This window comes from Labrys okinawensis (assembly GCF_002982075.1).
In the GTDB taxonomy this organism is placed as follows: Bacteria; Pseudomonadota; Alphaproteobacteria; order Rhizobiales; family Labraceae; genus Labrys; species Labrys okinawensis_A.
The window spans coordinates 1-56,647 of sequence record NZ_PUEJ01000016.1; the positions used below are offsets into that span (position 1 = coordinate 1).

At 65.3% G+C, this 56,647-nt stretch carries 51 protein-coding genes and 1 pseudogene (1 of these 52 cut by a window edge); 16 read left to right on the plus strand and 36 right to left on the minus strand.

Annotated elements, in window-relative coordinates:
- Both C5L14_RS28555 and mdh read right to left on the minus strand, forming a co-directional pair.
- Positions 1–190 (minus strand): ATP-grasp domain-containing protein (locus C5L14_RS28555; RefSeq protein WP_342588441.1); only part of this gene is annotated, 190 nt, incomplete at its 3' end.
- 99 nt (positions 191–289) lie between these two features.
- Positions 290–1,252, minus strand: coding sequence for a malate dehydrogenase (mdh, locus tag C5L14_RS28560; protein ID WP_105865461.1), 963 nt, complete (start codon positions 1,250–1,252; stop codon positions 290–292).
- Positions 1,253–1,688: 436 nt separating this feature from the next.
- Here mdh and rph point away from each other — a divergent pair, with 436 nt between their 5' ends.
- Both rph and rdgB read left to right on the plus strand, forming a co-directional pair.
- Positions 1,689–2,402 (plus strand): ribonuclease PH, encoded by a 714-nt coding sequence (rph, locus tag C5L14_RS28565; protein ID WP_105865462.1) that lies wholly within the window; start codon positions 1,689–1,691, stop codon positions 2,400–2,402.
- A complete protein-coding gene (gene rdgB, locus C5L14_RS28570; RefSeq protein ID WP_105865463.1) occupies positions 2,402–3,013 on the plus strand; it encodes an RdgB/HAM1 family non-canonical purine NTP pyrophosphatase in 612 nt (203 codons plus the stop codon). The genes rph and rdgB overlap by 1 nt, the downstream gene beginning before the upstream one ends.
- 17 nt (positions 3,014–3,030) lie before the next feature.
- Here the strand turns inward: rdgB and C5L14_RS28575 are convergent, their stop codons facing one another.
- A complete protein-coding gene (locus tag C5L14_RS28575; protein WP_105865464.1) occupies positions 3,031–3,894 on the minus strand; it encodes a LysR substrate-binding domain-containing protein in 864 nt (287 codons plus the stop codon).
- A gap of 149 nt (positions 3,895–4,043) precedes the next feature.
- On the opposite strand from C5L14_RS28575, the gene C5L14_RS28580 reads away from it, so the two are divergent.
- Positions 4,044–5,114 (plus strand): NAD(P)H-dependent flavin oxidoreductase, encoded by a 1,071-nt coding sequence (locus C5L14_RS28580; RefSeq protein WP_105865465.1) that lies wholly within the window; start codon positions 4,044–4,046, stop codon positions 5,112–5,114.
- 80 nt (positions 5,115–5,194) lie between these two features.
- Here the strand turns inward: C5L14_RS28580 and C5L14_RS28585 are convergent, their stop codons facing one another.
- The 3 genes from C5L14_RS28585 to C5L14_RS28595 all read right to left on the minus strand — a co-directional run bounded on the left by C5L14_RS28585 (position 5,195) and on the right by C5L14_RS28595 (position 9,711).
- Positions 5,195–5,902 (minus strand): glutamine amidotransferase, encoded by a 708-nt coding sequence (locus tag C5L14_RS28585; RefSeq protein ID WP_245443637.1) that lies wholly within the window; start codon positions 5,900–5,902, stop codon positions 5,195–5,197.
- A 57-nt stretch (positions 5,903–5,959) separates the two neighbouring features.
- On the minus strand, positions 5,960–7,120 hold the full coding sequence (locus C5L14_RS28590; protein WP_105865467.1) for an endonuclease/exonuclease/phosphatase family protein: 1,161 nt from the start codon (positions 7,118–7,120) through the stop codon (positions 5,960–5,962).
- Between the two features lie 173 nt (positions 7,121–7,293).
- Positions 7,294–9,711, minus strand: a complete 2,418-nt coding sequence (locus tag C5L14_RS28595) for a transketolase (protein ID WP_105865468.1) — start codon at positions 9,709–9,711, stop codon at positions 7,294–7,296.
- 169 nt (positions 9,712–9,880) lie between these two features.
- On the opposite strand from C5L14_RS28595, the gene C5L14_RS28600 reads away from it, so the two are divergent.
- Complete coding sequence (locus C5L14_RS28600; RefSeq protein WP_105865469.1) at positions 9,881–10,342, plus strand: Lrp/AsnC family transcriptional regulator; 462 nt, start codon at positions 9,881–9,883, stop codon at positions 10,340–10,342.
- A gap of 108 nt (positions 10,343–10,450) precedes the next feature.
- Here C5L14_RS28600 and C5L14_RS28605 read toward each other — a convergent pair whose 3' ends face one another.
- From C5L14_RS28605 to rpmH, 5 genes are all read right to left on the minus strand, one after another.
- Entirely contained in the window at positions 10,451–10,810 is a 360-nt protein-coding gene (locus C5L14_RS28605; RefSeq protein ID WP_105865470.1) for a DUF423 domain-containing protein, read from the minus strand.
- Positions 10,810–11,460, minus strand: a complete 651-nt coding sequence (gene yihA, locus C5L14_RS28610; protein ID WP_105865471.1) for a ribosome biogenesis GTP-binding protein YihA/YsxC — start codon at positions 11,458–11,460, stop codon at positions 10,810–10,812. The genes C5L14_RS28605 and yihA overlap by 1 nt, the downstream gene beginning before the upstream one ends.
- Positions 11,460–13,424 carry a membrane protein insertase YidC gene (yidC, locus tag C5L14_RS28615; RefSeq protein ID WP_105865472.1) on the minus strand — a complete coding sequence of 655 codons (1,965 nt, stop codon included), beginning with the start codon at positions 13,422–13,424 and terminating at the stop codon, positions 11,460–11,462. Before yidC ends, yihA begins: the two co-directional genes overlap by 1 nt.
- A complete protein-coding gene (gene rnpA, locus C5L14_RS28620; protein WP_105865473.1) occupies positions 13,421–13,831 on the minus strand; it encodes a ribonuclease P protein component in 411 nt (136 codons plus the stop codon). Before rnpA ends, yidC begins: the two co-directional genes overlap by 4 nt.
- A 75-nt stretch (positions 13,832–13,906) precedes the next feature.
- On the minus strand, positions 13,907–14,041 hold the full coding sequence (rpmH, locus tag C5L14_RS28625; RefSeq protein WP_105865474.1) for a 50S ribosomal protein L34: 135 nt from the start codon (positions 14,039–14,041) through the stop codon (positions 13,907–13,909).
- A 282-nt stretch (positions 14,042–14,323) separates the two neighbouring features.
- Here rpmH and C5L14_RS30790 point away from each other — a divergent pair.
- The 3 genes and pseudogenes from C5L14_RS30790 to C5L14_RS28635 form a co-directional block, all read left to right on the plus strand.
- A pseudogene (locus C5L14_RS30790) lies at positions 14,324–14,439 on the plus strand (PhnA domain-containing protein); the annotation flags it as partial.
- 211 nt (positions 14,440–14,650) lie between these two features.
- Positions 14,651–14,833 carry a hypothetical protein gene (locus tag C5L14_RS28630; protein ID WP_105865475.1) on the plus strand — a complete coding sequence of 61 codons (183 nt, stop codon included), beginning with the start codon at positions 14,651–14,653 and terminating at the stop codon, positions 14,831–14,833.
- Between the two features lie 197 nt (positions 14,834–15,030).
- Positions 15,031–15,669, plus strand: a complete 639-nt coding sequence (locus C5L14_RS28635) for a short chain dehydrogenase (protein WP_105865476.1) — start codon at positions 15,031–15,033, stop codon at positions 15,667–15,669.
- Positions 15,670–15,766: 97 nt separating this feature from the next.
- Here C5L14_RS28635 and C5L14_RS28640 read toward each other — a convergent pair whose 3' ends face one another.
- Positions 15,767–16,396, minus strand: coding sequence for a hypothetical protein (locus tag C5L14_RS28640; RefSeq protein WP_105865477.1), 630 nt, complete (start codon positions 16,394–16,396; stop codon positions 15,767–15,769).
- Between the two features lie 121 nt (positions 16,397–16,517).
- Positions 16,518–19,010 carry an ATP-dependent helicase HrpB gene (hrpB, locus tag C5L14_RS28645; protein ID WP_105865555.1) on the minus strand — a complete coding sequence of 831 codons (2,493 nt, stop codon included), beginning with the start codon at positions 19,008–19,010 and terminating at the stop codon, positions 16,518–16,520.
- Positions 19,011–19,234: 224 nt separating this feature from the next.
- On the opposite strand from hrpB, the gene C5L14_RS28650 reads away from it, so the two are divergent.
- Positions 19,235–20,434, plus strand: a complete 1,200-nt coding sequence (locus tag C5L14_RS28650) for a hypothetical protein (protein ID WP_105865478.1) — start codon at positions 19,235–19,237, stop codon at positions 20,432–20,434.
- A 169-nt stretch (positions 20,435–20,603) separates the two neighbouring features.
- Here C5L14_RS28650 and C5L14_RS28655 read toward each other — a convergent pair whose 3' ends face one another.
- Entirely contained in the window at positions 20,604–21,758 is a 1,155-nt protein-coding gene (locus C5L14_RS28655; protein ID WP_105865556.1) for an aminotransferase, read from the minus strand.
- A 241-nt stretch (positions 21,759–21,999) separates the two neighbouring features.
- On the opposite strand from C5L14_RS28655, the gene hslV reads away from it, so the two are divergent.
- Genes hslV through C5L14_RS28670 form a run of 3 tightly spaced genes read left to right on the plus strand, consistent with a single transcriptional unit; the run spans position 22,000 to position 23,307 of the window.
- Positions 22,000–22,575 carry an ATP-dependent protease subunit HslV gene (hslV, locus tag C5L14_RS28660; RefSeq protein ID WP_105865479.1) on the plus strand — a complete coding sequence of 192 codons (576 nt, stop codon included), beginning with the start codon at positions 22,000–22,002 and terminating at the stop codon, positions 22,573–22,575.
- 41 nt (positions 22,576–22,616) lie between these two features.
- Positions 22,617–23,012: a hypothetical protein gene (locus tag C5L14_RS28665; RefSeq protein WP_105865480.1), complete on the plus strand. Its 396-nt coding sequence runs from the start codon at positions 22,617–22,619 to the stop codon at positions 23,010–23,012.
- A gap of 31 nt (positions 23,013–23,043) precedes the next feature.
- Positions 23,044–23,307, plus strand: coding sequence for a hypothetical protein (locus tag C5L14_RS28670; RefSeq protein ID WP_105865481.1), 264 nt, complete (start codon positions 23,044–23,046; stop codon positions 23,305–23,307).
- Between the two features lie 80 nt (positions 23,308–23,387).
- Here the strand turns inward: C5L14_RS28670 and C5L14_RS28675 are convergent, their stop codons facing one another.
- The 4 genes from C5L14_RS28675 to C5L14_RS28690 form a co-directional block, all read right to left on the minus strand.
- The gene (locus tag C5L14_RS28675) at positions 23,388–24,287 is read right to left on the minus strand and encodes a carbohydrate ABC transporter permease (RefSeq protein ID WP_105865482.1); all 900 of its coding nucleotides are present in this window, start codon (positions 24,285–24,287) and stop codon (positions 23,388–23,390) included.
- 7 nt (positions 24,288–24,294) lie between these two features.
- Positions 24,295–25,233: a carbohydrate ABC transporter permease gene (locus C5L14_RS28680; RefSeq protein WP_105865483.1), complete on the minus strand. Its 939-nt coding sequence runs from the start codon at positions 25,231–25,233 to the stop codon at positions 24,295–24,297.
- Positions 25,234–25,486: 253 nt separating this feature from the next.
- Entirely contained in the window at positions 25,487–26,803 is a 1,317-nt protein-coding gene (locus C5L14_RS28685; protein ID WP_105865484.1) for an ABC transporter substrate-binding protein, read from the minus strand.
- A 167-nt stretch (positions 26,804–26,970) separates the two neighbouring features.
- A complete protein-coding gene (locus C5L14_RS28690) occupies positions 26,971–28,041 on the minus strand; it encodes an ABC transporter ATP-binding protein (protein WP_105865485.1) in 1,071 nt (356 codons plus the stop codon).
- 368 nt (positions 28,042–28,409) lie between these two features.
- Between C5L14_RS28690 and hslU the strand changes: the two genes are divergently transcribed.
- On the plus strand, positions 28,410–29,711 hold the full coding sequence (gene hslU / locus C5L14_RS28695; protein ID WP_105865486.1) for an ATP-dependent protease ATPase subunit HslU: 1,302 nt from the start codon (positions 28,410–28,412) through the stop codon (positions 29,709–29,711).
- Between the two features lie 254 nt (positions 29,712–29,965).
- Positions 29,966–30,766, plus strand: coding sequence for a MetQ/NlpA family ABC transporter substrate-binding protein (locus tag C5L14_RS28700; protein ID WP_105865487.1), 801 nt, complete (start codon positions 29,966–29,968; stop codon positions 30,764–30,766).
- A 58-nt stretch (positions 30,767–30,824) separates the two neighbouring features.
- Here the strand turns inward: C5L14_RS28700 and C5L14_RS28705 are convergent, their stop codons facing one another.
- From C5L14_RS28705 to C5L14_RS28720, 4 genes are all read right to left on the minus strand, one after another.
- Entirely contained in the window at positions 30,825–34,634 is a 3,810-nt protein-coding gene (locus C5L14_RS28705; RefSeq protein ID WP_105865488.1) for a caspase family protein, read from the minus strand.
- Between the two features lie 196 nt (positions 34,635–34,830).
- Positions 34,831–35,490 carry a class II aldolase/adducin family protein gene (locus tag C5L14_RS28710; RefSeq protein WP_105865489.1) on the minus strand — a complete coding sequence of 220 codons (660 nt, stop codon included), beginning with the start codon at positions 35,488–35,490 and terminating at the stop codon, positions 34,831–34,833.
- A gap of 391 nt (positions 35,491–35,881) precedes the next feature.
- Positions 35,882–36,163 carry a translation initiation factor IF-1 gene (gene infA / locus C5L14_RS28715; protein WP_068294521.1) on the minus strand — a complete coding sequence of 94 codons (282 nt, stop codon included), beginning with the start codon at positions 36,161–36,163 and terminating at the stop codon, positions 35,882–35,884.
- Positions 36,164–36,200: 37 nt separating this feature from the next.
- Positions 36,201–37,508, minus strand: a complete 1,308-nt coding sequence (locus C5L14_RS28720) for a DEAD/DEAH box helicase (RefSeq protein WP_105865490.1) — start codon at positions 37,506–37,508, stop codon at positions 36,201–36,203.
- A gap of 489 nt (positions 37,509–37,997) precedes the next feature.
- Here C5L14_RS28720 and C5L14_RS28725 point away from each other — a divergent pair, with 489 nt between their 5' ends.
- Both C5L14_RS28725 and C5L14_RS28730 read left to right on the plus strand, forming a co-directional pair.
- Entirely contained in the window at positions 37,998–38,345 is a 348-nt protein-coding gene (locus C5L14_RS28725; RefSeq protein WP_105865491.1) for a tetratricopeptide repeat protein, read from the plus strand.
- A 260-nt stretch (positions 38,346–38,605) separates the two neighbouring features.
- Entirely contained in the window at positions 38,606–40,204 is a 1,599-nt protein-coding gene (locus C5L14_RS28730) for an inorganic phosphate transporter (RefSeq protein ID WP_105865492.1), read from the plus strand.
- Between the two features lie 302 nt (positions 40,205–40,506).
- Here C5L14_RS28730 and C5L14_RS28735 read toward each other — a convergent pair whose 3' ends face one another.
- The gene (locus C5L14_RS28735; protein WP_105865493.1) at positions 40,507–41,229 is read right to left on the minus strand and encodes a copper homeostasis protein CutC; all 723 of its coding nucleotides are present in this window, start codon (positions 41,227–41,229) and stop codon (positions 40,507–40,509) included.
- A complete protein-coding gene (locus tag C5L14_RS28740) occupies positions 41,226–42,140 on the minus strand; it encodes an ROK family protein (RefSeq protein ID WP_105865494.1) in 915 nt (304 codons plus the stop codon). Before C5L14_RS28740 ends, C5L14_RS28735 begins: the two co-directional genes overlap by 4 nt.
- Positions 42,141–42,334: 194 nt before the next feature.
- Between C5L14_RS28740 and C5L14_RS28745 the strand changes: the two genes are divergently transcribed.
- The gene (locus C5L14_RS28745) at positions 42,335–43,324 is read left to right on the plus strand and encodes a LacI family DNA-binding transcriptional regulator (RefSeq protein WP_105865495.1); all 990 of its coding nucleotides are present in this window, start codon (positions 42,335–42,337) and stop codon (positions 43,322–43,324) included.
- A gap of 12 nt (positions 43,325–43,336) precedes the next feature.
- Here the strand turns inward: C5L14_RS28745 and C5L14_RS28750 are convergent, their stop codons facing one another.
- The 12 genes from C5L14_RS28750 to C5L14_RS28805 form a co-directional block, all read right to left on the minus strand.
- Positions 43,337–44,128 (minus strand): transporter substrate-binding domain-containing protein, encoded by a 792-nt coding sequence (locus C5L14_RS28750; RefSeq protein WP_105865496.1) that lies wholly within the window; start codon positions 44,126–44,128, stop codon positions 43,337–43,339.
- A 19-nt stretch (positions 44,129–44,147) separates the two neighbouring features.
- Positions 44,148–45,065, minus strand: a complete 918-nt coding sequence (locus C5L14_RS28755; RefSeq protein WP_105865497.1) for an isoaspartyl peptidase/L-asparaginase — start codon at positions 45,063–45,065, stop codon at positions 44,148–44,150.
- An 8-nt stretch (positions 45,066–45,073) separates the two neighbouring features.
- Entirely contained in the window at positions 45,074–45,808 is a 735-nt protein-coding gene (locus C5L14_RS28760) for an amino acid ABC transporter ATP-binding protein (protein WP_105865557.1), read from the minus strand.
- 268 nt (positions 45,809–46,076) lie between these two features.
- Complete coding sequence (locus C5L14_RS28765; protein WP_105865498.1) at positions 46,077–46,748, minus strand: amino acid ABC transporter permease; 672 nt, start codon at positions 46,746–46,748, stop codon at positions 46,077–46,079.
- Positions 46,748–47,419 (minus strand): amino acid ABC transporter permease, encoded by a 672-nt coding sequence (locus tag C5L14_RS28770; RefSeq protein WP_105865499.1) that lies wholly within the window; start codon positions 47,417–47,419, stop codon positions 46,748–46,750. The genes C5L14_RS28765 and C5L14_RS28770 overlap by 1 nt, the downstream gene beginning before the upstream one ends.
- Positions 47,420–47,724: 305 nt before the next feature.
- Positions 47,725–48,681: an ABC transporter substrate-binding protein gene (locus C5L14_RS28775; RefSeq protein ID WP_105865500.1), complete on the minus strand. Its 957-nt coding sequence runs from the start codon at positions 48,679–48,681 to the stop codon at positions 47,725–47,727.
- A 433-nt stretch (positions 48,682–49,114) separates the two neighbouring features.
- Positions 49,115–50,017, minus strand: coding sequence for an OmpA family protein (locus C5L14_RS28780; protein ID WP_105865501.1), 903 nt, complete (start codon positions 50,015–50,017; stop codon positions 49,115–49,117).
- Positions 50,018–50,028: 11 nt separating this feature from the next.
- A complete protein-coding gene (locus tag C5L14_RS28785; RefSeq protein ID WP_105865502.1) occupies positions 50,029–52,752 on the minus strand; it encodes a DUF4384 domain-containing protein in 2,724 nt (907 codons plus the stop codon).
- Positions 52,753–52,762: 10 nt separating this feature from the next.
- Positions 52,763–52,948: a hypothetical protein gene (locus tag C5L14_RS28790; protein WP_105865503.1), complete on the minus strand. Its 186-nt coding sequence runs from the start codon at positions 52,946–52,948 to the stop codon at positions 52,763–52,765.
- A 10-nt stretch (positions 52,949–52,958) separates the two neighbouring features.
- Positions 52,959–54,452, minus strand: coding sequence for a caspase family protein (locus C5L14_RS28795; protein WP_181161373.1), 1,494 nt, complete (start codon positions 54,450–54,452; stop codon positions 52,959–52,961).
- 8 nt (positions 54,453–54,460) lie between these two features.
- The gene (locus C5L14_RS28800; RefSeq protein ID WP_181161374.1) at positions 54,461–56,065 is read right to left on the minus strand and encodes a caspase family protein; all 1,605 of its coding nucleotides are present in this window, start codon (positions 56,063–56,065) and stop codon (positions 54,461–54,463) included.
- Positions 56,066–56,301: 236 nt separating this feature from the next.
- Positions 56,302–56,647, minus strand: partial view of a c-type cytochrome gene (locus C5L14_RS28805; RefSeq protein ID WP_105865506.1) — the end only. 581 nt of this gene lie beyond the right edge of the window; the window shows 346 of its 927 coding nt (coding positions 582–927); its start codon lies beyond the right edge, outside the window; the stop codon is at positions 56,302–56,304.

Consider the following 56,647-nt stretch of genomic DNA (forward strand, 5'->3'; position numbering starts at 1 on the left):
CAGGCAGTTCCTTGAACTTGCCCTTGCCGCGGCCGCCCGCATGGATCTGAGACTTCACCACGTAAAGCGGACCAGGAAGCTCCTTCGCCCCCTTCACCGCTTCCTCCACCGTCAGCGCCGGGACGCCCTTCGACACGGGCAGGCCGAATTCCTTCAGAACCGCCTTTGCCTGGTATTCATGAATGTTCATGGCCAGTAGCTCCAGATTGGCTAAAGCGTTTTGGGATTTGATGAAATCGCCTCAGATCCCAAAAACGCGTTGTCATTCGAACGCGTTTTGCTCTGGGAATCAGGCGAGCGAGGGAGCGATGGTCTTGCACGCGTCGACCAGCGACTTCACCGCATTGACCGACTTCTCGAAGCCGGCACGCTCTTCCTTGTCTAGCTGGATCTCGACGATGCGCTCGACGCCGCCGGCACCGATGACCACGGGCACGCCGACATAGAGATCCTTGACGCCGTACTGGCCGGTGAGATGCGCGGCGCAGGGCAGCACGCGCTTCTTGTCCTTGAGATAGCTCTCGGCCATCACGATGGCGGAGGCGGCCGGGGCATAGAAGGCCGAGCCGGTCTTCAGCAGGTTGACGATCTCGGCGCCGCCGTCACGGGTGCGCTGCACGATCTCGGCAAGCCGTGCCTCGGTGATCCAGCCCATCTTGACGAGGTCGGGCAGCGGAATGCCGGCCACCGTGGAGTAGCGCACCGAGGGAACCATGGTGTCGCCATGGCCGCCGAGCACGAAGGCGGTGACGTCTTCCACCGAGACGTTGAACTCGTCGGCCAGGAAGTGGCGGAAGCGCGAGGAGTCGAGCACGCCGGCCATGCCGACGACCTTGTTGGCCGGCAGGCCGCAGGACTTCTGCAGCGCCCAGACCATGGCGTCGAGCGGGTTGGTGATGCAGATCACGAAGGCATCCGGGGCATATTTGGCGATGCCGGCGCCGACCTGCTCCATCACCTTGAGGTTGATGGTGAGGAGATCGTCACGGCTCATGCCGGGCTTGCGCGGCACGCCGGCGGTGACGATCACCACATCGGCGCCCTTGATGCCCTCGTAGCTCTGGGTGCCGGCAAGCTTCACGTCGAAGCCATCGACCGGGGCAGCCTCGGCAATGTCGAGGGCCTTGCCCTGCGGCACGCCTTCCATCACGTCGAAGAGCACGATATCGCCCAGTTCCTTCAGACCGGCCAGAAGAGCCAGCGTGCCACCGATCTGTCCCGCCCCGATAAGAGCGATCTTGCTACGTGCCATAACGTAATGTCCCTGAGATTGTAGCCAAAGGTGAGTTTCGTTCCCCACCTCCGTAGCCCCTTTGGAAGCGTGGTTCAAGCGACAGCCGATTCCAGGTTGAAATGCCCCCTTCTTCGCGACTGGGGGCTGTCGGCGCTCGAAAAATAATCCTTTCCAATCAATATGATGGCAGATATGGCTCCGCTTACGTCCCGGCAAGACCGAGCCTTAAAATCCATGTTACAAATTTCATATTTTGTAACATGTAACATGGTTCTGAAGATTTTTCTCTGAATTCCCCATCCTACCCGTCCAGGTAGGATGGCTGCGCTTCCAGGTGACGCTCCGGGCGAGGGCTTGCCCCCGGTCCCATCCCTTCATTGCCACGCAATATGCACGGCACCGTGACAGGCAGCGCTGGCCGGGCTACAAGGCGGCCACAAATTTGGAGAATCCGATGCGTCCTTCCCGCCGCGCTTTCGATGAGCTGCGCCCCGTTTCGATCGAGCGCAACGTCGCTCGCTATGCCGAAGGCTCCTGCCTGATCAAGTTCGGCGAAACCCATGTGCTGTGCACCGCCAGCCTGGAGGACAAGCCGCCGTCCTGGCTGCGAGGCACCGGCAAGGGCTGGGTCACGGCCGAATATGCCATGCTGCCGCGCGCCACGCATGAGCGCACGCGCCGCGAATCCTCTTCCGGCAAGCCGTCCGGCCGTACCCAGGAGATCCAGCGCCTGGTCGGCCGCTCGCTGCGCGCGGTGGTCGATCTGGTGCGTCTGGGCGAGAAGCAGATCACCATCGATTGCGACGTGCTGCAGGCCGATGGCGGCACCCGCACCGCCTCGATCACCGGCGGCTTCGTCGCGCTCCAGGAATGCGTGAAGTGGATGATGGAGCGCAAGATGCTCACCGTCAGCCCGATCAAGGACCATGTCGCTGCGATTTCCTGCGGCATCTCGAAGGGAACGGCGGTGCTCGACCTCGACTATGCCGAGGATTCGGAAGCGATGACCGACGCCAACTTCGTGATGACCGGCTCGGGCGGCCTGGTCGAGATCCAGGGCACGGCTGAAGGCGCCCCCTTCAGCCAGGAGCAGTTCCTGGACATGCTGGCATTGGCCCGCAAGGGCATCGGCGAGCTGGTCGAACTGCAGAAGCAGGCGGTGGCGTGATGGGTCGGCGCCTCACCGGCAAGCTGGTGCTCGCCACGCACAACAACGGCAAGCTCTCCGAGTTCAAGGCCCTGATGGCGCCCTATGGCGTGGATGTCGTCTCCGTCGGGCAGCTCGGCCTGCCGGTACCGGAGGAAACCGGCACTACCTTCGTCGAGAATGCCCGCATCAAGGCGCTTGCCGCCCTCGAAGCCACCGGCCTGCCGGCCATCGCCGACGATTCAGGGCTGTGCATCGAGGCCCTGGGCGGCGCGCCCGGCGTCTACACCGCCGACTGGTCCGGCCCGACCCGCGACTGGGACATCGCCATGCAGAGGGCGCAGGACGAACTCCTCGCTGCCGGAGCCACCGAGCCGGCCCAGCGGCGCGGCAGCTTCGTCTCCGTCCTGACCGTGGTCTGGCCCGACGGCCATTCCGAAACATTCGAGGGGCGGGCCGAGGGTACCCTGGTCTGGCCCACCCGCGGCGAACACGGGCACGGCTATGATCCGATGTTCCAGCCGGACGGCTCGGACAAGACCTTCGCCGAGATGACGGAAGCGCAGAAGAACACCATCTCCCACCGCGCGCGCTCCTTCCAGAAATTGGCTGAGGCCTGCCTGAAGGATTGACGGCCCGCCGCCCGGAATCACCCTTCCACGAATGCCCGCCGGAATGCCTCGAAGGCCGGCGACGCCTCGCCCCGGCGCCGGACGAGCAGGGTTTCGATCCGCCCGAGGGGATGGGTCTGGACTTCGCTCCCGCCCGGCAGGAGGTCGAGCACCGAACGCGGCATGACGCCGATGGCATTGCCGGTCGAGACCGCCGCCAGCATGGCATGATACGAGGCCAGCTCCTGCACGCGCAGCCTCCTGGCGCCGCGCGCCCAATGCTCGGCCACCGCCCGGTAGGTACAGCCCGGCTCCAGGGCGGCAAGGCTGTCGACCCTGAGGTCGGCAGCCTCGGCAATGGGCGGATGGCGGGGTGGCAGCACGATCAGCAGATCCTCGGTGAAGACGCGCTCGCCTTCGAGCCGCCCGACATCATAGCCGGTGTCGATCCCCTCGACGGACGGCTGGCCGATCAGGGCGCAATCGAGCTCATGCGCGAGCAGCTGGCGGATCAGCCCCTTCGTGCCGCCGGTGATCAGTTTCAGCGAAACGGCAGGCCAGGCGGCGTGAAATTTCGCCAGCACCGGCGGCAGGCGGCTCGCAGCCGTGCTCTCCATCGTCCCCACCCGGAAAGATCCCGCCGGCCCCGACGGCTTCAGCGCGCCGCGGGCTTCATCCGCCAGGGCGATCAGACGATTGGCATAGGTGAGGAAGACCTCGCCTTCCTGCGTCAGACGCATGCGCTTGCCCTCTCGGCTGAACAGCGCCGCGCCGAGTTCCTGTTCGAGTTGCTTGACCCTTGTGGTCACGTTGGACGGCACTCGCCCCAACCGGCTCGAAGCCCTGGTAACGCTCTGCTCGTCGGCAACGGCAAGGAAGATATCGAGGGAAGACAGATCCAATTTTATTCTCTTTTTAAGAAAGAAAAAACAATTATCATTTTCAAAAAGGAAATGATAGGCCTGTTTTCAGTTTAGTCCTTTGTGGCATTTCCGCCCCCGGTCGTGGGGACATTCGGAAACGCCGCATAGACCATACAAGGAGAACGGCGATGTGGCCCGATCGGCGCATTCAGGAGCTCTTCGGCATCGAGATCCCCCTCATCCAGGCGCCGATGGCAGGCCCCTGTCACTACGACATGGTGATCGAGGTCAGCGAAGCGGGCGGGCTCGGCTCGCTGCCCTGTGCCACGCTGACACCCGAACAGGTCCGCACCGAACTCGGCCTCATCCGCCAGCAGACCGCGAAGCCGTTCAGCGTCAATTTCTTCAGCCACACCTCGCCAACGCCCGACGCGGCCCGCGAAACCGGCTGGCGCAAGCGGCTCGAACCCTATTACCGCGAGGTGGGCATCGATCCCGCCGCGCCGATTCCAAGCTCGAACCGGGCTCCTTTCGACGACGAACTCTGCACCCTCGTCGAGGAGTTCAGACCCCCAATCGTCAGCTTTCATTTCGGGCTGCCCGAGAAATCCCTGCTCGACCGCGTAAGGGCGACGGGCGCCAAGATCCTGTCCTCCGCCACCACGGTCGACGAGGCGCGCTGGCTCGAGGATCGCGGCTGCGACGCCATCATCGCCCAGGGTTTCGAGGCGGGTGGCCATCGCGGCGTCTTCCTCACCGACGACATCGCCACCCAGATCGGTACCTTCGCCCTGGTGCCGCAAGTCGCGGATGCCGTGAAGGTGCCGGTGATCGCCGCCGGCGGCATCACCGACGCCCGCGGCATCGTGGCGGCCTTCGCGCTGGGAGCGGCGGCGGTGCAGATCGGCACCGCCTATATGTTCACGCCTCAGGCTCGTCTTCCTGCCCCGCATGCCGCCGCCCTGCGCAGTCCCGATGCCGACAAGACGGCTCTCACCAATCTGTTCACGGGGCGGCCGGCCCGCGGCATCGTCAACCGCCTGATGCGCGAAGTCGGCCCGATATCGGACCTCGCCCCCGCCTTCCCGCTCGCCGGCGGCGCCCTGGCACCGCTGCGCGCCAAGACCGAACCGCAGGGCTCGGGCGATTTCATGTCGCTCTGGTCCGGCCAGGCCGCGCGTCTTGCCCAGGACGGCTATTCGGCGGGCGAATTGACGAAGCTTCTGGCGGCGGAAGCGCTGGCCAAGCTGGGGAGGTGATGGGGGTCGATCTGAAGATCGACCCTCCGGTTCCGCGCCGAACCGGCGAGACCGATGCTTGCGGATATATTGTTCTCTTCCTACTCAGCGGCAATCGCCATGGCCGGCGTCAGCCAGAGATCGAGGAAGCGGTGCAGCCATTGCTGCATGCCGGGATCATATTGGCAACGGTTGGAGAATTGCTGCGCCCGATCCTGCGCGCCGGGCAATTTGCAGCTTTCCTCGCTGCCCGTGGTCCAGCGGTTCATCATCAGATAAGTAACTTCGGGATGAAACTGCAGGCCATAGGCGGCGCGCCCGCAGGTGAAAGCCTGGTTGGCGAAGGTCGAGCCGGTGGCAAGCAGCCGGGTGCCACGGACATGCTCGGAGCCTTCATTGTGCCAATGATAGACATGGCTCGGCCAGGACATCAGGGAACGGCCTTCCGCCGTCGGCTCGATCGGCCAATAGCCGATCTCGACCGTGCCGGCCTCATGGCGCGAGACACGGCCGCCGAGATGGCGCGTCAGCATCTGGGCCCCGAGGCAGACGCCGAGAAAGGGCTTGTCCTCGTTGAGAGGCACGCCGATCCAGTCGATCTCGCGGCGGATCCAGGCGTCCCCGTCATTCACGCTCATCGGGCCGCCGAAAATGATGGCGCCGGCATGGTCGCGCATGGTTTCCGGCAGGGGATCGTCGAAGCGGGGGCGCCTGATATCGAGTTCGTAGCCGCGTTCGATCAGGAAGCGCCCGATCCGCCCGGGCGAAGAATGTTCCTGATGCAGAACGATGAGGATCTTTCCCGTCACGATTCGGCCTGTGAAACGATTTCGTAACCATGATGTTACGGAAGTCTTAGCGAAAAGTTAAGCATTCGCGGTGCCGGAAGGCACATTACCCGCACTACTGGTGCCATTTTGCAGCACCTTGCGTGAAGCGGCCGTGAGCAGGTTGAATTCCGCCACCGGCACGCCGTGGTCGCTGGCGGTGCGGATATTGCGGGTCATGTCGGTCATATGCGTGTCGACGACGTGGTCGTTATAGACCTGCAGATAGCGGAAATCGCCGATCCGGTGCGGATTGCGGCTATGGAATTCCTGGCTGAACAGGATGTGGTCCAGCACCTGATAATCGCCGAAATGGATATGGGTATAGAGCGTGGTGCCCTTGATGTGCATGGCCTGCTGGTCGGAGGCGGCATAGAGATGCAGGTCCCACAGGCGGCGGTTCTTGCGCTGCCAGTCGCCGGGATCGGCCATCAGCGGCTTCAGCGTCTCGGGCAGAGGCTGCTCGCCCCGGATGAGCTCGGTGGTCACGCTGGTCAGCTCGTCGTTGAGATCGCCCAGCACCATCACCGGGCGGGGTTCGGTACCCCGTCCCGCCATCTCCCGCGACAGCATCACCCTGAGCGCCGCGGCCTCGGCGCCCCGCTGCAGCAGCGCCCTGACCACGGCGAGCGCACGCACGGCGGGGTCGCGCCGGTCCTCGTCCTCCAGCACCACGGGCCGGCGCGACTTGAGATGCACCACATAGACGGTCAGCGGCACGCTGTCGGGCAGCAGCACCTCGGCCCTGAGGACCGGGCGCTCGAAGAAGCCGATGCCGACCGGCACGGCCTGCTGGCGGCCGTTTTCGTCGCGCCTGACCGCAAAGCCCTGGCCGAGGCCGGGCGGAAAAGCTGCGATGGATTCGACCTTGAGCACGGGAAGCCGGCTCGCCAGCCCGACCCGCGGCGCGTTCAACGCCCCGTCCGGCGTCTTGGGGCCGTCATCATCCGCCAGCGGCGCATTGACGGTCGCTCCTCGCAGGCGCGGCGCCTTCCAGACCGCCTCGCGCAGGGCTTCCTCGTGGAACACTTCCTGAAAGCCGGCGAGATCGACCTGACCGCGTTCGAGCAGCCCGCCGATGAAGGCGGTCTTGGCGTCATACTCCTCGGGCGAATAGGGCGGCTGCTCATGGAAGCGCACGCCGGGCCTCGCCAGCAGCTGGGTGTTGAAGGTGGCGACGCGCAGGACGGAGGAGGACATCGGGATACCCTTGCGAGAGCCGCAATCTCGCAAGGGTTGGGATTCGTGGCAATCCCCGGTAAGGAGCCGGTTTGCGAACACCACGACCACACCAAGCGAAATGCGACGAGCCTCCTCCACCAAGCTGGGGGAGGCTCGTCGCGCTTTGCTCCGCTAAGGTAGTCGCCGCCCCCTCATTCCGCCGGCGCCAGCTCCCGCCGGTTGCGGATGGGCCGTCCCGGCGACAGGGCCTGGGCCGCGTGCAGGATGGCATTGGCGTCGAGGCCGTGGTGGCGATAGAGATCCCCAATGCTGCCGGTCTGGCCGAAATGCTCCACGCCGAGCGAGGTTACACGCTGGCCGCGCACGCTGCCGAGCCAGGCCAGGGTGGCCGGGTGGCCGTCCAGCACGGTGACAAGGCCGCAATCGCGCGAGAGTGGCGCGAGCAGGCGCTCGATATGGCTCCTGGCCCCGGCATTGCCGCGCTGGCGGGCCCGTTCGGCCGCCGTCCAGCCGGCATTGAGCCGGTCGGCCGAGGTGATGACCAGCAGGCCGGCATCGCGGCGGTCCTCGCCCATCAGGCCGATGGCCTCGATCGCCTCGGGCACCACGGCCCCCATGGCCGCCACCACGATCTCGGCGTTCGGCCCCGGCGGACGCAGCCAATAGGCGCCATTGACGATATCGGCGGCCAGGGCCCGCGACATCGTCCGCTGCGGCTGGTCGATGGTGCGGGTCGACAGGCGCAGATAGACCGAGCCGCCTGTCTCGTCGCGCAGCCAGGTGGTCTCGTCAGGGTCACCCTCCCCGTCCCGCTGCATATAGTCGAAGGCAAAGCGCATGATCACCGCGAGCTCGTCGACGAAGGCGGGCTCGAAGGCGGCGAGGCCGTCCTGGGCCAGGCCGATCAGCGGCGTGGCGATCGACTGATGCGCCCCGCCCTCCGGCGCCAGGGTGATGCCCGAGGGCGTCGCCACCACCATGAAGCGGGCATCCTGGTAACAGGCATAGTTGAGCGCATCGAGGCCACGCTGGATGAAGGGATCGTAGAGCGTGCCGATCGGCAGGAGCCGCTCGCCATTGATGGAATGGGACAGGCCCAGCGCCGAGAGCAGGATGAAGAGATTCATCTCGGCGATGCCGAGCTCGATATGCTGCCCCTTGGGCGAGAAGTCCCACGCGAAGGTCGAGGGGATCTTCTCCTTCCTGAAGGTGTCGGCCAGTTCCTCGCGGGCGAACAGGCCGCGCCGGTTGACCCAGCCGCCGAGATTGGTGGAGACGGTGACGTCGGGCGCCGTGGTGACGATGCGCTCGGCGACGGCCAGGTCCGTCCCCGCGAGATCGTTGAGGATGATGCCGAAGCCCTGCTGGGTCGACATCGAGGCCGAGGCCCGGTAGGGCAGCGCGGCCGGCACCTCGACCTTGGCCGCGGCCAGGCGGCGCCTGCCCTTCTGCACGAAGGGCACCTGGTCGAGTGCCGACTGCATCGCCTCCGGCGTCAGGTCGAGCCCCTCGAACTTGTCCCATTCATGCCCGGGGCGGATGGCCATGGCCTGCTGCCAGGCCTCCATCTGGGCCGGCGTCATCAGGCCGGCATGGTTGTCCTTGTGGCCCTGAAACGGCAGGCCGAAGCCCTTCACCGTATAGGCGATGAAGCAGGTCGGCTTGTCATGGCGGGCCGCCGCCTCGAAGGCGTCGACGAGGCTCGGCATGTCATGGCCGGCGAGATTGGTCATCAGCGCCGCGAGTTCGGCGTCGGAGCGTCTCTCGATCAGCCTGCTGACCTCGCCCTGGTCGCCGATGGCATCGGTAAGGTGGCGGCGCCAGACTTTGCCTCCCTCGGCCGAGCCGCCCTGATAGCATAGCGCCGCATAGAGCTGGTTGGGGCAGTTGTCGATCCAGTGCCGCAGCGCCTCGCCGCCCGGCTCGGCGAAGGCCGCCTCGAGCAGGCGGCCATATTTGAGAATGACCACCTCCCAGCCGAAATTGCGGAAGATGGATTCGAAGCGCTGCCACAGGCCCTCGCGCACCACCGCATCGAGCGACTGGCGGTTGTAGTCGACGATCCACCAGACATTGCGCACGCCCTGCTTCCAGCCCTCCAGCAAGGCTTCGAAGATGTTGCCCTCGTCCATCTCGGCATCGCCGACGAGCGAGATCATCCGCCCTTCCGGCCACTCGCCCCAGCCCTTGGCCTTCACATAGTCCTGTACCAGGGCCGAGAACAGCGTCTGGGCCACGCCGAGGCCGACGGAGCCGGTGGAAAAATCGACGTCGTCGATATCCTTGGTGCGGGAGGGATAGCTCTGGGCACCCTTGAAGCCGCGGAAATTCTGCAGCTTTTCGAGGCTCTGCAGGCCGAAGAGATAGTTGAGCGCATGAAAGACCGGCGAGGCATGCGGTTTCACCGCGACGCGGTCCTGCGGCCTGAGCACCGCGCCATAGAGCGCCGTCATGATCGTCGCCAGCGAGGCCGAGGAGGCCTGATGGCCGCCGATCTTGAGACCATCCTCCTTGGCCCTCAGGTGGTTGGCATTGTGGATCATCCAGGACGACAGCCACAGGGCCTTGCGTTCGAGAGCGGCGAGAAAGGGGAGACGAGGGTCGGCCATGACAGGGGTTCCAGCTGAACTGTCTCGTTATATCAAAAGCCGAGAAGCGATTTTGGTTGATCTTATCAGATCCTGAGCATTATCTTAGCGATAATCACTCGGATTGAGAAACATTTAGCTTAATATGGTCTCAATTCCAGCTCACGCCTGCGACCCCAGGGGAAGGCCCATGCCGCTCGACATGATCGACAACAAGATCCTGCGCCTGCTGCAGGAGGACGGCCGCATGACGGTGCAGGCCCTGGCCGAGCAGGTCGGCCTGTCGCATTCGCCCTGCCTGCGCCGCGTGCGGCAGCTGGAGGAGAGCGGCGTCATCCGCGGCTATGTCGCCGTGGTCGAGCAGAAGCAGGTCGGGCTGCCGGTCAGCGTGTTCATCTCGATCAAGCTGGAGCGCCAGCGCGAGGAGGACCTCGACCGGTTCGCCGCCGCCATCGCCCCCTGGCCGGAAGTGCTGGAATGCTATCTGATGACCGGCACGCGCGACTATCTGCTGCGCGCGGTCTGCGCCGACCTCGCCGCCTATGAGCGCTTTCTCAAGGAAAAGCTCACCCGCCTCGACGGCATCGCCTCGATCGAATCGAGCTTCGCCCTGGCGCAGGTGAAATATACGAATGTGCTGCCGATCAGGTGAGGCTTGGGGCGTGGACATCATAGCGACATGCTCGCATGTCGCTATGTCGCCTCTTCCTCTCCTGAAAGCACAGCGTTTTCCAAGGGCGGATAGGATGTCCGCGCTCCGCTACCTCTTCGCCGCCAGCGCCGAGACGCCAACCAGCAGCCAGGCCAGCATCGAACCGGTACCGCCGATCGGCGCGGCCATCGGGAACAGGCGCTGGCCGGTCATGGCGTTCAGCACCACATCGGCCGAGAACAGGGCCACGGCCGCCGCCAGCAGGAAGGCGGCGGGACGGGCCAGGCTTGCATGGAGCAAGCCGGCGCGAACGGCCGCGACGATGGCGATCAGGGCCGGCGCGTGGGCGAGCACCATGATGGCGGCATAATCGATGCTGGGCCATTTGCCATGCGCGGCCAGCGCCATCAGGCCGATGCCGGCCGCGCCGAACAGGCAGCCCAGTACGGTGAGGAGCCGGTCGGCCATCACAGCGTCAGGCCGCCGCGTTCGGCCAGGATTTGGGCGATGGTCGCGCGTAATTCGTCCATGCCGGTGCCGTTGCGGCTGGAGGTGACGATCAGTTCCGGGAAGGCGGCCGGCCGGCGCGAGATTTTTTCCCGGGTCTCGGCGATACGGCGTTCCAGCTCGGGCTTCTTCACTTCGTCCGCCTTGGTCAGCACGATCTGATAGACCACGGCCGACAGGTCCAGCGTCTTCAGCACGGCATCGTCGGTGGTCTTCAGGCCGTGGCGGGCATCGATCAGCACGAAGACCCGCGCCAGGTTCACCCGACCGCGCAGATAATCGTGGATCAGCCGGGTCCAGGCCTTCACCTTGGCATCGCTGACCTTGGCATAGCCATAGCCGGGCATGTCCACCAGGGTCAGCGGCGCGTTCGAGGAAAAGAAGATCAGTTCCTGCGTTCGCCCGGGCGTATGCGAGGTGCGGGCCAGGGCGTTGCGATTGGTCAGCGCATTGATCAGGCTCGACTTGCCGACATTGGAACGCCCGGCGAGGGCGATCTCGACTCCGTCGGGCGGCGGCAAGGCCTCCAGCGTATTGGCGGCGTGGCGAAAATCCCACGTCGAGGCAAAGAGTTTCCTGCCCGCCGCCGTATAGTCCGGGCCCTCCGACATCAGCTCGATGCCGAGGGCGCCTTGCGCCCGAACATGGCCCTGAGGTTATCCCACAATTCGACCTTCACGCCGTTCTTCTTCATGATGAAGACCTGCTGCAGGATCGAGAGCGTGTTGTTCCAGCAATAATAGATCACCAGGCCGGCCGGGAAGGCTGCGAGCATGTAGGTGAAGATGATCGGCATCCAGCGGAACATGGCGGCCTGGGTCGGATCCGGCGGCGCCGGGTTGAGCTGCATCTGGATGAACATGGTGATGCCCATCACCACCACCCAGAAGCCGACCATCAGGAAGGAGGGCGGCGTCCACGGGATCAGGCCGAACAGGTTGAACAGAGTGGTCGGATCGGGTGCCGACAGGTCGTGGATCCAGCCATAGAACGGCGCCTGGCGCATTTCGATGGTGACGAACAGCACCTTGTAGAGCGCGAAGAACACCGGGATCTGCAGCAGCATCGGCAGGCAGCCCGACAGCGGATTGATCTTGTGCTCCTTGTAGAGCGCCATCATCGCCTGCTGCTGCTTCATGCGGTCGTCAGGGAACTCGTCCTTGATCTTCTGCATTTCGGGCTGGAACTTCTTCATGCGCGACATCGACTCGTAGGAGCGATTGGCGAGCGGGAAGAAGAACAGCTTGAGGATGACGGTGGTGCCGAGGATGGCGAGGCCGAAATTGCCGAGGAGATGGAAGAGGATCTCGATCAGGCGGAACAGCGGCTTGGTGATGAACCACAGATAGCCCCAGTCGATGAGGTAGGACAGATAATCCGACTTCAGCTTCTCATCGTAATAGGACAGCGTGGCGACTTCCTTGGCGCCGGCGAACAGATCGGTACTCACTTCGGCCTTGGCGCCGGGCTCGATGGTCTGCACCGGCCGGTCGAGCTGCGCGGCATAAGCCGGCTTGCCGCTGCGATCGTCCATCGCGAAGCTGCCGGTGAAGGTCGCCGTCGGGTCGGGCACCAGGGCGTTGGCCCAATATTTGTCGGTAAAGCCCAGCCAGCCGGTGGCGTTGGGATGCTCGACCGGCTTGCCGGCCTCCAGCTTGGAGTAGCCGGTTTCCACCAGCGCCCCGCTGAAGCGGCCGATCAGGCCCTCATGCAGCACCATGTTGCCGCCGACGGTCGGCGTACCCTGGCGCAGGATATAGGCATAGGGCGCGATCTGGACGGCTGCCGATGTCTTGTTCTCGACGCTGTCCTTGATGGTGAACAGGAAGCCGCCGACCGGCTTGGCGGCATTGGCCTGCTTGTCCTTGGGCAGGTTCTGGCGCGGCAGGTCGAGCGCGTCGGCGGGCAGGAGATCGCCGGTCGTAGGCACCAGCCAGCCGGTTTGAGCCCGGTCGCCGTCGATCGAAATGGTGCGATGGAAGACCAGGCCCTCGCCATTGTCCCATTCGAGCTCGACCGGAGAGGTCGCCGACAGCGGCTTGGTGGATTTGACCGTCCACACCGTGTTGCTGTCGGGCAGCTTCATCTTGGCGCCCGGCTGGGCCTTCCAGCCGAAGGCGGCGAAATAGGGGCCGTGATTTTCGAGAATATCGTGGTGGTTCGCTGCCTGGATCGGCGTGCCGCGCGGCGAGAACAATTTGACGTTGGGCGAATTGGGATCGAGCGTCTCGCGATAGCCGCGCAGAGCGAGATCGTCGATGAGGCCGCCGGTGAGATTGATCGAGCCGATCAGGCGCTGGGCGTCGATCTGAACGCGCTGGCCGCTCGCCGCCACCGCTTCCTCGCGGCTGGAGAACTGCTTCTGGCCACCAGCGCCGCCGGGAATGCCGGGCGTCGGAGTGGCGGCCGGCTGCTGTTGTTGCGCCTGCTGGGCCTGCTGGACCTGTTGCTGCAGCCGCGCCTCTTCCTGCTGGCGCCTTTGCATGGGCTGGCCGATGAAATATTCCCACACGACGACGACGAGCAGCGTCAGGACGACCGCCAGAACGACGTTCTTGGTGTCAACATTCTTCATCGCACAGCCTCATCGGCCGAACGGCGTGGCTTGCGGGCGCCTTGGCGCTCGCCATGCACACGGCCGAACGCCGTTACCATTTCATCAACGATCGTCGCAAAAGATGTATCGAGGGCGGAGCGCCGCCCGAGCACGACATAATCATAGCCCTCGCGCGCGTGAAGCGCGCCAGACAGCCGCACCGCCTCGCGCAAGCGCCGACGGATCCGGTTGCGCTCGACGGCGCAACCTTCCTTCTTGGTCACGGTAAAGCCGACGCGCGGCTCAAGATCCTCAGGCGTCGACGGCGCAGCCTCGATTGCGCCAGCGCTTGCGCGGCGGCGTGCCTGCAGGGATAGCGTTGCAGCATGTGCCCTGCGGCCTTCGCGGACGAAAAGGAAGTCCCGACGCTTGAGCAGACGCTGCATCGATGAGGGCTCGGAGGCTCTTGAGCACAGTGCTCGCGCGCAATGATACGCAATCATTGCGCCAACCCGGCCAGGTCAGGCCGACAGGCGCTTGCGGCCGTGGGCGCGGCGAGCAGCCAGAACCTTGCGGCCACCCTTGGTGGCCAGACGGGCCCGGAAGCCGTGGCGGCGCTTGCGAACAAGCTTGGACGGTTGATAAGTACGTTTCACGGGTCGTTCTCCGCGGTCGCGGCCGGATGCCGATCGAGTTGACTGGAAAAGCGCTCCCCCGAACACCAAAAACGCGCCCCGGCCTTCGCCCTGGGTGCGTCCGGGCCCGATGGGGCGACGCCAAATTCGCCGGTGCTTATGGGGGATGGCGTCCGGGAAGTCAATCGGGACTCGCATGAACTCACGCAGATTGCGACGATCGGGTGACGGAGCCGCAGATCGCAGCGAGTCCCGGGTGAAGATACCCTCCAACGGATCGGCCGGGATTCGCAAAACCGGCTCCTGAAGCAGGGTACCGTCATCGAGCGATCCGGCTGACGGACAATGACGAGGAGATCGACGCCGCCGCGACTTCCATCAACGGCCCGATCCTGCGTACGGAATTCGTGCGCGGGCGTTACGGGCTCCGATCAGGGGCTACACGGTCGTCACCGCAAAGCAACCCAGCTTGCGGCATCGGCATAGCTGAGTTTCGCCCTCAATCAATCGGGCAGCCCCCTCCCACCCGAATGTTATATTTGGTTAACATTCTTGAATTTTCACGTCTGATTTTCTGCAATTTTGGAACTTAGTATTTGAACAAGTGTTTAATCATTCGAGGTTATCGACATGACCTTTTTAGACCTGTGGCATCGTATTTTGGATCATCTTCCGCGTCGCGCCGAGTCGCGCTCCATCGACAAGGAGGCTGCCCCGCCGGATATCCGCATCGTCTCGCTGCCGCCGTCGCCGGCAACCGACGCCCTCGCCGAAGCGCTTAGGGAGGTCCATAGTCAGGACGACAAATCCTGATCGGGCTGGTTCGGCTTGCGCGTGGCCGGCGATCGGCTTGGAGATCGGCCGGAGGGCCCACATTATCCCTCGTTCTCTTCATGCCAAGCTAAGATAAGAGAGCATTCACTGATCAAAAATCGGGATGCAATGTCGGTGGATCATCCCAGCGCGGCGACGGCGAATGCCGGGGCCGCGCCGTAATCGAGGAGATCAACATGCGCATCCTGGTCATCGGCGCCTCAGGAACCATCGGCCGGCCGCTCTGCGAAGAGCTCGGCAAGCGTCACGAGGTGATTGCCGCCGGCCGCCGAGGCCCTGATGCGGTGGTCGACATCCGCTCGGCAGAGAGTATCCGGGCTCTCTATGAGGCGGTCGGCCCGGTCGATGCCTGCATCTGCGTCGCCGAGTCGGGCGCCCTGGACAGGTTCGAGACCCTGACCGAGGACGAGCTTCTCGAAAATATGCGCGGCAAGTTCTTTGGCCAGATCAATCTGGTCCTGATCGGGCAGAGTTTTCTCAAGGATCGCGGCTCCTTCACTCTGACCAGCGGCATCTTTGCCGACGAGGCCTGGCCCGGCGTCACCGGCGGCGCGGTGATCAGCGGCGGCTTGCACAGCTTCGTGCTGTCGGCGGCGATCGAGCTCAAGCGCGGCCTGCGCATCAATGCGGTGAGCCCAACCATCGTCGCCGATTCGGTCGAGGCCTATGCCCATCTCTTTCCCGGCATGGAGCCGGTTGAGATGGACCGCCTGATCGGCACCTATGTGAACTGCGTGGAAGGCAGCGAGACCGGCCGGATCCACAGACTGTACCGCCCGGCGGGCTCCGCCGATACCGGGTTCCCGCTTGGCTGAATCCAGGATGGTGGGCAACAGCGCCCCTCCCCGAGGCGCGGTGACAGCAGGGATCCACAGAGGGGGCGGCTATGACAGCGCGGCTCCGGCGGTATCCTCACCGGCGGTATAGGATCGCCCCCTGCCAATTGCGGATCTCGAAGATCAGCTTCGACTGCGGCGCATAGTCGACCTCTCCGGTACGCGCGTCCTGCGCTGCCCTTGCGGTCGCTTCATCGATCCTAAACTCGCCTTCCGGCAGCTTCAGCCACCAGGTCACGTCGACATCGTCGAGGCTTCCTTCGTCACCGAGCGTGACCTCGAATCCCCCGATGCTGAGGGCGTTCGAGCTGGACCTGTCATCGTCGGACGGCGACCGCCGCACATGTCGCCGAATCACGAGATCCCCCGAATAACGCAGGAAGTTTCCGGCGCCGAGGTCCTTCCCGGCCTTGATGCGAAGCCAGACATAGGGAGAGATCGAGGCGGCGGCGAGGATCACGCCCGTCAGGGCGCGATTGGTTCCGGAGGCCATGACGGTCGGCCACAGACCGAGAAACGAAATCAGCAACAGGCAGATGACGAAAGCGATTGCGCAGATAGGACTGGAAGCGGCAGGGGACTGCGCCTCGCGCAGTTGCGACCGCATGCTCGCCGTCAGGGGTAGCGCCGTGGTCTGTCCGCGCAGCGGTTCCGGTGCGGGCGGCTCGCCGTAGCGATGCGAAGGATCGTAGGGGTTGAAGGTCATCTCGGAACCTTTGGGCCTGCACCGGCCCGTTGGATATATCCCGCGTTACACGAGCTTGACCATGGATCTCCGGTCCTCGGACTCGTCCGGCATCCTTGATCGGCGGGATGCGACCATTCCTTCAAGTGCCCCTGGGTTTGGCCCGCGTGGTCGGCAGAGCCGCCGCCGGATCCTCCGGCCAGGGATGGCGGGGATAGCGCCCTTTCATCTCGGTCCGGACAGCGGCATAGGAGCCCTTCCAGAAGCCCGGCAGGTCCTTGGTCACCTGCACGGGCCGATGTGCCGGCGAAAGCAGGTTGATGGTGAGGGGCACGCGGCCGCCGGCGATGCTGGGATGGCTGGCAAGGCCGAACAATTCCTGCACGCGCACCGAAATGGCCGGCCCGCCCTCCGCCTCGTAGTCGATGGCGAGATGCGAGCCTGTCGGTGCCTCGAAAAAGGCCGGCGCCTCGATGTCGAGCCGCCTGCACTCGTGCCAGGGCAGCAGGCCCGCAAGGCCATTCTCCAGATGCTCGGGGGTGATGCCCGAAAGCCCCCGCACCCCTTCGATGACAGGAGCGAGCCAGGTTTCGGCCGTTTCGGTCAGAGCCTGGTCGGAGAGGTCGGGCCAATCCGGCGAGCCACTGGCCCTGAGGAAGGCGACGCGGTCGCGCAACTGGCGCTGGGCCTTGCTCCAGGGCAGGCGGCCGATGCCGCTCTGGGCAAGACCGCGGGCAAGCATGACGGCAGCCTCGGCATCCAGGGCCAGCGGTGCCGTGGTCTCCTGCAGCACCAGCCGGCGATAGCGCCTGACAGCGCGCGCCTTGAGGCTGGCGCTGGCCGCGTCATAGCCGACGCTCACGCTTTCGCTGACGCCCGGCAAGGCCGCGATTTCCTCGGCGGCGATCGGCGCTGCCAGGAGGATGCGGCTCGCACCGGCACTGCCGGCGATCTCGGCCACGGCGAGCGTCGGCTCGCGGGCCAGGCGGTCATGCGGTTCCAGGCGGGCGGCCCGCCCGTTCTCCATGGTGAAGCTGCCGGGCTGCCCCCGCGCCACGGCGACACGGTCCGGATAGGCCAGGGCAAGGACCGCTCCAGCCCGGGCCGGATCGCCCGCACCGCCCAGGTCCCCACGGCTTTTACCGCCTCCGGCTTCCTTGCCGGCCGCTCTGGCCCAATTCGTGGCCAGCCGGCGCATATCCAGCGCGCGGCCACCGCGGTCGCGCCGGAAGCGCTCGATGCGCTCGACGAGGTCGGTGCCGTCGCCACCGAGGCCGCGCTCCGAGAGGACGGCCGCGATCTCGGCAGCCAGCAGGGCTTCCCCCGCCGGCGCGGCGGCCACGATCATGCGCGCCAGCCGCGGCGGCAGCGCCAGGCTGGAGAGATGGCGCCCCGTTTCCGTGAGCCGGCCATCGCCATCCAGCGCCTCGATCGCCGTCAGCAGCGTCCTCGCTTCCTTGAGCGCGGGCGCGGGCGGCGGATCGAGCCAGGCGAGTGCCAGGGGATCGCCGACGCCCCAGGCGGCGCAATCGAGCAACAACGGGCTGAGATCGGCGGCCAGTATCTCGGGCTTGGCGAAAGCCTCGAAGGCGCCGGTGGCCGCCTCCTCCCACAGCCGGTAGCAGGCGCCGGGCTCAGTGCGCCCGGCGCGGCCGCGCCGCTGCTCGGCGCTCGCCCGCGATACCCTGACGGTTTCGAGCCGCGTCAGGCCGAGATCGGGCTCGTAGCGCGGTACCCGGGCGAGACCGGAATCGATGACCACCCGCACGTCCTGGATGGTGAGGCTGGTTTCGGCGATCGAGGTTGATAGCACCACCTTGCGGCGCCCCGGCGACGCGGGCGCCACGGCACGGTCCTGGTCGCCAGCGTCCATGACGCCGAACAAGGGGGCGATGTCGACGCCTTCCCCGAGGTTGCGCTCCGCCAGCAGCCGGGCCGTGCGGATGATCTCGCCCTGGCCGGGCAGGAACACCAGGATCGAACCCGCTTCCGCCCGCAGGGCCCGCATCACCGCGTCGGCGACAGCCTCTTCCAGCCGCTGGCGCGGATCGCGGCCGAGATAATGCGTCGTCACCGGAAAAGCGCGGCCGGCGCTCTCGATCACCGGTGCATCGCCCAGAAGCGCGGCGACGCGCGCGCCGTCGATGGTGGCCGACATCGGCAGGATGCGCAGGTCCTCGCGCAGCCCCGCCTGGGCGTCGAGCGCGAAGGCAAGCCCCTGATCGGCATCGAGCGAGCGTTCGTGGAACTCGTCGAACAGCACGGCCGCCACGCCATCGAGCGAGGGATCGTCGAGAATCATGCGGGCGAACACGCCCTCGGTGACCACCTCGATACGGGTCCTGGCCGAAATGCGCGATTCGAGGCGCACACGCAGGCCCACAGTGGCGCCGACCGGCTCGCCCAGCGTGGCGGCCATGCGGGCGGCCGCGGCGCGGGCGGCGAGGCGGCGCGGTTCCAGCACGATGATCTTGCCCCCCTTTGTCCAGGCCTCGTCGATGAGGGCCAGCGGCACGCGCGTGGTCTTGCCGGCGCCGGGCGGGGCGACGAGAACGGCATTGGAACGAGCCTGCAGGGCCTGCCTGAGGGTGGGCAGGGCATCGTCGATGGGCAGGGGCTGGTCGAACACGCGCATCGCGCCGCTGTGACGCATCGAACCGGTAAGTGCAATGAATTCCTGGGATCGCCGGCTTCCAGCCGGCTCCTTCCTGTCCAGCAGGCGCATCGGCTCCAGGAGCCGGCTGGAAGCCGGCGGGCCCAGGAATAGAAAGTCGATTTTAACCATAGTGTGACTTTTTCGTCATCGACGCCCAGGCCGCCATCCGCCATAGCTAGCGCTCGACGATTGAGGACGAGGCGATGGAACGGCGCGCCTATGAAGCTCCGCTCGACCCCGCACTCGCGGTATCGGGCCTCCTGACCCGGCTGGGCTTGTTCCTGCTGGTGATCTTTGCGCCGTTTTTCGCCATGTTCTCGCGCCACGCCGTGGCGATCATCGTGCCGATCGCCACCGCCCTGCTGATCCTGGCGGCGGCGCTCGACAATCGCCTGCCGACGGCGCTGCGCCGCCTGCGGGGCGCGCTGACCTCTCCCCGCACCCTGGCGCTGCTCGCCTTGCTCCTCTGGGCCGCCGTCAGCATCTGGTGGACTCCCCGGCCCGGCTCGGCGGCAGGCCGGCTCCCGGGCATATTGGTTATCGTGCTGTTGTTCGCCGTCACGATTTCCTGCCTGAAGCCGCGGGTGCGCTTCAGCGACGCCAATCTCATCCCGATCGGCGTCGGCATTGCCAGCGTGACCCTGATCCTCGAATATCTGCCGGGCTCGCCCCTGCGGGGCCTCGGCGAGACGGGCACGGAGGACGCCGAGAGCACGCGCGCCGCCATGCTTCTGGCTTTGCTGGTCTGGCCGGCCGTGGGCGCGGTGCTGGCGCGCGGCCGCAGCTGGCAGGCCCTGCTGCTCTGCCTGGTGATGATCCTGGCGCTCTGGCTGGTGCATGATCTGGTGATCTTCACCGCCTTCATCGCCGGCATCGTGGTGATGACCCTGGCCCTGTGGCGCCGGCGGGCCGCTGCTTTGGCCGTCGCCATCTCGGCCCTCGTCCTGCTGGTGCTCGCACCGCTGGCGGGCTGGATGATGGCGCGCTGGGGCGGCTTCCTGCTGCCGGCCGAGGGCGATCACCTGGTCGCGCTCTGGCGCGACGTGACCTATGCCCTGCCCAACCACCTGTTAGCCGGCTTCGGATATGATTCGAGTTCCTCGCTGACCCGCGGGGTCGGCGGCCAGCTCCTGTCCTCGCCCCACAATGCCGCGCTGCAGATCTGGCTCGAGCTCGGCCTCGTCGGCGTGGCGCTGGCGGCGCTCGCCCTCTGGCTGACGCTGATGGGCATGGACCGCGACGACGATCGTTCGGCCCCGGCCGCCCTCGCCGTCTCGGCCTCGGCTTTGGTGATGATGTTCGCGGGCCCGGCCGCCTGGCAGCCCTGGTGGCTGATGGCGCTGGGCCTCACCAGCGTCTCGCTGGCCTTCCTCGCCCGGCTGGGCGCGCGCCGGCGCGACTGAGGGCGGCAGTGGTTCACCCCTCATCCGGCTGCCGCCACCTTCTCCCGCAAGGGGAGAAGGGACTTACGGCTTGGTTTTGGCTTGCAAGAAAAGGCGCGGATCAGCCTTCTCCCCTTGTGGGAGAAGGTGGCGCGTAGCGCCGGATGAGGGGTGGAAACGCGCCCCCCCATCATTTCCGCCGCGCCACACCCTTCAGATTGGCGAGCGCGGCCGCGAGGGTCTCGTCGCGCTTGGCGAAGCAGAACCGCACCACCGTCGTCACCGCATCCTGTGCGTAGAAGGCCGAGACGGGGATGGCGGCGACCTTGTGCTCGGCGACCAGGCGCTTGCAGAAGCTGACATCGTCCTCTTCGATGCCGCTGGCCTTGAGGTCGATATTTAGGAAGTAGCTCGCCTCGCTCGGCAGGGTGGCGAAGCCGAGCCCGGCCAGTCCCGCCGCGAACCTGTCGCGAGAGCGCTGCAGGTCCGCCCGCATGCCGGTGAAATAGGCGTCTTCCTTGCCCAGGCCATAGGCCACGGCCGCCTGCAGATTGGGCGGCGTGGTGAAGGTGAAGAACTGATGCGCCTTGGCGATCACCTTCAGGATCGGCGCGGCCGCCATGACGAAGCCGACCTTCCAGCCGGTGAGCGAGAAGATCTTGCCGGCCGAACCGATCTTCACCGTGCGCTCGCGCATGCCTGGAAAGCCGATCAGCGGCCGGTGCGTGCGGCCGTCGAAGACGACATGCTCCCAGACCTCGTCGCAAACGGCGATGGCGTTGTAATGCACGCAATATTCCGCCAGCAGGGCCTGGTCTTCGTCCGAGAAAGCGACGGCGGCCGGATTGAGCGGGTTGTTGAACAGCACCACCTTGGTGCGCGCGGAAAAGGCGGCGTCGAGCGCCTCCCGGGTCAGACGCCAATGCGGCGGCTGCAGGGTGACGAAGCGCGGCACCCCGCCTGCCCGCCTCACCAGCGGCAGATAGGCATCGTACATCGGCTGGAACAGCACCACCTCGTCGCCCGGCTCGATCAGCGCCATCAGCGCATCGGCGATCGCTTCCGTTGCACCGGACGTGACCATCACCTCGCTGTCGGGATCGACAACCACGTCCTGGAAGCGGGCATAGTGCTCGGCAATGGCGCGGCGCAGTTCGGGCAGGCCGAGCATGGGCGGATACTGGTTCCAGCCCGTCATCACGGCTTCAGCCGCCTTCTCGCGCACATCGAGCGGGCCGGCATCGTCAGGAAAGCCCTGGCCGAGATTGACGGCGTCATGCTCACGGGCCAGCCGCGACATGGTCTCGAAAATGGTGGTGGAAAGGCCGGCGAAGATGCTGTTCATCCAAAATCGATAGACGAGTTGGGCGGTGGGATAAAGGGGCATCGGATTTCCCCCAAGGCCGCGAACTCAAGTTAATAGCGGATGACTTTTGGCGCTGGGCGAGCAGCCGTTCCAGGTGCACGGGCATCCGCAATGCGCTGTTCGGAACACGCATTGACCTGGATTCGGAAACCTGGATGTCCCCGCCCTTTGCCTTTTGCCCGCGACCTCCTAGATAGAGGGCATGTTCAGTGAGGTTCCCATGACGTTCAACCCTTCCGCCGGCCCCGACAGCGGCCCCCGCTCCCCCTTCCACGCCACCACCATCCTGATGGTCCGCAAGGGCGGCCGCGTGGTGATCGGCGGCGACGGGCAGGTCAGCCTCGGCCAGACCGTGATCAAGGGCAATGCCCGCAAGGTCCGCCGGCTCGGCAAGGGCGACGTCATCGCCGGCTTCGCCGGGGCCACGGCCGACGCCTTCACCTTGTTCGAGCGGCTGGAAGCCAAGCTCGAGCAATACCCCACCCAGTTGACGCGGGCCTGCGTCGAGCTCGCCAAGGACTGGCGGACCGACCGCTATCTGCGCCGGCTGGAAGCAATGATGCTGGTGGCGGACAAATCGGCCGGGCTGGTGCTCACCGGGACCGGCGACGTGCTGGAGCCTGAGAACGGCGTGATGGCGATCGGCTCGGGCGGCAATTACGCCCTGGCCGCCGCCAGGGCGCTGGTCGACACCGACTATGATGCCGAGACGATCGTCAAGAAGGCGATGAACATCGCAGCGGATATCTGTGTCTATACCAACCATAATCTGGTGATCGAGAGCATCGATCTCTGATAAGAGGGCGAGACTCACCACAGGCAGAAAGCCGCCCGCGCATGCTCTCCTTCCGGATCAGCCTTCCCGTCGTCTTCGCCGCCGTCGCCCTCGCGGGCTGCGCGGCGGAGAAGCAACCTGAATTTCCCACCACCAATCCCCTCGAAAAGGCCTGCCAGGCCGAGGGCGTGAAGGCGGGCGCGGCCATGACGGACTGCATGCGGCGCAAGGCCTCCCAGGGCATTGCCGGCGACACCTGCAGCCGCAGGGGCATCCGACCCGGCTCGCCGCAGCGCGAACGCTGCGTCAAGCTAGAAGCCGAATACAGCCAGGCGAGTTCGGAATGCCAGGCCCAGGGCCTGGGCACGTTCGGCCCCGAGGAAGTCGCCAAGTTCAAGGCCTGCATCAGCGGCAAGGTGCCGGAAGCGGCCGCCTACAAATTCGCCCAGGACAGATAGCGGAGATTCCCGGTCCTGAACCGGAGGCGGCATGAAGGGCAGGTTCGATCTCAGCGCCTATGACAACGGCACGCAACTGCTGATGCATCTGGTTGTGCTGCTGGCCTGCCTCGTCGCCAGCGCGCTGGTCTGCTTCGGCCTCGTCGCGGTGAGCGCGCCCTTCGTGCTGCTGCAATGGATCGGCTTTTTCACCCTCGCCAAATTCGTCTATTTCGTCGTCGCCTATGTGCTGTTCGGCGGCTCCTTCATCGATCCGCTCGAACAGATGTACGAGGATCGCCGCAACCGGCGCTGATAGCAGCGGCGGCTATGATCGACCGGTCCGGGCAATCGCGCCCGTCCTCCCGGCAGGGTCAAACCCTCGCCCCGGGTACCCTACTCCTTCACCGCCCCCGTCATCGACGACACGTAATAGTCGACGAAGAAGGAATAGAGGATCACCACCGGCAGGGAGCCGAACAGCGCCCCGGCCATCAGGGACCCCCATTCGAAGATGTCCCCGCGCACCAGTTCGGTCAGCACGCCCACCGGCACGGTCTTGTTCTCGGACGACTGGATGAAGGTCAGCGCGTAGATGAACTCGTTCCACGACAGGGTGAAGGCGAAGATGCCGGCCGAAATCAGTCCCGGCACCGCCAAGGGCAGGATGACCCGCACCAGGATCTGCCAGCGCGAGGCGCCGTCCACCAGGGCGCTCTCCTCCAGCTCATAGGGAATCGAGCGGAAATAGCCCATCAGCAGCCAAGTGCAGAACGGGATCAGGAAGGTCGGGTAGGTGAAGATCAGGGCAAGCTTGGAATCGTAGATGCCGAGCTTGAAGACGATGAAGGCGAGCGGGATGAACAGGATCGAGGGCGGCACCAGATAGGCCAGGAAGATCAGGAGGCCGACGATCCTCGATCCCCTGAAGCGGATGCGCTCGATCGCATAGGCGGCGAGAACGGAGGCGAACAGCGCCAGTGCCGTCGCGCCGACCGAGACATAGATCGTGTTGAGCAGCCAGCCCGGATAGGATGTCTCGAACAGCAGGTAGCGGATATGTTCGAGCGTGGGGCCCACCACCCAGAACGGGCTGTGATTGGCGTAATCGGTCAACTGATCGTTGGGCTTCACCGTGGTGATCGCCATCCAGTAGAACGGGAACAGCAGCACGATGACGAAGACCAGCAGCGGCAGGTAGACGGTCACCACCCGCCGCGGCAGGCTGGAGAGATAGCCCATGCCCTCGACATGGTCGGCGAGCGGCGCGGTGGCCTGGTTCGAGCTCATCGTCATGCCTCCGCTATTCCTGTCCGCCCTGCTGCCAGCGCCGGCGCTGCAGGCCGAAGAAGCTGAACAGGATCGCCGCCAGCAGGAAGGGCACCATGGCAACCGCGATGGCCGCGCCTTCGCCGAGCTGGCCGCCGGGAATGCCGCGCTGGAAGGACAAAGTCGCCATCAGATGGGTGGCGTTCACCGGGCCGCCCTTGGTCAGCACATAGATGAGCTGGAAATCGGTGAAGGTGAACAGCACCGAGAAGGTCATCACCACCGCGATGATCGGCGTCAGCAGCGGCAGGGTGACATGGCGGAAGCGCTGCCAGCTGGTGGCGCCGTCGAGCGAGGCCGCCTCCTGCAGCGAGGGCGAAATGGTCTGCAGGCCGGCCAGCAGCGAGATGGCGACAAAGGGAATGCCGCGCCAGACATTGGCGACGATCACCGAGATGCGGGCATTGAGAGGATCGCCGAGGAAGTTGATCGGCTGCTGAATCAGGCCGAGCTGCATCAGCGACCAGGAAATGATCGAGAACTGCGAATCATAGATCCACCAGAAAGCCAGCGCCGACAGCACGGTGGGCACGACCCAGGGCAGCAGCACGATCGCCCGGAACAGCGACTTGAAGGGCAGATGCTGGTTGAGCAGCAGAGCCAGCCAGAGGCCGAGGCCGAATTTCAGGATCGAGGCGACCACCGTGTAGACGACGGTGTTGAACACCGACAGCCAGAACACCGAATCGGCCCAGAGGAACTCGTAATTCTCCAGTCCGATGAAAATGCCCTCGCGCCCGATCTTGGTGTCGGTGAAGCCGAGCCAGACCCCCAGGCCCAGCGGGTAGGCCAGCAGGCAGATCAGGAACACCGCCGCCGGCAGCATGAAGAGCGTGCCGAGCGCGCCCCTGCTCTGCGCCAGCCTGGCGAAGGCGGAAGGTCGCGGCCGTGGTCTCGATGTCGCGATGCTCATGAGGTGCCTTGGTGGGAGGGAAGGAGAAAGGAGGGAGTTTCACCCCTCATCCCCCTGCCGGGACCTTCTCCCGCAGGGGGAGAAGGGGATTGCTTTGGATGCGCCGAGCTCTAGTGAAGGTTGCTCAGTCGGCCTAACCCTCGGGATCTAGTTCCTTCTCCCCTTGCGGGTGTCGCCAACTCCTTTGGAGTTGGCTAGAGGTCCCGGCAGGGGGATGAGGGGTGTAGGCCCGACAGAGCACTAGAAGGAGGCCTCACACCCGGTAGTAGCGATTGGCGCGCTTCTCGGCCTGGGCCGCCGCATCCTCCGGCGACATCTGGCCGGTCACCGCGACCGCATACATGTCGACCAGCACATAATCGGCCATCACGCCGGCGGAGGCGTAGCCGAGGGGGCCCGCATAGCCGTTGGGCCGCAGCGTTTCCGAAGCATGCGAATAGGGCTCATGGATCGGGTCGGCCTTCCAGACCGGATTGGCGGCAAAGGCTTTGAGCGGCTGGCAGCAATAGGCGCTCGATCCGCTGATCCAGGCGTTCATCTGAGGTTCCTCATACATGAACTTCAGATAGGCCTTGGCCGCCTCGGGATATTTGGAATGCTTGAACAGCAGGGCCGAGGTGGTCTGGTGCAGCTCGACCTTCTGCCCGACCGGGCCGACCGGGAAGTTGACCGTGCGGATATCGGCAGCCAGGTCCTTGAGCTTGGCGTCCTTCTTGGCGGCGTAATAGAGCGAGACGCCGTTGGCCGTCAGCGACACCTGCCCGGCGAGGAAGGCCCGGTTGTTGTTGATGTCGAGCCAGCTCTCGGTGCCGGGGATGAAGGTCTCGTAGAGCGACTTGGCATATTTGATCGAGGCGATGGTCTCGGGCGAGTTGATGGTGACCTTGCCGCTCTCGTCGACCATCTTGCCGCCATGGCTCCACAAGAGCCAGTGGGCATAATTGTTGCCATCGCCGACCGCCTTGCCATGGGGGAATCCGGCGGGCGTCCCCTTGGCCTTGAGCGCCTTGCACAATTCGAGGAAGCCGGCGGTATCCTTGGGAAACTCATTGAAGCCGGCCGCCTTCACATGGCTGTCGCGGTAGCAGATGGCATTGCCGATCGCCGCCAGCGGCAGGGCGATGAATTTGCCTTCGCGCGTAGCATAGCCCTTCAGGCCGTCATACCAGCCGCCATATTTGCCGCCGAGATAGGTGCCGAGGTCGGTGAGGTCGGCCAGCTTGTCGGGATATTGATGGGCATCGTCGAACCAGCACAGCACGATATCAGGCCCCGAGCCGACATTGGCGGCCACGGCCGCCTTCGGACGGATGTCCTCCCAGCTCTCCTTGTCGACACGGACCTGCACGCCGGTCGCCTCGGTGAATTTCTTGGTATTGGCGAGCCAGGCATCCTCGTCGCCCTGCACGAAGGGGGTCCAGCGCAGCACGCGCAGGCTCGCTCCCTCTTCGGGCTTGTAGGCAGGCTCGGCGCCCTGTGCGAAAGCCGGTCCGATGCCGAACCGGCCCAAACCGGCGGCCGCGGCGAGACCTGCGGAAGCAGTGAGCAGATCACGTCTGTTGATCGTCATCGAAGTCCTCCCTGGCAATGGCAATTTATCGTTATGGGCAGTTCGGCGGCGCCGCAGGCAACGCAGCCCTCCCGCGACGTCCACGGGAAGTGGCCCGCCCCCTGCTGGCACGACACGCGTCCCGGCGGCCCAAAGGCCGGCCGGTTCCGGACGTCAGACGAGGCCGCTCAGGCGGCGGGCTCCAGCCGGCGCCCGCTTTCGGCGTCGAACAGATGGGTCGAGCCGACATCGATGGAGACATTGATGGTCTCGCCGGGCTGTGCCGCCACGCGCTCGTGGAAGACGCAGGCGACGTCCGTGCCCGCAAGTCTCGCCATCATATGGGTCTCCGATCCCGTCGGTTCGGTAACCACGACGTTCAGCGGAATGCCGCCGGCGCTCAACCGCAGGCTTTCTGGCCTGAGACCGTAGATGAGCGGCTTGTCGGTCGCCTGGCGCGGCGCCCGGGCCGGAAGCACGCTGCCATCCTCGGCGATGAAACGGCTGGAATCCTGCGGATCGAGCCGGCCCTTGATGAAATTCATCGCCGGCGAGCCGATGAAGCCGGCCACGAACAGATTGGCCGGCTGGTCGTAGAGATCGAGCGGGGCACCGATCTGCTCGACGATGCCGTCATGCATCACCACGATCTTGTCGGCCATGGTCATGGCCTCGATCTGGTCGTGGGTGACGTAGACCGTCGTCGTCTTCAGGCGCTGATGCAGTTCCTTGATCTCGGCGCGCATGGCGACGCGCAGCTTGGCGTCGAGGTTGGAGAGCGGTTCGTCGAACAGGAAGACCTGCGGGTCACGTACGATCGCCCGGCCCATGGCGACGCGCTGGCGCTGGCCGCCGGAGAGCTGGCGCGGATAGCGGTCGAGCAGCTTGGACAGGCCGAGGATTTCGGCCGCCGGCTTCACGCGCTTTTCGATGTCGGCCTTGCTGGCCCCCTTCAGCTTGAGCGAGAAGCCCATGTTGTCGGCGACGCTCATATGCGGATAGAGCGCGTAATTCTGGAACACCATGGCGATGTCGCGCTCTTTGGGCGGCAGGTTGTTGACCACGTCCTTGCCGATGCGGATCTCGCCGTCCGAGATGTTCTCCAGGCCCGCCAGCATGCGCAGGAGCGTGGATTTCCCGCAGCCCGAAGGGCCGACCAGGATCACGAACTCGCCATCGGCAATCTCGATGTCCACTCCCTTGATGACGGGGTGGGTCCCGAATGATTTCCTGACATTGACGAAGTCGACTGACGCCACGACGCTTCCCCCAAGCAAAAGGATGATGAACCTGATCGCCGCCCCGGGGCGGCATTTCAACCTGTTCGGCCTCTTCCGGACCGTTACGAACACTGGAGCACGCCTGCCGGAGCCGGCGCACCATCGGTGTAGGCGGTCCCCGCAGGCGGCGGCATCCTGACGGTGGGACAAGACTCCTGTCAAGGCAAAGAGGCCATCATCCCTCACAAATCTTCAGACCAATGCCGTTCAACCGGGAAATTGCGTTAACATCGTACCTCCGCCCCTCGGTTTCCTTCGCGCAATTGCGGGGCCGCCTGCAATTCTCGATGCTGGATTTTCGCGTTTCAGCCATTATGTAGCAGCTTTACCCTTCCTCCCGAGTGCCTATGTCCAATTTCTCCCCCCGCGAAATCGTCTCAGAACTCGACCGCCACATCGTCGGCCAGCATGACGCCAAGCGCGCCGTCGCCATTGCCCTGCGCAATCGCTGGCGCCGCCTGCAGCTCGACGAGACGCTGCGCGAAGAGGTAATGCCCAAGAACATCCTGATGATCGGGCCGACCGGCGTCGGCAAGACCGAGATTTCGCGGCGCCTCGCCAAGCTCGCCAATGCGCCGTTCCTGAAGGTGGAAGCGACGAAGTTCACCGAGGTCGGCTATGTCGGGCGCGACGTCGAACAGATCGTGCGCGATCTCGTCGATATCGGCATAGCGCTGGTAAAGGCCGAAAAGCGTAAGGAAGTCCAGGCCAAGGCTCATCTGGCTGCCGAACAGCGCGTGCTGAACGCGCTGGTCGGCGCCACGGCGAGCCCGGCCACCCGCGACAGTTTCCAGAAGAAGCTGCGGGCAGGCGAGCTCGACGACAAGGAAATCGAGATCGAGATGAAGGACACCTCCTCGCCCACCTTCGAGCTGCCCGGCCTGCCGCAGGGCCAGATGGGCGTCGTTTCGATCGGCGACATCTTCGGCAAGGCCTTTTCGGGGCGCACCAAGACCAAGCGCACCACGGTCCGTGACAGCTACGACCAGCTGATCCAGGAGGAGGCCGACAATCTGCTCGACCAGGACCAGATCGTGCAGGAGGCCATCCGCCAGGTCGAGAACAACGGCATCGTCTTCCTCGACGAGATCGACAAGATCTGCGCCCGCGAGAACCGCGGCGGCGCCGATGTCAGCCGCGAGGGTGTACAGCGCGATCTCCTGCCGCTGATCGAAGGCACCACCGTGTCGACCAAGCACGGCGCGGTGCGCACCGACCACATCCTCTTCATCGCCTCCGGTGCCTTCCACGTCGCCAAGCCTTCCGATCTCCTGCCGGAATTGCAGGGCCGCCTGCCGATCCGCGTCGAGCTGCAGGCGCTGACCCAGGACGACTTCCGCCGCATCCTCACCGACACGGAAGCAAGCCTGATCAAGCAATATGTGGCGTTGATGGGCACGGAGAACCTCGAGCTCAGCTTCACGCCCGAGGCGATCGACGCCATCGCCGCCATCGCGGTGCAGGTGAACGCCTCCGTCGAGAATATCGGCGCGCGCCGGCTGCAGACGGTGATGGAACGCATCCTCGACGAGATCTCCTTCACCGCTCCCGACAAGGGCGGCGAGAAAGTGACGATTGACGCCGACTATGTCCAGAAGACGGTGGGCGACCTCGCCAAGAACACCGATCTCAGCCAGTTCATCCTGTAACGCCGGACCGCGAGAAGATTGACCTATCGCCCTTGGCGTCGCCCGCGGTGGGCGGGTCCCCAGACCCGCCTGGAAATGCGGCCCCTGTAGGCGGGTCTGGGGACCCGCCTACCAGGAAGCCGCTTGGCGCCATGACCCGCCAACTCGGATGAACCCTGAAGGAGTGGTCGCGATGAATAATATATAATTTTTATGGATTTAATGAATTAATTTTTCTACCATCGCATCGTCCATCCCTTTGACGAGATCGATCGATGCCCCTCTCCCTCACCCGCCGCTCCCTCCTGACGCTCGCCGCCGCATCCCTGCTGACCGGCCCCGCCGCGCTGGCCTCGCCGACCCGTATCCGCGTCGGCGCCACGCCCGGGCCGATGGCCGAGACCCTGGAAGCGGCCAAGCCGGTCGCCGCCAAGCGCGGGCTAGACATCGAGGTGGTCGAATTCTCCGACTATGTCGTGCCCAATGCGGCGCTGGATGCCGGAGAAATCGAGGCCAACGCCTTCCAGAACCAGCCTTATCTCGACAACCAGATCGCCGACCGCGGCTACAAGATCGTCGGCATCGCCCCGATCATCAATTCACGCCTGGGCGTCTATTCGCGCAGGCACAAGGCCTGGAGCGAGGTGCCGGATGGCGCCACCATCGCCATCCAGAACGATCCGACCAATGGCGGCCGCACGCTCCTCCTGCTGCGCGACAAGGGCGTGATCTCGCTCCGGGACGGCGTCGGCTACAAGCCGATCGTGCCCGATATCACCGCCAATCCCAAGCAGTTGCGCTTCCTGGAGGTCGATGCCGCCCAGACGCCGCGCTCCCTCGACGACGTCGATGCCGCGGCCGTCAATGCCAATTACGCCGTCACGGCCGGCCTCGACCCGACCAGGCAAGCCCTGCTGCTGGAGGACCTCAAGCCGCAATACACCAATCTGATCGCGGTGCGCGCGGCGGACAAGGACCAGCCCTGGGTGCCCATCCTGGCCGAGGCCTATCGCTCGCCCGAGGTCCGGGCCTTCGTGCTGGACAAATACAAGGGCGCCTATGTACCGACCTGGTAAGACACCGACATCACGGGGGGCGCGTCGCCGGGCGCCTCCGCGGACCGAACGCGAGCGCTCAAAAGGGCACGAAGTCGCCCACCATGTCATTGCGGGCGAACCATGGCGTCTGCCGCCCGTCCGTGGCCTTGATCACGCTGCCCTTGACGCCGGCATAGAGTTCGGAGGCCTCTATTGCGCCATTGCCGTTGAGGTCGGTGGCCTTGTTCGCCATCGCCTTGACCAGAGCGTCGGTGAAGACGCCGCCGCCCTGGCTGGGCATTTCCTCCGATAATTCTCGTCCCTTCGCCGCGGAGAAGATCACGATGCCGGAGGGCACCTTGTCGATGAGCGCGCTTGCCGTACTGTCGCTGGTGGCGAAGAAGCCGGTGCCGGCGCTGCCACTATGGCAACTGTCGAGAAAGACGGCGACGCGTGACTTCGCCTTTGCCAGCTCAGCGGCGAGATCGCTCCAGCGCAAAGCCGTACCGGCGATATCGGCCAGTCGTGTCTGACTCGTCGCGAGATAATATTGACCGTCGGGCGTCTGGATGCCGTGCCCCGCCACGAACAGCAGGATGGTGTCGCCCGGTTCGCCGGCGGCGATTGCCACGCGCAGCCTGGCGAGGATGGCTTCTCGCGAAGCCTGCTCATCCGTCAGCAGGGCCTGCGAGACGATATCCACGCTGTCGCCGGCCTTGGTTGCGATCGCCGCGTGGAAGCGCCCGGCATCACTTGCCGCCAGTTCGAGCTGGCTGATGCCGGGGTCCTCATATTTGTCGACGCCGACGCTGATGAGGTGAACACGTCGCCGCCCGGTTCCGGGCTGGCCCGCATCGAAGGTCGCAGCCTGGCTGTAGAGATCCGACTTGCCCTTGGCTACGACGGCGATCCAGCGCGCACCGGCCAGGCGCGGCACATCGACGGAAGCCGATCTTTCGCCCGCCGCCACCGCGATCTCGTCGGTGAACTGGCCATCCTGATAGATGCGCAACGCTGCAAACTCGCCTTCGGTGACGGCAATTTCCGCCGTCACGCGCGGTGAGGGAGTCGGCTTCACCGCAATCACCGGAGGGAAGCGATCAATCGCGACGTCTGGAAGCGTCCTGCCGGCGAGCACTTCCTTGAGCAGGCCCGCCCTATGGAGGACGCCACGGTATTGCTGCAGCGTGTATTGGCCTTGCCTTCCCGGCAGCTTGAGTGAAACGAAGCTGGCGCCTTCCATGGTGGCGTCGAATTGGCCCGTGGGGGCCCATACCACCACCTCGTCATCGACCACACGGCCATAGAGTATGACGGGCTTCTGCACGGACTGGCTGGTGAATTTGCCGTCGGCGCTCTTCTGGCTGCGGCTGAGGTCCAGGATCTGGAAGCCGCCATCTCGATCGATCTTGGTGAGGGTCTTGAGATCGTTCGATAGGGAGATGCGCTCCATCACGTCGGGCGATGGCAGGCGGATCAGCGAATGCAGCAGTTTGCGCGTCTGCAAGTCATAGACCGCCGCCGCAAAGCTCTCCCTGGACCAGATGACCAGATAACGTTCGAAGAAGAGTGTTCCGGAGATGCCGCAGGCGCCGATGCGGGTCGGGCACCAGGTAGCGGGACTGTCGGGATCCTCGTTGGTTCCGGCGATCAGGTCGAAGACTTCTCCCGGTTCGCGAGAATCATGCATGAAGCGTTGCGCATCGAGAAAACCGCCATTGCCGCCATTGCAGCTACCGCCGAAGAAGGTCAGCTTATAACGCGGCGTCGAGAGCTGCTCGACGATCGGGGTGAAGGCATCGATGGTTATGGTGCCATCGGCCCCTTTGTCGGCCGATCCGCAGTTTTCACTGCTCGCCGCCACCTGGATTTTGTTGTCCCCGACGAACTGCCAGATATCGGGCTTGCGCGAGTTCTTCAGGACGGCATTCGCCGGCAACGTCGCCAGATTGCTTCCCGTATTGATTTCCAGGCCGAAATCGACCAGGCGCCGCTCGAGCTTGGAAAGCTGGGCCTCGTCGGGCAGGAAGACGCGGCCTATTCCCCTCGTCGCGACAGCGATGGGATCGCTGGATACCGGGTCGGCTGCCGGCATGCCCGAGGCGAGGATGGGCTGCACCAGGAATTGATGCAGGGCCGCATTCGCCTTCACGGCCGGGGCGTCCGTTTGGTAGGAACGGTCGCCCAGCACGGTGAACTTCAGGCCATCAATGAAGTCCCACCGTTTGGGGATCGCCAAGGCGACCGTCTGATAGGGCGCCGCAAAGGCATTGATCGAGCTGTGATAGACCATGGGCCTGCCGTCGCCGGACGTCTCGACGGCGTTGTTGGGCTTGTTGCGAATGTCCCGGAACGTCGCCGTTCCCGTCATCAGCCGGGCATATGCATCGGCCACTGTGTCGAACGCCCGGGTCCCGCGCCCCAGCACCAGATTATTCTCCAGATCGATCTTTACGGCCGAACTCTCCACACCGGGGCATGCGGCCCGGCAACCGTCTCCCACTTGAATGTCCGGATCCGTTTCGCTGAGGGGATAGAGGACGTTGATGAAGCCGCGCCCGCTTGCGCCGATGACGAGGAAGCTGTCCCGGTCGTCCCAGGCGAGGTCCCAACTGCCGGTCCATAGTTTTTGAACAAACTTGCCGTCGACGGCATCGTAGAGGCTGAACTGCTCTTCAGCCGTCGCGGTTACGAAGCGCCCCGTCGGTGAAAAGCGCGGCTCCTTCCCGACTTGCTCCGACAGCTGGCTCCCACTGGCGACATCGATCAATCGCCAGCGCGGACCGACAATGTCGATCCGGCGTGTCCCGTCAGGCGACAGGATGCTCTGATCGGGTTTCCTGAGTTCGAAACGATCTGAAATCACGATTTCGGGTGTTCCGGCACTCACCGCCAGATCGATCGACCTCGGCGAGTCATCGGCAAGCTCGCCGCATTGCGCAAAACCGGTGATGGCGGCCGTGAGATGAAGGGTTCCTGCCTGAAGCGGCCTGACATCGAGGCTGCCGCTGCGCGCCGTATCCCCGACGTGCAGGGGAATGACGATACGCGTCAATTCCTTGAATTGTCGAAGGCGGAACGGGGCTATGGCATCGGGCGCAAGCACATAGAATCCCTTGCCATTCACCCGGACAGGCGCATCGGCGGCGATCATGAGATAGGTCGGAGCACGGCCCTGCTGTGGGCCGACCGACCAGGAAAGCGTCTTGATGTCCCCGGCTCGAACGGCGGTGCCGCCGATCGCCGTCACGGAGAGGCGACTTCTCAGCTCGGCAAGCAACGGCAACGCGGCGTCGCAGCTCTGGTTGGCCTCACCGAGCAGCGTATGGGATCGCTTGCCCTCGGCGGACGCTGCAGGCGGCCTGCCCTGCACGCGAGGATCGGGTTTGTCGGATTGCGTGGTGACCGTCGGTTCTGCCAGCGGCTTTACCGCGTCCGGCCATTTATCGGCATACCAGTCTCCCGGGTCGACATCGCTGCGTACCGCGCCCGGAGCCAGGCGCACCGGAATGATGGCATGCGAGGGACAGCCGGCCTGCACGCCGCAGGTTACGAACTCGGTAAAATAGGCGCGTGCCTCCTGCCCGCTTTCCCGACTGACGGCATAGACCTGATAGTCGCCGGCCGCCACCGTCAGCCGATAGCCGGCTGGCCGCCCCTTGCGCTTCAGCCTGATGCGCCCGCCGGTACAAGTTTCCTTTGTGGTCGCAAGATTGACGGCGCAGACTTTGAGATCGTCCGGCAATCCCTCCCCGGGATAGGACAGTTGGCCCTCGATGGTGGCGGGCAACGCGGCGTCGATGCGCGAGAGCCCTCGCGGGCTGGGAGCCGCATCGGGGCCGGCCACCGCCCGCGAACAAAGGGCCGTGCCCAGACACAGCCACGCAACAAAGAAGACAGCCCGCATGCCCCAAACCCGCCCTTCCGAGACACCGCCACGGCAAGAACCTTAATGTGCCGGTGGTGAATATCCATTCGGCTTTTGGGGGTAGCTCCGCCCCCAAGGGAGGTAGCCTGCTACGTCCTTCTTCCTTCACGATTCACGAATATGGGGAACAGTGGTGTTCGCTCCGCCGGCGGCAGAAGCGTTGGGGATTTGCCCCTTACTCCCTGTCCTGCAGGCCGTAGCTCTTGAAGCCCTCGACCACCTGGGCAATCTCGCCGTCGGGCAGGATGTTCGCGCCACCGATCTGCAGCGCATAGTAATATTGCTTGGCCAGGGTTTCGAGTTCATGGGCGAGCCACATCGCCTTGTCCAGGCTGGAGCCGACCGCGATCATGCCGTGATTGGCGAGCAGGCAACCATTGCGGCCTTCCAGCGCCTCGAGGGCGAAACGCGACAATTCCTCGGAGCCGTAGCGGGCATAGGGCGCGCAGCGTATGTCTGGCCCGCCAAAGGCGGCGATCATGTAGTGGATGGCCGGGATCGGCTTATGGGCGATGGCGAGGATGGTGGACCAGGTGGCATGGGTATGCACCACAGCGCCGGCATCCGGGCGCCCCTTGAGGATGTCGAAATGGAAACGCCATTCCACCGACGGCTTCAGCGGTCCCTGCCAGGCGCCGTACTCGCCCTCGAAGGGCATGGCGGCGATCATGTCCGGTTCCATCTCGTGATAGGGGACGGCCGAGGGGGTGATCAGCATGCGGTCGCCGAAGCGGGCCGAAATATTGCCGGAGGTGCCTTGGTTGAGGCCGTTGGCGTTCATCCAGCGGCATTTGTCGATGATGGCGCGGCGCAGGCCGAGTTCGTCTGGGCTCATGGTGGGTCTTCCGGATTCGAGGCTGTGCCATCGATGCGGAAGAAGGGCCCGGGGTGGCAAGCCCAAATTGTCGAATGAGCGATATTGAGCGCAGAGAGCCGCCGTGCCGATCTTCTCGGTCCCTCGCGCGATGGGGCAGGATCGGCATTCCCGCAAACGAAGCGCCGACGGGGAGGACCTCGAGCCTGGTCATGACCCCGGTGATCCAGGGATCGCACTCGCGGCGACTTGCGCTGTCTGGATGCCCGGGACAAGCCCGGGCATGACAAGGGTAGAGTTTTTCCCGGTTCCGGTGCGAGGTCCGTGCCGGGGCTCCGAAGACCGGCGCACCAGCCCGCGCTCCCGGCAAAGGGGTGTCCTGGCGGGTCTGACGACCCGCCCCCGAATCCGATCAGCGGCGACGCATATTGCCACCGCCGCGCTGCGGCGGACGGGGGCCGGACGAAGCACGCTCGTCCTTGTGGCGGAAGATGATGCGTCCCTTGTCGAGGTCGTAGGGCGACATCTCGACGGTGACGCGGTCGCCTTCGATGGTCTTGATGCGGTTCTTCTTCATCTTGCCGGCCGTGTAGGCGATCATCTCGTGGCCATTGTCGAGCTTCACGCGGAAACGGGCGTCCGGCAACACTTCGGAAACCTCGCCTTCAAATTCCATCAGTTCTTCTTTTGCCATGTGCAGGTCCTATTGAGGGAATGAAAAGGCCGCGCCCTCAGGCGGCGCGACGCTGATTGTTGCGGCCACCCGGACGGCGCGAACGCCCCGAACGCGGCTGGCCCGAATGGGATTTTTCCTGCTGCCCGCTGTTGCGGGGCTTGCCGTTCGGCTTGCCCTGATGCGGGTGACGGGGACCACGCTCGCCGTGCTTCTGATCGGCTTCGAGCCCCTGCACCGGAGCGGCCACCATCAGCGGCTTCTTGGTGAGGCGCTCGATCGCCTTGAGCTCGTCGCGCTCATTGGGATCGCAGAAGGAATAGGCGATGCCGCTGCGTCCGGCGCGGGCGGTGCGGCCGATGCGGTGCACATAGCTTTCCGCATCCACCGGCATCTCGAAATTGACGACATGGGTGATGTCGTCGACATCGATGCCGCGGGCGGCGATATCGGTGGCGACCAGGATGCGCGTGGCGCCGGAGCGGAAATCCTCCAGGGCCTTCTGGCGCGCATTCTGCGACTTGTTGCCATGGATCGCTGCCGAGGGGATGCCGGCCTTGTCGAGATGGCCCGAGACGCGGTTGGCACCATGCTTGGTCCGCGTGAAGACGATGACGCGGCTCATCGCCGGATCGTTGAGCAGATGGAGCAGCAGCGAACGCTTCACCGAGGCCGGCACGTGGTAGACATGCTGGTCGATCTTGTCGACCGTCACCACTTCCGGCGTCACTTCCACATGCACGGGCTCGAGCAGGATTTCCTCGCCGAGCTTCTTGATCGCCTTCGGCATGGTGGCCGAGAACAGGAGGGACTGGCGCTCCAGCGGCGTCTCGTCGACGATCTTGAGCACGTCGCGCGAGAAGCCCATGTCGAGCATGCGATCGGCCTCGTCGAGCACCAGGATCTCCACCTTGTCGAGGCGGACCTTGCGCTGCTGCTGCAGGTCGAGCAGGCGGCCGGGCGTGGCGACCAGAATGTCGACGCCGTCGGACAATGCCTTGACCTGCGGCCCCTGGCTGACGCCCCCGAAGATCACAGCGGTGCGGAAGCCCATATGCACGCCATAGGTGCGGAAGCTCTCGTCGATCTGAATGGCGAGTTCTCGCGTCGGCGCCAGGATGAGGGCGCGCACGCCCTTAGGGCCGGCGCCGTGGCGCGACTTCGACAGGCGCTGCAGGATCGGCAGCGCGAAGGCCGCGGTCTTGCCCGTGCCGGTCTGAGCCAGGCCCATCATGTCGCGCCCTTCGAGAAGGGCGGGAATGGCCTTGTGCTGGATCGGGGTGGGGTTTTTGTAGTCGGCGGCGTCGAGCGCACGCAAAAGCGGCTCGGCCAAGCCGAGCGACGCAAAAGTTACATCGGAAGTCACATCAAATCCTTCATGCCACGCTCGTCGATCGGACGGCAGCGCGGCCACCGTCCGGGTCCGCGATCACAGCCCGTCACCCGCCGCAATGGCATGATGAGACGGTACGGCGATATCGCGACCCACGCGCGGATGGGAGCAGCGGAATGTTAGTGGGGACGGCCGGGAGGTGAGGCGCTGCTTCTCAACGAGCAAAAAACCAGCGCGCCGCGCGAACCCCCGAGCGGTCGATACAGCCGGTTGCTGCGCTTTTTGCAGCGCAAAGTCAAGGAAAAAGCAAAGCACACCGGATGGATTGCGGAATATCGACCTCTCGGCACCACCGTCGGGAAGGCGACTTCGGTACTAACGCAACGTCATGGACATTCCCTAACGTTGCTGCTCATATGCCGGCAGATTCTCTCGAGCGTGACTCGGGATTCGTGCGGCGGATGAAGAGGCCTCGCCGCAGTCCCGGCAGGTTCTGCCGAGGTGCAAAGGCGTTCCGTCAGCATGTCCGAATCCGAAACCATGTCGCCCGATGACAGCCCGGCGAGGCCCGGCGAGCAAGACCTCGACAGGGCCATCGCCGAATTCAGCAGGGCAATCGAACGCAAGCCCCACGCCATCGACGCCATTTACGAACGGGCTCTTGCCTATCACCACAAACGGGCCTTTCCCGAGGCGATCGCCGATTATGACAGGGTGATCGCGTTGGACCCCGGCCATGCCGACGCCCTCTTCAAGCGCAGCATCGTCCACCGCCAGCTCGGCGCCTTCGACAAGGCCACCGCCGATTTCGACCGGGCCATACAAATCCTGTGGCGCCGGCAGGCGTTTTCATCCGCGAACGAGTCCTGATGCCCGGGTCGCGATGTTTGACTCACGCGTCAATGCGAGGGTAGCGAAGCAATCCAGGAGCGAAGGCCACCGCTTCTAGAAGCCCTGGATTGCTTTGCTACGCTCGCAATGACGGGCTCGGTCGGGCTTAGCATCGATGGCGTTGGCATGACCGGCCAACCTTCTTGCCTGTCGCTGCGCCAGATTAACATTTTGTCATCCAAGCTTCACGAACCCCGCCTAAGGGTCGCCAGACCATGGAAACACGGGGGTGTTTGGAGATGACGGACCTTACTTCGGGCCACAGGAGCGGCCATCCGCTCGACAGGCCGAGTTCTCTTGGCAACCTGCCCAATATCGTGATCGCCCTGATCCTGCTCGGGGGCCTGGGCTATGTCTGCTACGCACTGGTCGCCGATCTCACCGGTGCGGTGGCCGTGCCCTGGATCCTGCTCGGCCTGGCCCTGCTGATCGCCCTCGGCTTCGAATTCGTCAACGGCTTCCACGATACCGCCAATGCGGTGGCGACGGTGATCTACACCCACTCGCTGCCGGCCGAATTCGCGGTGATCTGGTCGGGCGTCTTCAACTTCCTCGGCGTGCTCACGGCGAGCGGTGCGGTGGCTTTCGGCATCATCTCGCTGCTGCCTGTGGAGTTGATCATGCAGGTCGGTTCGAGCGCGGGCCTGGCCATGGTGTTCGCGCTTCTGATCGCCGCCATCGTCTGGAACCTCGGCACCTGGTATTTCGGCCTGCCGGCCTCGAGCTCGCACACCATGGTCGGCTCGATCATCGGTGTCGGCCTCGCCAACCAGTTCCTGGCGCCGGCCGGCTCCGCCACCAGCGGCGTCGACTGGTCCCAGGCCAAGAATATCGGCCTGTCGCTGCTGATCTCGCCCCTGTTCGGCTTCTTCCTGGCCGGCGCCCTCCTGCTCCTGATGAAGGTCGTGGTGCGCAACAAGGCCCTTTATGTCGAGCCGAAGGGCAACAACCCGCCGCCGCTGTGGATCCGCGGCCTGCTGATCCTGACCTGTACGCTGGTCAGCTTCTTCCACGGCTCCAATGACGGCCAGAAGGGCATGGGCCTGATCATGCTGATCCTGATCGGCGTGGTGCCCACCGCCTTCGCCCTCAACCGCACGCCCGACATCAACTATCTCGAAACCTACAAGGCTGCTTCGACCGCGGCCGGTTCGGTCCTGGGCAACTACGTCAAGCCGGGCGTGACGGTCGCCCCCGCCGATGCCAAGGCCAAGGTCGCCGAGGCGGTGCGCACGCGCAACTGGAGCGACGAGACGACGCCGGCCCTGAAGATCTTCATCGAGCAGACCACCTCGCAGCTCTCGCCCTATGGCTCGGCCGCGGCGGTGCCTGCCGGGCTGGTCTCGAATACCCGCAACGACATGTATCTGATCGGCGAGGCCCTCAAGCTGATCGACTCCAAGAAGCTGCTGCCGGTGTCGGACGCTGACCTGAAGACGATCAAGACCTATCACGTAGCCACCGACAACACGACCAAGTTCATCCCGACCTGGGTGAAGGTCGCCATCGCCCTGGCCCTCGGCCTCGGCACCATGGTGGGATGGAAGCGCATCGTGGTGACGGTCGGCGAGAAGATCGGCAAGACCCATCTCACCTATGGCCAGGGGGCCTCGGCCGAGATCGTGGCCGCGGCGACGATCGGCGCCGCCGACTATCTCGGCCTGCCGGTCTCCACCACCCATGTGCTGTCGTCCGGTGTCGCCGGCACCATGGCGGCCAACGGCACGGGGCTGCAGATGTCGACGGTGCGCAACCTGATCATGGCCTGGGTGCTCACCCTCCCCGCCTCGATGGCCCTGTCCTTCGTGCTCTTCGTGGTGCTGCGCCAGATCATCTGAAGCAGCGCATCCTGGTCGCTGGAATGGCCGCCTCCGGGCGGCCATTCCTTTAGGCTATATCTGAACCGTCACGCCGCCCCTCACCCTGTCCAGCGGATAGATGGGTAACACTTTGAACCGGATACACGGGTTACAGGCTCCCCGTAAGAACGGGGTGAGGGAGACTTCGGCGTTTCGCCTTATCCTGCAGACGCAACATCTCGCACCAAGGCCCGACATAGGGCACCCCTCGCCCCTCTTGCGGGGAGAGGGTAAGGGTGAGGGGCGGCTCGACCAGGGCCGGACTTATCCATCGGCTTGATCTAGACTCCCGCCATCGCCGCCCGGAAGGCGCGGACGATATCCGCCCTGGTGCGGCGTCGTCCGCCCACCGCAAAGCCGAGGCGGACGGCATCGGCGCTCCATGGCTCCCCTTCCGCCGAACAGGAGCTGTGCACCTCGGTGACGGGAAGCGCCGCCAGCAGCGCGGCGATATTGGCCGGCGTCAATCCCGAGCCCGGCATGATGCCGATGCGGCCCCGGGCCGCCCGGTGCAGGCGCACCAATTCGTCCAGCCCGGCGGGAGCGCCGGCCGCTCCTCCCGAAGTAAGGATGCGTTCGAAGCCGAGCGCGATGGCCGTCTCCAGCGCCACCTGCCGGTCCGGCACCAGATCGAAGGCGCGATGCAGCGTGGTGCCGAGCCCCTCGGTATGCAGATGCAGGCGCGACAACAGGGCTTCGTCGAGCCGGCCACCGGGCAGGGATGCCCCCAGCACCACGCCGGCCAGCCCTGCTCCGCCCGCCGCCTCGATATCGGCCAGCATGATCTCGCCCTCCCGGGGCGAGAACACGAAGTCGCCGGCCCTCGGCCGGATCATGGCATAGACCGGGATCGGTGCCTGGGCGGCCAGGCGCATCAGGCCCGATGACGGCGTCAACCCGCCGAGTTCGAGCGCCGAGCACAGTTCGATGCGGTCGGCGCCGCCCTCGATCGCGGCTTCGAGGCTGTCGGCGTCGGCAACGCAGATTTCGAGCAAGGCCGTCACGAGCGTTCTCCCTGATGGGCCAGGAGGGCCGCGCCGATCAGCCCGGGCTCCGGCGCGAGGGTCGAAGGCACCACCAGCGGCGCCGAGGATCGCCGCAGGATGCGATGGCGCACCGCCTCGTCCAGCCTTGCGATCAGTTCCGGCACGCTGGCGAGGCCGCCCCCGACCGGCACGATGTCGGCACCGACGATATTGATCGCAAGGGCCAGGGGTGAGGCGACGAGATCGACCTGGCAGGCCACGGTGCGGGCCGCCGCCGCATCGCCGGCCCGCCAGGCCGCGATGATCTCGGTGCTCTCGCACGCATCCCCGGTGAGATGGCGGTGCAGCCTTTCGAGGCCGCGTGCGCCGCCGACCGTGTCGACACAGCCCTCCTGGCCGCAGCCGCAGGCAAAGCGCGGGATCGCGACCGGCGGCTCGCCCGCCTCGCTCGCCACCACCGGTCCATGCCCCCATTCGCCGGCGAAACCGCCGGCGCCGGTGAGGATCCGGCCGTCGACGACCAGGCCGCCGCCGATGCCGGTGCCGATGATGATGCCGAAGACGATGCGATGCCCACGCCCGGCGCCCTTCACCGCCTCGGCCAGGGCAAAGCAGTCGGCGTCATTGGCGACGTGCACGGGCACGCCAAGCCGCTCGGCCAGGTCGGGAGCCAGCCGCCGCCCGTCGATGCAGGGAATGTTGGCGCAGGCGATGATTTCGCTGCGTGGATCGACCACACCGGTGATAGACACGGCGATATCATCGCCCGCCCCGGCCCCGCCCTGCCGCCTCAGTTGCGCGAGCGCCTGCACGAAGGCCCCGAAATCGTCGAGCGGCGTCGCAATGCGGGCAAAGGGCCTGACCTCGCCCCGCGGCGTGGCGAGGGCCGCCTTGATGGCGGAGCCTCCGATATCGAAGCAGATCGTCATTGACAGAAGAGACCTTTCAAACCGTTGTTTCCTGTATTAGGCCGTGGCGTCAGGTACGATTTCGCGTTTCCATGGAGCAAAGCGCGTTTACACCCTGACGCTGCATTGCTCTAACTCTCTGGTTCGACGTGTCTTTGCGATTCTTGGCGATACGGCCAAATCGCAAAACGTTTTGGAGGAGCAGGCAAGGCCGCATGAGGCGCAAGGCAGCACCGACCATCAGCGACGTGGCCGCGCTCGCCGGCGTCTCCAGGGCCGTCGCCTCGCGCGCACTCTCCGCTTCCAAGCGGCCGGTATCCGACGCCAAGCGCGACCGCGTCCTGGCCGCGGCCGCCGAACTCGGCTATCGCGTCAACCTCCTGGCCCAGAGCCTGACCACCCAGACCGTCAATCTCGTCGCCGTCCTGGTCAACCATATCCACGATCTTTCCGATCTCGACCTGTTCGACCTGCTGCTCGCCGAGATCCAGGCGGGCGGCCGGCAGGTCATCCTGGTGCGGGTCGGCTCCACCGACAAGGTCGAGGAGTTCCTGCGCCAGGGCGTGGCCTATCATGTCGATGCCGCCCTGGTGTTCTCCGATTTCGCCGACGCGGCGACGGTGAGGCGCATGTTCCGCTCCGACCTGGTGATCATGCTCAATGGCCGCCACGATCATCGCTCGCCCGCCATCATTCCGGACGAAGCCGTCGGCATCGGCCAGGCGGTCGCGGATGCCGCTGCCAAGGGCGTCAAATGCGCCAGCCTCGTCACGGGCCGGGCGAGTTCTCTGGTGGAGCAGGCACGCATCGGCCTTTTTCATCGCGCCTTCGAAAGCCATGGCATCGCCCTGCTGCAAACCCTGCAGGGCGACTATTCCTATCGTTCCGGCCATGCTTTGGCAGCCAGCCTGCTCGAGGGCGAGCGCCCGGATGCGGTATTCTGCACGTCCGACGCCATGGCGATGGGCATCCTCGACGTCTTCAGGGCGGACTTTTCCGGCAACCGGCCGAGCCGTTTCCGTCTCTATGGCTTCGACAATCTCTCCCTGCTCGACTTCGAGGCCTATCCGATCTCCTCGATCGGCTACGACAAGGCGGCCTATGTCGCCCGCATGCTGCGCCTGCTCAACGAACCTCCCGCCGGCGGGGGCACCTTCGAGCCGGAACTGGTGCCGACCCGCTACGTGCCGCGCCTGACGGGGTGATGGCCGCCCCCCTCACCAGAGCGGGGTCAGCTTGGGCGGGTTGGCCTTCTCCCCCCACCACTTCTTGTAATTGGCCTCATAGGCGCCGGACTGGATGTAGTCGGAGACGAACATATCGAGCCAGCGCACGAATTCGGGATCGCCCTTGGCCACCGCGATGCCGATGGGATCGTTGGAATAGAGCCCCGGCAGGGTGACGAGCGAGGGGTTCTTGGTGGCGAGATAGTCGAGCAGGGACGAATCCTCGATCGCCGCGTCCACGCGCTTTTGCTGGAGCTGCAGCACGCCATCGGGGGCGAACTGGTCGACATAGACGAGATTGGCGGTCGGCACCGCCTTCTTGAGGAAGCTCTCGCCGGTGGTGCCGCGCCCCACTACCACCGACTTGCCGCCGAGATCCTCCAGCTTGGTAATGCCCGCATCGGCCTGCACCAGGATACGCAGGCCCGCCCGGTTATAGGGGATGGAGAAGTTCACCGTCTTGGCCCGCTCCAGCGTGGCCGAGGTGTTGGCGACCACAATGTCGAGCTGCCCGGAGACCAGCATCGAGATGCGGGCATCGCCGGAAACGTCGGTGAACTCCACGGGCACGCCGAGCTTTTCGGCGAGAAGGTTGGCGACGTCGACATCATAGCCCACCGGATTGTTCTGGGCGTCGCGGAAACCAATCGGCTCGCCTCCCAGCGAGACGCCGATCCGCACGCTGCCGCGCGAACGGATGTCGTCCAGCTTGCCGGCGAGTACCGGCAGGGCGGCGCAGGCGGCGATCGCCAGGCCCAGTACTACAGGCAGGATCTTCTTCATGATTGTGCACTCCCCTCTGTCAGATCGTTCTTGCCGGCCGGAGCTCGGGCTCCGCCATGGTATCGTCCCACAGCCAGTAGCGGATCTCGCCCTCGCAGCGGAAATTGACCACCTCGTGGTGTCCCTCGGCATCGGCCGCATGGATCACCACGCCGCCGAGAAAGCCTTCGGCGAGCTCGGCCAGTTCCTCCACGGCGAGATCGACGGCCTCGCGCAGCGAGCGGCCGAGCTTGAGCGCGAGCACGATGGTGCGCGCGGTGGCGCAGCGCATGGTCATCTCGCCGGTATGGGTGCAGACGGCGGCGCCATAACGGCTGTCGGCATAGAAGCCGGCGCCGGGAATGGGGCTATCGCCGAGGCGGCCCGGATATTTCCAGGCCCAGCCCGAGGTGGACGTCGCCGTATGGATGCCGCGCCGGCGGTCGGCGCTGAGAAAGACCGTGGTGTCCCTCACTCGTTCAGGATCGGTGATCGCGCGCGACAGGGGCGCGAGCGGTATGTCGGGAAAACGGGCCAGTTGCTCGGCATCGAGCTCGGCTTCGAGGCGTTCGCGCCAGACACGCCTGGAATCCTCGATCAGCACCTCATCGACGGAGAAACCGATTTCACTGGCAAAGCGCCGGGCGCCCGTGCCCGTCAGCATGACATGGGGCAGGCGTTGCATCACGGCCTGGGCCAGGGCGGCGACCGGTATGGTGTCAGGCACGGCGCCGACCGAACCGATTTCCCTCGTCGTGCCGTTCATCACGGCGGCATCGCATTCCATCGCGCCCAGCATATTGGGCCAGCCGCCATAGCCGACGCTGCGCACGCGCGGCTCGGCTTCGACGCGGCCGATGCCGGCGACCATGGCATCGAGGCTGTCGGCGCCCGCCCGCAGCATCTCGACCGTCAGCGGGAATCCGGGCCAGGCTTCGGCATTGGCGAGCAGCAACATTTCAGGGCCTAATCTTTCCGCATTTTCGAAAGGAATTGCGCGATGCGCGGATGGTCGCGCCCGACTTCGGGGGCGAAGAAGGCTTCCGTCGGCAGATCGACCAGCAGCCTGCCATGTTCGAGGAAGACGATACGGTTCGAGATGCGTCGGGCGAACTCCACCTCATGGGTGACGAACAGCATGGTGGTGCCGGTGCGGGCGAGCCTGGCCAGGATGGCCAGGACCTCGGCGGTCATTTCCGGATCGAGCGCGCTCGTCACCTCGTCGAGCAGGAGATAGCGTGGGTTCATGGCAAGCGCCCGGCAGATGCCGACGCGCTGGCGCTGGCCGCCGGAAAGCTGGGCCGGATAGGCACTTGCCTTGTCGCCCATGCCGACCTGCTCCAACAGCACGACGGCACGGTGCTCTGCTTCCGCCCGCGGCTGGCGCAGCACCTCCAGCGGCGCCAGCGTGATGTTCTGCAGCACGGTCAGATGCGGATAAAGATTGAAAAGCTGGAACACGGTGGCCGAGCGCTTGCGCGCCTCGGTGAGGTCCCGCGGCTTGGACACGTCGAAATCGTCGATGGTGATGCGGCCGGCGTCGAGCTTCTCCAGCCCGTTGATGCAGCGGATCAAGGTGGACTTGCCCGAGCCGGACGAGCCGAGCACGGAGACGACCTGCCCGGGCTCGATGGCAAGGTCCACGCCGTCAAGCACGCGGTGCGAGCCGAAATCCTTGCAGACTTTTTCGACTTTCAGCATGTAGGGCGTGTCATCCATTATGGTTTCGGGCTAGACGGGAGCGATTTTGGCCGAGTGGAAGAAGCGTGAGGACGCAAGCCTTTCGGCTTGCTACGATATGCGACGCGCCAATCGGCCAAAAGCGCCCCGCCGCCGGAGGCGGTGAGGTGAAAAATGGCCATCTGCAGCGTCGCCTCGCTTGCCAAGACACAAGTCTTGGCAGCGCTTGCTCCTCCCATCTCGCCGTTTTTGACCTCATCTCGCTCCAAACCATAATGGATGACACGCCCTAGATACCTCTCCAGGCGCTATGGGCCCTGAGCCTCGTCTCGTAGCGCGCCCCCAGCCAGGCGACCGTCTTGGCCGCCGCGTAGTAGAAGAGGCCGACCACGCTCCACACCACGAAGGGCTTGAGGGTGCGCAGGTTGAGGATGTTGCCGACCTTGGTCAGGTCCATCACGCCGATCACCGAAATCAGCGAGGTGACCTGGAGCTGGTTGACCAGGAGCCCGGTCAGCGGCCCGATGGCGAAGGCCGTGGCCTGGGGCGTGACGATATGCTTGAGCACCTGCCAGCGGGTGAGGCCGAACACCCTGGCGGCCTCGAGCTGGTCGCGCCCGACGGCGTCGATGGCGGCGGTGGCGATCACATAGACGAAAGCCGCGGTATTGCCTGTCAGGGTTATCGATGCCGCCGTGACGGGCGTGACGTTGATCTTCAGGAAGGCCGGCACGCCGAAAAACACCAGGAAGAGCTGCACCAGCACGGGGGAGTTCTTCAGCAGCTCGGTCACGGCCGTCAGCACCGGGTTCAATCCGGGCAGACGATAAAAGCGCAGCCCGGCCAGCAGAGCGCCGAGCGCGAGCCCGGCCAGCGTGGTGCCGACGAACAGGCCGAGGGAGACGCCGAGCCCCTGCGCCAGCAGCACCAGATCATAAGGCGTGAACTCGGTGTAGCGCATCAGCGGACCGCCTCCATCATGTCGCGGTTGAGGCGCCGATGGATGAGGCCGATGGCGAGCGAGATGAGATAGGTCATCGCTGCATAGACGACCAGCAGGGCAGCATAGACCTCGAAGGGACGGAAGGTATTGGAGGCCACGATCTTGGCCGCGCCGGTGAGCTCGTTCAGCGTGATGACCGAGAGGATCGAAGAGGTCAGGACCAGGTTGACGAACACCGAGCCGAGCGGCCGGATCGAGGTGCGCAGGGCGATCGGCATGACGATGCGGGTGAAGATGGTGCGCTTCGACAGGCCGCTCACCTCCGCCGCCTCGAGAATGCCGGTGTCGATGGCGAGAATCCCGGAGCGGATCACGTCTGAGGCGAAGGCGCCGCCGGCGATGGACAGCGCGATCACGCCGGTGGCGAAGGCATTGAGATAGATGCCGATCTCGGGCAGACCGTAATAGAAGAAGAAGAGCTGCACGATGAAGGGGACGTTGCGGAAGAGGTCCACATAGACGAAGGCGACGCGCCGCAACCAGAGCGAGGCCGACGTACGCGCGATCGCCACCAGCGCCCCGCAGACCAGGCTGCCGGCCAGGGCGAGGACGCAAGCCTCCAGCGTCAGCAGCGCCCCCTGGGCGAGGAAGCCGACATAGGGCGTGAGGATGGCGAGATCGAAGCGCATGCTCGCTTCTTTGCTGAGTGAAACCGGTTTCACTTTCGATTACGAACCCGGCGGTGTCAAGCCGCCGGGCCGGTACCCGCACGCCGAGGTCGAGGCTGAAACGGAAATTCCGATGCAAGGGCCCCTCATCGGGAGCGCAGGCATCTGCCCGCTTCTGCAACGGCATGGGTCCGGGAAAGAGAGATGCCCGCAAGGATGCCTGCGATCCCAAAGGCTGTCTCTCCGCGGCCATGGCGAAATGCCCGACTGACTCGGCCCCGTTCCCCGGAAGCGCGGGCGCCCTGCCCGCGCTTCCGGACTGAAACTCAGCGGGCGGCTTCCCAGCCCTTGTAGTTCGCCAGATTCTCGCTGGTGATCAGCACGGGGTCGAGCAGGATCACGTTCGGATCCGGCTTCTTGCCATCGATGATGCCCGCCCCCAGCTCCAGCGCCTTGCCGGCCATGGCGTAGGGATCCTGCGACGCCGAAGCCTTGATCATCGAGGTGCCGCTCTTCAGCTGGACCTCGATATCCGGGGCGCCGTCGACGCTGGTGATGATGAACTCGTTGCGGTTGAGCTGCTTGGCGGCCAGTTCGACGCCGATGGCGGTCGGATCGTTGATCGCGAAGACGGCATCGACCTTCTGGAAGCGGGTGAGCAGGCTCTGCGCCACGGCAAGGCCCCCGTCACGCGAGCCCTTGGCGTCCTGGTCGTCGGACAGAACCTTGATGTCGGGGCTCTTGGCGAACACCTCCTTGCAGCCCTTGACGCGATCGGTCACCGAGGAGACCTGCGGCCCGTTGACGATGAGGACATTGCCTTTGCCCTTGAGCTGGTCGACGATGTACTGGCAGGCTTCGGAGCCCGCCTTGACGTTGTCGGTCATCACGGTGACGTCGGCGCCGGCCGCGGCGACGTCGAAAGCCGCCACCACGATGCCGGCAGCCTGTGCCTTCTTCACGGCCGGCAGGATCGCCTGCGGATCGACGGCGTTGAGCATGATGACGTTCACGCCGGCGGCGATGAAATTGTCGATCTGGGTGAACTGCTTGTTGAGATCGTAGTCGGAGGAGACCGACGTCACCTCGACGCTGGGGTTGATGGCCTTGGCCTTGTCGGTGATGCCCTTGATCGTGGCGACGAAGAAGGGATTGCCGAGCGAACCGACCGAAATACCGACTTTCTTCAAGCTCTGGGCCGATGCCGGGCCGGCAAGCCCCAGCGCCAGGGTCATGGCGACCCCCGTCAACGCGGCGCCTGCAATGCGACGTGAAAACTTCATATGGCTCTCCTCTGGAAACCCTTCCTCCCCCTGCGGCCTCTGACCGTCAGGAAGGCAAAAGGTCCGGGAGCGCCGATCCAAAGTCAAGCGAGCAGGCTGGCTTGACGGCGAAATAATCCGACAAATTCAGATTGATGACGGCGGGCCTGCGACTCCTCCGGATGCACGGGCATCGTGCCGCTCTCGGCAAGGCGGCTTTGGCGACGGAGGAGGAACCGTCAAGATGCCCATAGGCGCTAACTTTGCACAGAATGCGCAGGATTGGAGTGTCGATCTTCAGATCGACATTCTTGCAGATGATACTTTCGCAAGAAAAATATCACGGAAGGAAGATGTCGATCTGAAGATCGACACTCCGCGTTTCGGGCGCTTCAGCCTGCAAAGTTGGCGCCTATTGGCAAGATGCCGTGCCCCCGGAACCTGCCGGCCCTGCCTACTTCACCTGATATTCCACCCGGCGGTCGAAGGAATAGAGGTCGTCGCGGCTGTATTTGGAGCGGTCGTCGGCGGCGAAGGGGTCGCGGGCACCGCGGCCCTCCACCCGGATCACCAGGGTCAGGCCCCGGCGGCGCAGGGCCTCCGCCACGGTCTGGGCACGGGCGCGCGACAGGCTCATATTGTATTGGGGATCGCCGCGCTCGTCGGTATGGCCGGTCAGGATCACCGAGCCGGCGCTCTGCGTCTTGAGGAAGTTGAACAGATCGTCCACCGCCTTGTCGCCGTCCTCGGTCAGCACCGCCTCATTGGTGTTGAAGCGGATCGGCACCGGCACGGACACCGCAGTGAAATTGCGGAAGGTCGGCACCATCACGCCTTCGGCCTGCCCGCGCACGCCGCGCGAGGAAATATAGTTCGGCGCCAGCGACTTGGCCTGATAGGCGCGCTTGGCCAGATATTCCTCGATCTCGCGCGGCGGCGCCTTGGGCACGTCCTTGACATTGCGGATGTCGTTGATGGCCGCCTCATAGGCTTCCACCGCTGCCGGATAGTCCTTGGCATCGTATTTCACGTCGCCCAGCGCCATCGCCACTTGCCAGGGCCGGGCGATCGCCGCCGCACTGGCGACGGCCTGCGGGCTATAGCCCCCACCGGCCTGTTCGCCGCCGAGCAGGACGGCGAGCGCGATCGAGCGGCGTGCCTTTGCGACATAGGTGCTGTCGCAGGTCGTGTCCTTGGCGATGGCATCGGCCAGCGCCGGCAGGGCATCCGCCTTGCCGGCCCCGATCGCCGCCTTCACCTGGGCATCCAGGCTGGCGCAATCGGCCAGGGCCGCGCCTGCCGACGCCAGGCCGATGACGGTGGCGGCAGCAAGCTTCAGGAGGAAGGAGACGCCCATACTCACCTCCCTCATCGCACCGGGATCACGATGGCCGTGGAGGCGACCGACTGCTTGGCGGCGTCGGGAGCGCCGGGGGCCACCTTGTTGCCCGTCGCCTGCGCGATCTTGGCGAACTGGGCCTGTTTGCGGCTGTCATTGTCGAGGCCGGAGGCTTCCTGGCGGTCCTCATTGGCCTCGACGACGATCTGGCGGGTCAGGCCCTGCTCGAAATTGGGGATCGAGGCAAAGCTGTTGGCCACCGGATCGACAGTCGTACCGGCGATGCTGCGCGTCGCATTGCCCACGCGGCAGACCGCCACCACCTTCTCCTGGCCGGGATCGCGCAGCTTGAAGGCGAATTTCGAGCCGGAACCGCCGAGCACCACCCGCTCTCCCGCCCGGACCGCATTCTCGGTCTGGAACTTGTTGGGGAAGATGATGGTGCCTGTGCCCATCTTGTCGACATTCACCACGAAGAGGTTGCAGTCGCGGGTGGAGACCACCTGCAGCACCGCCTTGTCGCCGATATTGTAGGCGCTCTTGTCCGAGGTCAGCTGCAGGTCGAAGGAACCGCCGGAGGCGGGCTTGTCGATCGGCGGCGCCACGGCCTGGGCGCCTTCGAGCTTGGAGGTGTCGAGCACGCGGTCCTCGGTGGCACCTTCCACGAATTTCGCGAAGAGCTGCTCGAACTGGTCGCGCGGCACGATCCCCTGCTCCAGGCGGCGCTTCAGAGCGATGGCCTCAGGGCCGGCATCGATGAAGCGCTGCTTGAACTCTTCCGGCGGATAGCCGTATTCGGCCGCCGCGCGGCGCAGCGACAGGTCGTCCTCATACCGCTTGAACAGGGCGTTGGTCATCTCCACGCCCGCCAGCTTCAGCGTCGGGTCGAGGCCGGCCCGTTTCATCGCCGAATTGAAGCGCTGGAAGTCGTCCTCGATGATCGCATCCATCTTGGCGTTGTCGGGATAGAGCGAGGCGACGGTGTCGCGGATGTCCTTGGAGAAGGAACGGTCGGCGGTCACCGCCTTGCGCACCTCGTCCTTGGCCTTGCGCATGCCCTGATCATGGCAGCCCATGCAGGAAATGCCGTTGGTCACCGAAAGGTCGCGCCGCGAAGGATCGCGCACGATCTGGGTCGGTCCCTTGTCGAGGCGGGTACCGTCGGACTTGTTGAGATAGTAGCCCTGGAAGCCGTTGGGCAGGGAGAAGATGCTCTCGCCGCCGTCATGATGGAAGCCGTTGGCGATACCGTCCTGCTCCGGGCCGAGCGGGTGCAGGAACAGGCTCTGCCTGCCCTTCGAGCCGGCGAAGTCATAGGAGGTCCAGAAATAGCCGGTGCTGATCGGATGGCGCTCGATCAGGCGGTTGTTCTGCGACACACCCGACTTCTGGAAGCCGGCACGCTGGGCGATGAACTTGGCAATATTGTCCGCCATCGGCACGCCGAGCTTGTCGGTCAGGCCGGGGAAGTCGTTGGGCAGCTGCAGCAGCGTGTCGTAGAGCGGAGGCTGGGACGCGGCGAAGGTGAACCAGTCGCCGCGGACATAGGGCAGTTCGGTGTTGGTCTGCTGGGCGATGAAGTCGTAGGCCCGCACATCCGGCTTGGCGGCATAGGGATAGTTGGCGAGCACCGTGTTCCAGTCGCTCTCCTGCCAGCCGAGATCCTCGAGATTGATCCCCACGATCGTCTTGGCCTCGTCGACGGTGGCGAGCTTGATCACGTCGGAGCGGCGGCCGAGCCCGTTGATCAACTTGACCAGGCCCTGGCGATAGACGTTCATCGCCTCGTCGCTGGCGCAGGCATTGTAGAGATTGGTCAGCGTGAAATAGCGCATGCCGCGCACCCGGTGATCGTCCTGCTTCTGCAGATCGGCCGAGATCGCGGCGACGATGTCTTCGGACGTGACGAATTTGCGCCCGGTGCAGGCGGCGGCTTCCTGATCGCCGGTTGCCTTGATCCAGGTGCGCAACGCCTCGATATCGGCCGTCGTGACCTCCGGCTTCGTGGTGTCGAATTCGTAGTTCACGTCATAGGGCATCTCCTTGTTGAGCACCTGCTGGAACAGCTTGGAGCCCTCGGGATTGCCGGCCTGGACGAGGTGCGGATCGGCGGCGATCTCGTCCAGATGCAGGATATTGCCGAAATTCTTGGCCGGCTTCTCCCGGTTGAGCATGCCGTTCTGGTGGCAGCGCGAGCAATGCTTGTCCAGGACGTCGAAGGCCGCCTTGGCCACCGGATCGCTCGGCACCTTGACATCGGCCGGAATGCCGGCAGCAGAGGCCGGCGCAGGCGTAGGTGCAGGCGCTGCCGGGGCGGGAGCCGCCGCCGGAGTCGGCGCCGGCGCAGGCGCCGGCTCTGGAGCCGGGGCGGCGGCAGGCGCGGCAGGTGCCGCGGCAGGTGCAGGCGCGGGAGATGCGGCCGGAGCGGCGGCGGGCGCGGGAGCCTGCGCCGGAACCGCGGCAGGAACCGCTGCCGGCTCGGGCTCGGCTTCCACGATCGGAGCAGCCGGTGCCGGCGCGGGCTTGGACGCCTCGGCTGCGGCCGCGGCCGGCGCAGGAGCGGCAGCCGGAGCCTCAGCCTGTGCCGGAGGGGCGGGCTTGGCCGTTGCCGGCGTTTCGGCAGGCGCGGGAGCGGGGCTATTCTGGGTGCTGGTCTGGGCAAATGCCTGCGAGGTCGAGGCCGCCAGCCCCACCGTCAGTAGGGCGCCCGCGACCATCAGGCCGGCGATGCGCAAGGGATTGCGGTAAAACATGACGGTCTCCTCACGGGACGATGTGACGGGACGGAGCGGCGAGGCCGCGCCATCCGAGTTGCTTGTTGGCCTTGGCGCCTGCGGCCAGGCGGCATGAACGGGGCAGCTCAATGCCGTCGACGGAACTTCTCGACGGTTTCGCGAACATGATTGCTGCCATCGGACCGGCGGTAAAGTCGTTCTGGCTGCAGGTCATGGCGAGTTCCTCACGGCACGATTTCATAACGCATGGTCGCGACGGAGCGTCCGACCGCCTTGGCATTGGCCTTGACACCGTCCGCATTGGCGGGCCTGGCGAGGCTGTCGGCAAGTTCGGGCAGGACCGAGCCGTTGACCTCGTCCTGCGGGATCACATCGATCTTGCGCGTGACGAAGCCTTTCGACAGTTTCAGAGGATCGACCGCAACCAGCGCCAGGACTGTACCTTTTGTCACAGAGGTCGCATCGAAGCGCATGCCGTAGCTGGCATCGGGCACCATGATCGGGCTGCCGGCGCGAATGCGGCCATCCTTGCCATGAGCGGCGGCGATCGCATTGGGAAAGAGCTGCACCACCTCGCCCTCGTCGGAGACCGAGAGCAGGATCAGGAAGCCGTCCTGCGACGAGGTCACCTTGAAGCGCATGTCCCTGGTGCCCAAACGCACCGGCGAAGGCGGGAACTGCTCCACGGTAACGCTGTCGGACAGTCTGGCGCCCAAGAGATCGAGGATCTTGTCCGCCGTCGGCTTGCCCTGGTTGAGCGCCTCGCCACTGCCTGTCTTGTCGGCCGCGACCTTGAGGGCGGCCCCCTCCCCCGACAGCATCGGCGTCAGGCCCATCTCGCAACGGTCGCGATGGCGCCCACAATAGGCGGATGACTGCGCCCGCACATAGTCGAGCAGCTCCTGGTTCGAGACGGTGCCGTTGCCATTGGTGTCGGCCAGCCCCTTCTCGATGCCGTCGGCGAAGGCGGTGGTGAAGACGCCGCGATAGGCGGGCGCGGGTTCCTCGTCGACCAGGGCGGTCTGGGCGGGCGAAACCGCCTGCCACTTGACGAAATCCAGGCCCGCCGGCTCGGGCACCGCCACCGGCTCCTCCCCGAGAGCGGGCTCGACCACGATCGAACGGGTGGAGCCGTCGAGTTGCGGCGAGCGGGCCGCCGGGTTGCCCCCGCCGCTGGCCTCCACGCTGATCGCCCGCGTCACCGTGCCGGCATGGCTGGAATCGATCACCTCCGTGATCCGGCGGCCGGCCAGCCGGCCGAGCTGCCGGTCGATCTCGCTGCGGCTCAGTGCATTGCCGAAACCGCCCGGCTTGGCGGCGGCATCGAACGGCAGGAGGATGTCCTCACGCCCGCTACCGGTCTTGGCGGACTGGCCCTGGCCGGCGAAATAGAAGAACACCCGCTCTCCCGGCTTGCTACGGCCGAGCCAGTCCCGCAGTCCCGCGAGGATCGCCGTGCCGGTGGCCTGATCGTCGACGAGGAGCTGGATATCGTCCTTGCCATAGCCAAGCGTACCCGTCAGCAGCCCCTGCATGCGCAGGGCATCGGCGCGGGCGCCGCCTCCGAGCTCGGCCGAAAGCCTGCTGTCCCGGTAGCTATCGATGCCGACGATCAGGGCCTTGTCGGCCAGGGCCGGACCGGCGGTCATCAGGGCCGCCAAGCATACGATGATCTGGCACACGGCGATCGGGCCCGCGGCGATCTGAAGGTGCCGCATGAAGCGCATCATGGCGTCCCCGCGCTGGTGAAGACATTGGCGATGCCGACCGTGACCGACTGACCGCTCAGGGCGTTCTTCAGCGTGTCGGGCAGATCCTGGGCGGCCTGCGGGCTCGACAATTTCTGCAGGGCGGTATGGAGCTGGTCCAGCGGCTGGTCGGACAGGACGGCGACCAGGTGCTCGGCGCCGAAAGGCGGATCGCGCACCTGCAGCGGCAGGGTGAAGGGCTTGCCGCTCCAATCCTCATCGCGCTCGGCCTGGGAGGTCGGATAGAGGAATTCGACCTTGCCGTTGGGCGGCAGGTTGAACAGCGTCATGAAACGGTGGCTGGAGGCGGCGAGGCCCACCGTCAGCTTTTCACCGCGATTGAAGGTACGCGAACCGCCCGCCACTTCGAAAGGCTGGATCGAACCGCCGGCCATGGCCTGCAGGAAGGCGATCGCCCGCCATTTGGCGACGATGCCGCCGAGCCCCGAAGGCTGCACGCCCTCGGCCACCACGCCGGCCACGCGCTTTTCCACGGTGCCGGCCGCCGCATCATAGACGAGGTCGGCGCCGGCCTCGTCATCCACCAGCGTCGCACCGGGGGGAGCATCGGGGAGGCTGCCATTGCGCACGGCAAGCGCGAGCTTGGTATTCGTCGCGGCCTGCTCGGCAACGGCGATCGCCTTCACGATGTCGTCCTGGCTCCCCTTCGGGCCGGCCGCGACGGAGCGGAAGACGGGAATGTCGCGGCTGATGTCGGGGAAGGATTGCGAGACCTGCTGGCTCTGCGTCGCCTGCAGCACGAAAGCGCGCACGAAGGCGACGAGTTCCTTCTCGGTGGTCGTCCCGTCCCCGTCGGCATCGGCCTTGCCCTCCACTGCGCGCGAGAAGGCATAGGACAAGGCGCCGCGCGGCTGGCCGTCGATCGCCACCTCCGGCACCAGCTTGTCGTCGGAAACCCCCGCCAGGAAGGTGAAGGGATCGTTGGCGGCGATCTTGGTGGAGACGTCGGGCACGGGCGGGGCGAATTCCAGCAATTCCTCGCGCGAGATCTTGGCCTGCGGCGTCGCCCGGTAGGTCAGGCTCAGGCTGACCGAGCGATACATCGTGCCGGAGTTGCAGGCATCGATGACGACGACGGGGTAGACCTGCTTGGCCGCCGCCTGCTTGAGCAGCACCGCCATTTCCTTGTCGACGATACGGTTGAGGGCGCCCGGCAGCTTGGGGGCGAAGTCCGTCATCACCAGGATGTTGTTCAAGCCGTCCGGCGAATCGGGATCGTTCGGCTTGCCCGGTTCGCGCGAGCCATGGCCGGCATAGGTGAAGTAGAAGGTGTCGCCGGGCTGGGCCTGGTCCATCAACTCCTTCCAGGCGGCGAGGATATTGGGCTTGGTCGCCTGCTTGTCGGTGAGCAGGGTCAGCTTCTTGACGCCGGCCTTGGTCAGGGCCTGGGCAATGTCCTTGGCGTCGTTGACGGCCCCGTGCAGGGAATTGATCGGCGCTTCATAGGCATCGATCCCCACCACCAGCGCATAGGAATCGGCGGCCAGCGCCGGTGAGGCGAGAGCGAGCCCCGCCCCGGTCAGAACCGCCCTGATCGACGTCAGAATTCTCGGCGCTCGCACCACGTATCGTCCCTGCCTGCAACAAAGCGCGCTTATGAGAAAACGCCGCTTGGTTCTTACCTCTTTGTTTTGACGCGCCCTGCGTGATTCCATCGGGATTCCATCGGGACAGGAGCGCCCCGCCCCGAGAAACCTGCTTGGAGCGTAGCCCGATCAATCGATCGGATCACGCTCCAAGCCCTTGTTTCGACGCATAATCTTGTCCAGGAAGCCGTGCGGCTTCTTGGGATTATGTTCTAGGGCTTCTTCGGCGCCTTGCCCGGGATCGCCGGCAGCGTCACCAGAAAGGCAGCCATCGCCTTGCGGTCGTCGTCACTGAGATGGCCCGTATTCTGGATCACCTCCGCCATGCTGCCACCGGCCGAATCATAGTCAGGCGTAAAGCCATCCTTCAGGAAACTCGCGATCTGCGCCTCGGTCCAGCTGCCGATGCCGTCGGCATGGGGGGTGATGTTGGGCACCCAGCCCTTGCCTTCCGGATCGGGCCCGCCCGAAAACCGTTTATCCGCTTCAATACCGCCAAAGGCGTTGCGCGGGCTGTGACATTCGGAACAGTGGCCGGGACCGAGCACCAGATAGGCG

What these genes read in the sequence shown, in the direction of transcription:
- C5L14_RS28755 (WP_105865497.1), bottom strand. Translation starts at nt 45,065, where the DNA reads ATGTTGCTGCTCGCCAATGCCGAAGCCTGGCCCGGATTCCCGCTGACG.
- rph (WP_105865462.1), top strand. Translation starts at nt 1,689, where the DNA reads ATGCGTCCTTCCCGCCGCGCTTTCGATGAGCTGCGCCCCGTTTCGATC.
- C5L14_RS28765 (WP_105865498.1), bottom strand. Translation starts at nt 46,748, where the DNA reads ATGCGCTACACCGAGTTCACGCCTTATGATCTGGTGCTGCTGGCGCAG.
- C5L14_RS28600 (WP_105865469.1), top strand. Translation starts at nt 9,881, where the DNA reads ATGCCGCTCGACATGATCGACAACAAGATCCTGCGCCTGCTGCAGGAG.
- C5L14_RS28700 (WP_105865487.1), top strand. Translation starts at nt 29,966, where the DNA reads ATGCCCCTCTCCCTCACCCGCCGCTCCCTCCTGACGCTCGCCGCCGCA.
- C5L14_RS28780 (WP_105865501.1), bottom strand. Translation starts at nt 50,017, where the DNA reads ATGGGCGTCTCCTTCCTCCTGAAGCTTGCTGCCGCCACCGTCATCGGC.
- C5L14_RS28790 (WP_105865503.1), bottom strand. Translation starts at nt 52,948, where the DNA reads ATGACCTGCAGCCAGAACGACTTTACCGCCGGTCCGATGGCAGCAATC.
- C5L14_RS28730 (WP_105865492.1), top strand. Translation starts at nt 38,606, where the DNA reads ATGACGGACCTTACTTCGGGCCACAGGAGCGGCCATCCGCTCGACAGG.
- C5L14_RS28760 (WP_105865557.1), bottom strand. Translation starts at nt 45,808, where the DNA reads ATGCTGAAAGTCGAAAAAGTCTGCAAGGATTTCGGCTCGCACCGCGTG.
- C5L14_RS28705 (WP_105865488.1), bottom strand. Translation starts at nt 34,634, where the DNA reads ATGCGGGCTGTCTTCTTTGTTGCGTGGCTGTGTCTGGGCACGGCCCTT.
- C5L14_RS28680 (WP_105865483.1), bottom strand. Translation starts at nt 25,233, where the DNA reads ATGAGCATCGCGACATCGAGACCACGGCCGCGACCTTCCGCCTTCGCC.
- C5L14_RS28670 (WP_105865481.1), top strand. Translation starts at nt 23,044, where the DNA reads ATGAAGGGCAGGTTCGATCTCAGCGCCTATGACAACGGCACGCAACTG.
- infA (WP_068294521.1), bottom strand. Translation starts at nt 36,163, where the DNA reads ATGGCAAAAGAAGAACTGATGGAATTTGAAGGCGAGGTTTCCGAAGTG.
- C5L14_RS28740 (WP_105865494.1), bottom strand. Translation starts at nt 42,140, where the DNA reads ATGACGATCTGCTTCGATATCGGAGGCTCCGCCATCAAGGCGGCCCTC.
- yihA (WP_105865471.1), bottom strand. Translation starts at nt 11,460, where the DNA reads ATGTCGGAGGGCCCGGACTATACGGCGGCGGGCAGGAAACTCTTTGCC.
- hslV (WP_105865479.1), top strand. Translation starts at nt 22,000, where the DNA reads ATGACGTTCAACCCTTCCGCCGGCCCCGACAGCGGCCCCCGCTCCCCC.
- C5L14_RS28655 (WP_105865556.1), bottom strand. Translation starts at nt 21,758, where the DNA reads ATGAACAGCATCTTCGCCGGCCTTTCCACCACCATTTTCGAGACCATG.
- C5L14_RS28795 (WP_181161373.1), bottom strand. Translation starts at nt 54,452, where the DNA reads ATGCGGCACCTTCAGATCGCCGCGGGCCCGATCGCCGTGTGCCAGATC.
- C5L14_RS28675 (WP_105865482.1), bottom strand. Translation starts at nt 24,287, where the DNA reads ATGACGATGAGCTCGAACCAGGCCACCGCGCCGCTCGCCGACCATGTC.
- C5L14_RS28580 (WP_105865465.1), top strand. Translation starts at nt 4,044, where the DNA reads ATGTGGCCCGATCGGCGCATTCAGGAGCTCTTCGGCATCGAGATCCCC.
- C5L14_RS28630 (WP_105865475.1), top strand. Translation starts at nt 14,651, where the DNA reads ATGACCTTTTTAGACCTGTGGCATCGTATTTTGGATCATCTTCCGCGT.
- C5L14_RS28770 (WP_105865499.1), bottom strand. Translation starts at nt 47,419, where the DNA reads ATGCGCTTCGATCTCGCCATCCTCACGCCCTATGTCGGCTTCCTCGCC.
- rnpA (WP_105865473.1), bottom strand. Translation starts at nt 13,831, where the DNA reads ATGCAGCGTCTGCTCAAGCGTCGGGACTTCCTTTTCGTCCGCGAAGGC.
- rdgB (WP_105865463.1), top strand. Translation starts at nt 2,402, where the DNA reads ATGGGTCGGCGCCTCACCGGCAAGCTGGTGCTCGCCACGCACAACAAC.
- C5L14_RS28710 (WP_105865489.1), bottom strand. Translation starts at nt 35,490, where the DNA reads ATGAGCCCAGACGAACTCGGCCTGCGCCGCGCCATCATCGACAAATGC.
- C5L14_RS28635 (WP_105865476.1), top strand. Translation starts at nt 15,031, where the DNA reads ATGCGCATCCTGGTCATCGGCGCCTCAGGAACCATCGGCCGGCCGCTC.
- C5L14_RS28605 (WP_105865470.1), bottom strand. Translation starts at nt 10,810, where the DNA reads ATGGCCGACCGGCTCCTCACCGTACTGGGCTGCCTGTTCGGCGCGGCC.
- C5L14_RS28685 (WP_105865484.1), bottom strand. Translation starts at nt 26,803, where the DNA reads ATGACGATCAACAGACGTGATCTGCTCACTGCTTCCGCAGGTCTCGCC.
- C5L14_RS28590 (WP_105865467.1), bottom strand. Translation starts at nt 7,120, where the DNA reads ATGTCCTCCTCCGTCCTGCGCGTCGCCACCTTCAACACCCAGCTGCTG.
- C5L14_RS28595 (WP_105865468.1), bottom strand. Translation starts at nt 9,711, where the DNA reads ATGGCCGACCCTCGTCTCCCCTTTCTCGCCGCTCTCGAACGCAAGGCC.
- C5L14_RS28745 (WP_105865495.1), top strand. Translation starts at nt 42,335, where the DNA reads ATGAGGCGCAAGGCAGCACCGACCATCAGCGACGTGGCCGCGCTCGCC.
- C5L14_RS28750 (WP_105865496.1), bottom strand. Translation starts at nt 44,128, where the DNA reads ATGAAGAAGATCCTGCCTGTAGTACTGGGCCTGGCGATCGCCGCCTGC.
- C5L14_RS28640 (WP_105865477.1), bottom strand. Translation starts at nt 16,396, where the DNA reads ATGACCTTCAACCCCTACGATCCTTCGCATCGCTACGGCGAGCCGCCC.
- hslU (WP_105865486.1), top strand. Translation starts at nt 28,410, where the DNA reads ATGTCCAATTTCTCCCCCCGCGAAATCGTCTCAGAACTCGACCGCCAC.
- C5L14_RS28665 (WP_105865480.1), top strand. Translation starts at nt 22,617, where the DNA reads ATGCTCTCCTTCCGGATCAGCCTTCCCGTCGTCTTCGCCGCCGTCGCC.
- C5L14_RS28725 (WP_105865491.1), top strand. Translation starts at nt 37,998, where the DNA reads ATGTCCGAATCCGAAACCATGTCGCCCGATGACAGCCCGGCGAGGCCC.
- hrpB (WP_105865555.1), bottom strand. Translation starts at nt 19,010, where the DNA reads ATGCGCGTGTTCGACCAGCCCCTGCCCATCGACGATGCCCTGCCCACC.
- C5L14_RS28775 (WP_105865500.1), bottom strand. Translation starts at nt 48,681, where the DNA reads ATGAAGTTTTCACGTCGCATTGCAGGCGCCGCGTTGACGGGGGTCGCC.
- C5L14_RS28650 (WP_105865478.1), top strand. Translation starts at nt 19,235, where the DNA reads ATGGAACGGCGCGCCTATGAAGCTCCGCTCGACCCCGCACTCGCGGTA.
- C5L14_RS28785 (WP_105865502.1), bottom strand. Translation starts at nt 52,752, where the DNA reads ATGTTTTACCGCAATCCCTTGCGCATCGCCGGCCTGATGGTCGCGGGC.
- mdh (WP_105865461.1), bottom strand. Translation starts at nt 1,252, where the DNA reads ATGGCACGTAGCAAGATCGCTCTTATCGGGGCGGGACAGATCGGTGGC.
- yidC (WP_105865472.1), bottom strand. Translation starts at nt 13,424, where the DNA reads ATGAAGAATGTTGACACCAAGAACGTCGTTCTGGCGGTCGTCCTGACG.